This window comes from Phormidesmis sp. 146-12 (genome assembly GCF_052939495.1).
Window position 1 is genome coordinate 1 of record NZ_JBJPHS010000009.1, and the last position, 56724, is coordinate 56724.

Sequence of the window (56724 nt, forward strand, 5' to 3'; positions counted from 1 at the left end):
GGGGGGCAGAAGTGCTGAATAACGAAGCGAGAAAATTCCATCGAATTCACGTTAAAAAATGTTGGCAATGACAAGCACTTGGGGGATTTAGGGGGCTGGCCAGATTGGCAACCTTAGCGAGAGAACTAATCGAATTGACGCTAAATCAACTCGCGCACATCTGTCACCTGTCCCGTTACCGCCGCCGCCACCACCATCGCCGGACTCATCAACAACGTTCGCCCCGACGAAGACCCCTGACGACCTTTGAAATTTCGGTTAGATGACGATGCACTCAACTGACGACCCTCCAGCTTATCGGGATTCATCGCTAGACACATTGAGCAGCCTGCTTCTCGCCACTCAAACCCCGCTTCTAAAAAGATACTGTGCAGCCCTTCGGCTTCGGCTTGCTGTTTTACCCGCTCAGGGCGCCAGATTGGCAACCTTAGCGAGAGAACTAATCGAATTGACGCTAAATCAACTCGCGCACATCTGTCACCTGTCCCGTTACCGCCGCCGCCACCACCATCGCCGGACTCATCAACAACGTTCGCCCCGACGAAGACCCCTGACGACCTTTGAAATTTCGGTTAGATGACGATGCACTCAACTGACGACCCTCCAGCTTATCGGGATTCATCGCTAGACACATTGAGCAGCCTGCTTCTCGCCACTCAAACCCCGCTTCTAAAAAGATACTGTGCAGCCCCTCAGCTTCGGCTTGCTGTTTCACCCGCTCAGAACCAGGGACGATAAAGGCCTTCACACCGTTGGCGACGTGGCGACCTTTGGCAAATTTTGCCGCTTCTCGCAAATCAGTGATGCGACCATTGGTGCAGCTTCCAACAAAACAGACATCGACCTTGGTGCCCTGAAGCAGTTTGCCTGGTTGCAGATCCATATAGCGGTAGGCTTCTTCAGCGATCGCTCGCTCATCTTCCACAATGCTATCAGGCGCAGGAATCACTTCGTTAATCGCAATCCCTTGTCCCGGAGTAATACCCCAGGTCACAGTCGGAGCAATGTCAGCCGCATCGAAAACGATCACGTCATCGTAAACAGCATCGACATCACTGCGAATATTGTTCCACCACGCGATCGCTTTCTCCCAATCATCCCCTTGAGGCGCAAAATCACGACCCTGAAGATAATCGTAAGTCACCTGATCTGGATTCACATAGCCACATCGAGCGCCGCCTTCGATCGCCATGTTGCAAACGGTCATTCGCTCTTCCATGTTCATCTGCTCAAAGGTCGTGCCTGCAAATTCGTAAGCGTAGCCAACTCCACCCTTTACGCCCAACGTGCGAATCACATGCAGAATCACATCTTTGGCATAGACACCCGGTTTCAGCGCTCCATTCACCTCAATTTTGCGAACTTTGAGCTTTGCCAGCGCCAGCGTTTGAGACGCGAGAACATCCCTCACCTGACTGGTGCCAATCCCAAACGCGATCGCTCCAAAAGCCCCATGCGTTGAGGTGTGACTATCTCCACAGGCGATCGTCATTCCTGGTTGAGTCAGTCCTTGCTCTGGTGCGATTACATGCACAATTCCCTGACTGCCAGACCCCACGTTGTAGAAGCGAATTTTGTGTTCTTGACAGTTTTGTTCGAGCGCCTGAATCATCTCCTCAGCAAGAGAATCAGCAAACGGCCGCGCCTGATTTTCGGTCGGGACGATATGATCAACGGTCGCGATCGTCCGTTCTGGAAAAGCCACCCGCAAACCTCGTTCCCGCAGCATCGCAAACGCTTGGGGACTCGTGACTTCGTGAATTAGATGCAGCCCAATAAAAAGCTGAGTTTGTCCAGAAGGCAGAATCCCAACGGTGTGTGCATCCCAAACTTTGTCAAACAGCGTCCCTTTGCTCATGACGGTTTTGTAGTTCTGTATACGCTCGGTCTACAATTTTATCGCAAATACGCGAACCCATCCGCCAAGTCAAGCTTTCCTCACTCCTCCCTCTTCACTCCTTCCTCTTCACTCCTCCCTCCTCCCCTCTTTTTCTTCCCCCTTTTCGCAGTACACCTGTACAATGCGTGTGAGCAAAGGAGAAGGCACGATGCGATTAGGAAAAGTCGTTAAATCTAATTCACACTGCGATTATGTGGTGCAGGTGGATGACTCAATGGATTTTAGTGACGCGCCCAATGCAGACGATTATGGGTTTGGGACGTTTGTGAAATTGGAAACCGAAGATCGACACTGGGCGATCGGCATCGTCTACAACTCTCAATTGCTCAATCCGATGTTTATGAATACGGGCCCCAGACTTTCGAGTGAACCTGATCCGCTCTTCACGCCCGACTTGATCAATGAAACTCGCACATTGCTTTGGACGGTTTTAGTCGGCAGTTTGGAGCCTAACAATGGCAGTCCCTTTGGAATCCAGGGCATTCCTCGTGTCGTCGTCCCGGTCAATACGCCTGTTTCAACGATGACGCAAGAAGAGATTTATCACTTTCATCTCAATTTAGAGCGGCGATCGCAATTCTGCTATTACAGTCATTTGTTACGCTGTGGCGGTACGTTCTCAATGCAACTCACCTTTCAGGTTTTACAAGAACTCATTGACTTCAACCTCTTTAAAGGAGCCGAAGAGCGGGCGCTGATTGTTTTGTGTAAAGAATTGGCGTGGAAAAATACGATGGGAGCGATGAGGTAAACGTGAGGAGTGAGGAGGAATCAACCAATAAAAAACCCCGACCGAAGCCGAGGTGAATAATCAGGGTGCATCTACCATCCCTCTATTCCTAAAGAAGAGTCGCTATCCGGAGAGGTTGCTAACGCGATGTGCAACTTTCTGATCAACGTCTTTAAAGCTGCGGTGTACACACAAGTCATTAATTGTCTCCGTTTGAGCCGGCTTCTGCCCCCTAAATCCCCCACGAGTGAGGGACTTTGAAATCTTGAGAAGTCTCTCTGCCTTCTAGAAGCCTTTCTTTCTCAAAGTCCCCCAGAATGGGGGATTTAGGGGGCGAAGCCCCTCGCCAACCACAGATCGACCAACTTGTGTGTACACGGTAGCTTTTTAAAGGGGATTGAGAGGGGTCTCTGGGCTGTGCCTCCGACGGTGTGATCCCCCAAACCCCCTTGAAAAGGAGGCTAAGAAAAAGTTGCCCATCGCGTGTTGCTAAATAATCGATCGCGCTTCTCATCTCAAAAAATTCCAATAAAAAACCCCGACCGAAGCCGAGGTGAATAATCAGGGTGCATCTACCAACTCTCTATTCCCCAAAGCAGAGTCATCATCCGGAGAAACCTGAAAGAATTTCCTCACAGTCTGAGGTTAATGCAATGCAATATCCTGTCACACCCGATCGCCGCTATTTTGTGGTCAAAGGCAGACTGTGGCGCTGTTCTAATCCAGAGTTGGCGGAAGAGGAGCGATCGCGTCTAGTTCAAGAACTTATGAATGCACGTCGAGCCGTCAAACAGGCTTTACGTCAAGAAGATGAAGCTGCCCTCCAAACCGCAAGGCACGAAGTCAACACCGCCAAAATTGCTCTCGGTGAGCGAGGCGAGGTCTGGTGGACAGATGGCGCACCTGACTACAACCAAAAGCTGGTCAAAAACACCCCATATGCTGATTGGTATAGCCGCTTGTCATAGTCTATTCTCCTGTTTTAGATAGTCTCAATTGTCTATGCTGCTAAATTGAAGGACGGGCTGGTGATTGTTTGTCTGAATATCTGAGTGATCGTCTGTCTGAGGATGCGTTTCCAGATTATTGATTTGGATTTGCAAACTAGCGATCGCACGATGATGTTGTTCTACATATTTAGGAACTGCACTATATTTCGCCAATAACTTCTCTAAATGGCTAATGCGATCTTCTAAGGTGTTAACTTTCTGAGTCGCTTGTAGAAGCTGTTGGGTTAGAGAATCGATCTTTTGGGACATCTCTTGAGCACTAATAGAGCGATCGTCTGCCTCTACCTTTTGCCCTTCTTGAGACACCGATTCTACAGAGAAGGGTTGTGATTCCAGCGTTGATGAAGACCACTGATAAAGCTGCTCGATCAAGACAGTGACCTTTGATGTTAATTCCTCAACCGTCGTCAAGGAGTCATTGATAGGAGGGTCAACAACTTGCTCAGAAGTTTTTTGCTCAGAAGTTTTTTGCTCAGAAGTTTTTTGCTCAGACGCTCTGACTCGATCGTCCAGCATTCGCTTAATCAACCCAATCAACCCTTGTGCCCCCGCCATAATCGTTTCTTCAACAACGACGTGCAACACATTCATGAGATCTTGTTTTTTTTCGTCCGCGATCGGCTGAGAACTTTTCACTCTTCCTTGACCAAAAACTTTCAATAACCAGTTCATCACCTTTTCCTGGATAGTGTTTAATGCAGGTAGTGTTCAATTCGGGCAGAAGGCAGATATAACTGAAGACATAACTGAGACAGGGTTGAAATTCTCGACTCAGTTAAGGTGAGTTCGACGAAATTTTTCACTGCGGTTGTCCAGTTGAGAACGCCCCTAAATCTCCCATTAATGGTGGACTTTAAATCAGAACCATAGTCTGAAAGTCCCTCAGAATTGAGAGTTTAGGGGGGCAGAAGCTTGACAACGAAGCGAAGAAACTTCATCGAACTCACGATCAGTTACTGTGTTCTCTCTGGTTAATTTACTTTCGCAAATTACTTCGCTGTTGCAGTTTGATTGACCGGAATTAACTTGTAGAGAGTCTCACCATCAGAAACATTGCTAGTTGCACACTCGACACATCCACCGTTTGCTCTACAGCCTCTTGAACGCCGTTGGCACTTTCTTTAACTGTGTTAACTGCATTCACTGCCGTCTTCACAGTTTCGTTTACCCCCTCAGCCGTTCCTTTGACCGTACTAACCGTATTTTTCACAGTGCCGCTAACATTAGTTGCAACGCTGTTGACTGCATCATTGACATCTCTGGTCGTATCATTCAGGTTTTCGGCAACACTGTTAACCGCATTACCGACTCGTTGAACAGAATCACTCAAAGTTTCAGCCGTTGCTTTAGCTGTTCTTCCCAATCCTCGAATCGCTTGATTGATGCGCTCAGTCGTGTCCTGGTTGGTGAGTGCTGCTGCAAGACCCCCTAACGTTGCCCCGATCAATGCACCAAGCGCGATTTTAGTAAATCCATTTTGGTTAGATATCATCGGATTACTGCCTACCGAGGAGCGGCTAGAAGACTCGCCCTGATTGGCTTCTGTTGTTAAAAGCTGATTGCCATTGGTCACGATCGTTAACTCCTAAGTCATTATCTCTGTCCTCTGTATCCGTTATTCTTGACGGTCAATAGCTTCATAAAATTCCATCACTGGATCGCTGCTACCTTCATTCGTCGAGGTAGAAGATGTGTATGGCTGTGCTACAGGGTCATCTTGAAAGCTCAAGGGTTCGTCAGCATCCATTGCCATCGGTTTTGTATAGTCACCTCTCTCGATCACAGACTGTCCTGCGCTAGAAGATTGACTTGCGGCATGGTCGATCGTCTGACCGATGGTATCCCCTGTTTGCTGAATTGCATTGCTTGCCGTGGATGCCGTTTGTTGAATCCCTTGACTGACGGTTTCCCCGGTTTGTTTAATTGCTTTGCTAGTTCCAGATGCAACTTGTTGAACCCCACCCGCAAGGTTTTGAGCAGCTTCTGAGGTTCCTCCGACAACCGCATAGCCCACACCATCGCCAATACTCTTTGCGGCCTCGCCGACTCCTTTTGCAGTCATGCCCAACCCTTGTCCAATGGTTCCAAAAGCTCTGCCAACACCCTTAGATGCCCGATTAAAGCCTTCAGACACTTTCCGACCTGCCAAGAGTCCTACTGTCGCTCCAATCAATCCACCAACCAACGCTCTCGATAGTGCTGGATTAGAGCTAGATTTGTCTGATTTTACTTCTGGGCGATATTCACTAGAAGTCGGCATTTTCGCTTCTACACTGCCTGATGCAGGATATCTTTCTGTTTGGGTTGTAGACATGGAATGGGGTTGATTTTGAGCTTGATCTACACCCTGATTCACAAAAGATTGATTCTCGCTGTTCATGTTGGTTTTCCTGTAGTAAACGCTAGTGGATGACTGGCTCCAAAACCATCTATTGCAAAGGTAGCGAGTTTACTTTAGGACTTAACGCCTCTAAAGATAGACCTGATTAATTTCTTGTCTAATTAAATATTTAAGAGTGCAAACCCTCACTGGTAGAGTATTTTTACGTTCAGAGTTTAGTTGTCATTGACCAACTTTTATGTGTTGCTCCTATGTATTAATCTCTACATACTGTAGTTATGGATGTAGCTATGAATCTTGTCCCTTTGGGCTGGTAGATTTTGTCACGAAAACTCTTTGTTCTTTTCGCGATCGCAGAATCGATTTAGCTTTTGACAGGTTGCTCCACAGGCTGCAATTTCTGGGATTTAGGCACTTTTGCAGGTAGAAGTTATCATCAAAAACTGGTTAAGGTCACCCCGTATGTATCGTGAGAGGCTGCCCTGCTAAACGAGAAAAGGTAACCTCAAGCTTAATTTCACCCAGACTTGTATGCGCTTCACCAACAGTCCAGGCTGTAGAACTGTTGTAGTTAGGAGTTTGGGTATAGTCAGGGGATTGAGGAAGCTGCGATCGCCTCACCTCAAATTCTTGGCTCAGGGTTTGACGGCTGACTTCCAGAAGTGTCGCTTGATTGAGTAAGTTGGGTTGTAGAGAAAGCTTAATCGATCGGCTGTCTGGCTTAGATTCAGAAGCAGTTTTTTCCGTCGTTGCGTCGTCATAGCTTACTCCGCCAATCAAGCCAAATTTTTCACTCTTCTGAAAGACAACTGTGACGCTGGCCGAGTCATCTTTGCTGAGGTGAATCTCTATTTGTAAAGACACTTCCTGACCAGTTTCAGAATCTTTTAGCGCAAGCTGCACTGTCGATGCATCCAATTTTTCATCTCCCTGTGGGGCATTCTCTAGCGCAGGAGTCGGCACAGAAATTTCACCCTCTCTTTGCATCGGCGTACCAAACACAGTTGAAGGCGTGACAGAAACCTGACTTGGCGGAGGAGTCAGAAGCAAAGTGGAGGTCGGAGTCGAGGTCGGAATCGTCGGAGCGGAGGGAAGGGGAAGGTACTCGATCGAGAGTTCTAAATTTTGGGAGTGCGTCGGGTGAAGGGTTGGCTCCTCGACGGGGGCAATTTGCCATTCAGCGATCGGCTTTTTAGAATCAGGCAGCGGCTCAGATTGAGGGGCACGATTCGCCTGCACAACGGCTCTAACAGAATTGACCAACTCACTGCTAGGAACGAGAATCGGCTGAGGCTCAACAGAAGTCGGCTCAGGGCGAGGAGAGCGATCGACCAAAATCTGGCTGAACTCAAAGAAATTTTGTCTCGTAAACTCTTGAGCATTGGCGCTCAAAACAGTGACTATCATGCCTTGATCGAGTTGGTTGCGATCGAATCGAGCGTTTGCGGGCAAGGGCGGCTCAGTCAGGTCAAGCAAGTCTTGCTTAAAAGGAAGCAGCGAGGTAAGCCAGGAAGATTCAGAATTCTGTGCAGCGTGAATAGGCTTATCAGCCGCAGAGGTATAGCGAATCCAAACCAGGGCGGCGTTGGTTGAAAAGGCTTGCTCAAAGGTCAGCGATTGATTGGCCAAACCCACCTCAACCCGGACGGCAGCTTGATGACTGTTTGCAGAACGAAACGTTGTGTAGGCGGCAGCGCTTAAAACTTTTTCTTCTAGCGTGGTTTCTGTTTCGTCGCGGCTATAAACTGGCTGATAGGTTCCTTTTGTATAAGCCGTCTCTCCAGCGTTATCACTGCGATTTTGAGGAACCTCTTTTAACTTGTTTTGATCTGACTCTTCTGCATGATTGGCTGCATTCAAAAACTCTTCTCGGTAGCGATCGCTGATTTGTTTCCAAGCGGTCGGATTAAACGCATCAAATTGTTGAACTTCAAGAAGCAGCGCCCCTGGCAAGAAGACCATCAACTCATCAGACTCACAAAACCCCTGCCGACTGTCAGCAATAATTCCATCCAGCCCATACTCTCTCGCATAAGCAACTTCTACCGCATAATCATAGGGCGACTCAGAAGCGGCAGCAATCTCATCAATAATCGGGTCATGGGGCAGCACTTCTAAAACAGATCGAATCGAAGCAATCACCTCTTTGGCATTGGGGTGGCCCGACAGCGCACTGCACACTCGATCGAAGCAGCGAGGCGTAACAAAAGCTTGAATTCGCGCCGAACGAATTTGCTCCCATAAAGCGCTGGCAATTTTGATCTGATCTCGCGTGTGATTTTGCTCAGTCTTGAGAAACCCCAACAGCAAAAAATCAGCTTGAACAGAAACCTGAAGCATTGCTAGTAATTCTGTGGGTTGAACTCGATCGGGTCGTTGTTCTGCGTTTCGTTGGCGGCGGTCGATCGTGATTTGCCCGTTCCCAGCCGTTCTCGAATCTCGTCGAGCGACATGCCTTTGGGCTGCTGTACGTCTTGAAGCGAACTCCAATCAATCAGGTCTTTGAGATCACAATTGAGCGCTTGACACAGTTTAATCACCCTGACAATTTGTTCTGATCCAGCTTTGCCTTTTTCCCAATTTTGAATCGTGTTTTCGGTCACACCCAAATGCAGGGCCAGGGCACGCTGCGTCAGGTTGGCTCGATCGCGCAATCCGGCGATGTCGAGTGGAGCGTCTGACCAGTTTCGCCAGTCACAGTCAAGGGCGTGACACAGCTTGATCACTCTGACAATCTGCTCAAACCCGGCTTTGCCTTTTTCCCAGTTTTGAATGGTGTTTTCGGTTACGCCGAGATGAATGGCTAAGGCACGCTGCGTCAGGTTGGCCCGATCGCGCAACTCTGAGATTCTCGTTCGCTCCGTCTGTTTTGACATGAACATTTCCATCATGGACACTCACGATGACCCTACTATACTAAATATTTTTGGTAAAACTTCTTTGCTCAAACAGATTGACAACCAAATATATTTGGGGTTAAATAATTGGTCAAAGGGATTCTAACCTACCGTTGACAGTCTAGATAGAATGCAAATGTTTCCATTCTCCCCCTGCCCATCTTCAGACGTTTCTGATGACTTCTCTTTAGAGACGCTGCTGACGACCAATCGTTTCGTGTTTTCTGCTGAATTAATGCTGTTGCACCCCCATGCGGCCTCATTAATGAAAGCGGCAAATCGCGCTGCACAGCATGTCAACATTGTCCAAATGAGCGATCGCTTGCTTCCTCAACCCCGCCTATCTAGCTCGGTGGCGACTCAATATATTCAACAGTTGGGGCTAGACTCGATCGTCGAACTGAGCCTTCAGAAATCTGACTTATACGATCAGCTATTCTGGCTTGCCAACGCTCAGATTCGCAATGTTTTGGTGTCGGATGGGTTTCCTGATGATCACGGGAGCGATCGAGCCGTGAGGACGATTGCGGCGATCGCCCGATTTCGCTCAGAGGCAACCTTTTATGTTGGTGCGGTAGAAGTGCCTTGTCTGATGCCAGATATAGCCGAAAGCATGGCGCGATTGACGGCCAAAATTGACAGCGGAGCGCAGTTTATTCAGGTACGATCGCTGCTCAATCTAGAGGCAATGGAGCAATGGATGGCGGCAGTACGATCGCATCAACTGCACCAGCGCGCCCATTTCATCGTTTCAATTCTGCCATTTAACTCGCTAGAGCAACTTAGATTTCTACAATCTGGGCGAAATCATGCTTTCATCGGCATGGAATTTGGACAGCCCGAAAGTAACCTGCAACGTCTGCAAAACCTGATTGTCAACACTAGCGCGATCGAGGGTGTGCGCGGCATTCACCTGCGGCTAAACGATCTGGGCATGGGCTGGAATCGGCACAAATAAAGGTTACATAAATTGTTTGACAACGCTTCTCTAAGACTTACGGGCGTTTGTTAAGAATCTTGCTCTCTATGGTCTACAACGCTTTTAGAATTCCTGGGTTTATCTACGTCTTGATCAAAGGTTTGTTGGTAATGATTTCATTGAGGTGAATTTGACTTATGACACAGATACAGGTTTGTCTTAATCTAAAGGTTCGCATCTGCGTTGGAGCGATCGCAACGTTAGCATTCACAATGCTAGATTTTTCACCGCCTGGAATGACTTCTCAAGCAAGTTCGGTAGCGATGTCGCTTTCATCAATGTCTCATGTACTTCCACGTCAACAACGCCCTGTTTTGATGGCTCAATCACAATCGAGAAGCGTACCATCTGTGATTCGCGCTGCCATTCTCAAAGATGTTTCTCAACGGTTAGAAACGCCGATTCAACGTTTAGAAGTGGTGCAATCCACGCGATTCACTTTTGGCAATTGGTGTCAGTTTAATTTTAGTGAAATTTGCACCACAGAGTTTGACCCTGTTCCAGGATGGCAAGTGGTGGTGAAAGTGCGTGATCAAGACTGGACTTATCATGGGAGTCGATCGGGGTCTCTGCTCATTCTCGACCCCAAGATTGCAGTTAGGGCTGACCTGCCTGATACGATTCGCGATGCTGTTTTGAAGGATGCCGCCGCTTGGTCACAGACAAATCCTGCTAACCTCCAGGTAGTCGATACGCGCAAAACAACCTGGGGCAACGCTTGTGAATTTGGTTTTGGGCAAATCTGCCCAGCGATTTATCAGCCAGTGAGCGGCTGGGAAGTGACCCTACAAAACAGCCCGGCTCGTTGGACATATCGCGTTTCTGACGATGCAAAAACAGTAATCTTAGATCGTCGCGCCGCTTTACCGCCTGACGTGGTGCAAAGAATTATTCAAGATGTCGTGAGGCAAAATCCGGCGATCGCCCCAGAGTCACTGCGGTTTATTGTGGTGCGAAGGACTGCAACCCCGACTGCTCAAACAACCTGGCTCACCATAGTCTCTGATGGTCGGCGACAGTGGGGCTATCGGGCCACAGAGCAACAGGTTCGACCTGTCCCAGTTAAAACCGTGCTGCTGGCTGGCAAGTCCTAAAGATGCCCGGAATTTGATGAAGTTTTTTCGCTTCGATTGGGATCTAGAAACGCTCTCTAAATCCTTTGAGATTGGGGACTTTGAATCGATTTTGCTTCAAAGTCCCTCAGACTTGGGGAGGCAGAAGCACTTACCAACGACGCGAAAAAACTTCGTCGAACTGGCTATTGTTTCTAGACAACTGCCGCATTGTAAATCTTCTCATTAGCGGCGGCTGACTTAAACAGATCGACGATCGCATGAGGATAATCCACGCCCAACCTCATTCCAAATCGCTGCTGCTCTACAGGAAGTAGCTTCCAGGGTTCATGCACTTTTGCAGAGGGAACATTTGCTAACTCTGGCAGCCAATGTTTTACATAATCACCTTGCGGGTCATAGTCTTTTGCCTGCTTGGTGATGTTAAAAAAGCGAAATCCACGGGCATCATTTCCCACGCCTGCGGTGTAATTCCAATTGCCCCAATTGCTTGACACATCGTAATCAACCAGCAGCGACTCAAACCATTCGGCTCCCATTTGCCAGTTGATTCCCAAATTTTTGGTCAAGAAACTTGCCACATTTTGCCGTCCTCGATTAGACATAAAGCCCGTCGCCGCAATCTCTCGCATGTTGGCATCCACCAGCGGAAAGCCCGTTTTACCTGCGCGCCACAGATCAAATCGCGGCCAATCTTCCTTCCAGGGAATGGAAATGCCCCGCAGACCCGATCGCCGAAAAATCCGCGTCCCATGTTTGGCACAAATAAAGCGAAAGTAGTCTCTCCACAGCAATTCAAAGATCAGCCAGTAGGTTGAATCGTTCTTCACTCGCTGGCTTTCATACGCCTGCACCTGCCAATAGATTTCACGAGGCGACAAGCAGCCATGCGCCAACCACGCCGAAAACTTTGATGAATAGTCTCCGCCCAACATGCCGTTGCGAGTTTCTTTGTAAACCTTGAGGTGATCCTGCTGCCAAAAATAGTGATCTAATCGCGCCAGACCCGCCGTTTCGCCACCCCTAAAAGGAATCACGCCCCGCAGATCCGCAACCGGAGCCTCCAGGTCAAAATCAGCGATCGTCGGCACTTCTCCCACTGCGATCTCAGGCAGTGCTGGCAAACTCGTCGGCGACGGAAATGCTGAATAGATGGTGGAAGACTTCTCAACCTGTTTGCGAAAGCTAGTAAACAATTCCGGTAGGTTTGCCAGCTCAAAAGGTAAGTCATCTGGATGGTAAAGCGTATGTCCCCAAAAAGAAGTTGTGGAAATTTTATCTGCCTTGAGCGCTGTTTCCAACGCTTTTTCAACCGCCACCTCTTCTGAAGTCGTTTCGCGATAGAAATAAATCGCCGTCACGCCCAGTTCTCTAACTAAGTTAGGAATCACGACTTCGGGCAAGCCTTTTCTTAAAATCAAATCGCTGCCGATCGCCCTCAGTCCCCGTCGTAAATCAGCGACGCTTTCTAGCAAAAACTGCGTCCGAAATGCCCCCGTTTTAGGAAATCCATAGGACGTAGTGCCAAACTGTCGCTCATCAAAACAATAAAGCGGAATCACCTGCGCTCCGATTTGAAGTGCTTTATACAAAGGCTCGTGATCGTGCAGTCGCAGATCATTGCGATACCAAACTAAAATTTTCTCCACCGTAAAACCGACCCTATCGTTTGCTCGCTTCCTCCCGATCGTAACGTTTCTTCAAGAAGATGTTCCCAAAAAAATAGAGGACGATCACAACGATCGCCCTCCACTTCGATAAAAATTAACCCCCACCAACGTCTTACGCAGTTAGCCAATTAGCGAAGTTTGTAGGGCTGCAACCGATTGAGCAACTAGCGGCAACACCGTAGATTGAACGACCTGTAGCGCCAAGATCGCCAAAATTGCAGAAATATCTAGCCCACCCAGCGGGGGAATAATTCGACGAAAAATATTTAAATAAGGGTCAGTCAGTTGCGCCAAAATCGAGAACGGAGGATTGTAAAAGTCAACCTGGGGAAACCACGTCAACAAAATCCGAATGAACAACAGCACCAAATAGATGCTGACAAATCGGCTAATCGTAATGATCAGTAGCTCTAGAGGGTTCATAGACTGACAGTTTCCTTTTGAGGTCTAGGGGTTTTCAGATTTGCTGATAGTTTAAGCGATCGCAGGCAATTTGTGACTACTCTCACGTAGCATTCTAGCGCTATGGCTCATCAGTCAGCGACCCTTCGCGATTGACCTCGATCGCCTGCCCATTAACATTACTCAACTGCTGCCGCACATCGTCGATCGCGTCATTCAATTGAGCAATTTTATCTTCGAGACTGCGCCGTGCCAGCTCAATATTCTGCTCAGCCGAGCCGCGCAGAGGGCGTTTTTTCCCTTTAGCCTTTATCTCTGGAGCATCTGCCTTCTTCAAAAGAGTCTCTTCTAAGGTTTCTTCTAGCCGCCGAGAAGTTAGCAGTGCGCCCAAAACGCCACCGACAACGCCACCGACGATCGCGCCCAACAAAAACCCACCCGAAAAATTATCTTGTTGACTCATCACTCACCAGGATTGGTCTTTTTTTGAGATGTTCAAGTCCCTTAAGCTTAAAGGAAAAAGGAGCCAAGGAAAAAGGAATCGCAAAAAATCACCTTCGTACAAGTTCTGACTCTCTGCGATCAGGTGCCAAACGAGCGATCGCCCGCATCGCCCAACCCTGGAACGATAAAGCCGCGTTCATTCAGCCCTTCATCGATCGCGGCAGTGTAGATATTGAGACTGGGGTAAGCCACGCTGAGTTTTTGCAAAGCAGGAGGAGCGGCCACCACTGCGACAATGCGAACTAGGGCAGGATTTACGCCTCGACTTGTCAGTTCTTCCATTGCGGCGATCGTCGTGCCCCCGGTAGCCAACATGGGATCGGTAATCAAAACGTGAGTTTGGGGATCAAACTGGGCGGGGAGCTTGTTGAGATAGCAGCTTGCTTCTAGAGTCTCCTCATTTCGCACCAGTCCCAGATGATAGATCGATGCCAACGGCAGGAGCTTCTGTGCGCCTTCTAACAGAGCCAGACCTGCTCTGAGAATGGGCACCACGACGATCGGAACTTCGGGATTGATAAAAGTAGCGGGACAGGGAGAAAGCGGGGTGTCGATCGTCGTCTCGATCGTCGGCATCCATTCTCGAATTGCTTCGTAAGTCAGCCATCTGCCCAGCTCGGTCATGGCGCTGCGAAACAGGGCAGACGGCGTTCCAGAGTCGCGGGCTACGCCCAACCAGTGTTTGATGAGGGGATGGGGAGGAACGTAGACGCGCAGTTGAAGTGTCATAAGGGAACGGGGGGTACTTCACAAGTCTGAAACATCATACTCTCTTCGTGCCGTTGTTTCAGGCAATTCTCCTAATATTTATGTAGAAACCCCAGTCAGTATTGTCAAGTTTTGCGCTTTTTGAAAAGAAAAATCTGAGAAACTTGTTGCTAAAGGTTCTCATTAGTGTTGACAAGATTTCTCAACAAGCTTATAGTTCCTTTAGTGTTCTCCTCTCTAGAGGATCGGCAGAGGGCGTAGGAAGTGATAAATTTCTTGCGTCCTATTTTTTTGGCGCGATCGTATTCGGCAAATCAAGGGCTTATGTGAACATGGCGATCGCATATTTTTCTACCGTAGGTTCAGAGCTTGGAGGACATAAGAGCCATCAGGCAATGGCCACTTCTCGCAAAAAGGACAGCAGTTCTCGATTCACCGTTTCGGGCGCTTCTTGTTGAATCCAATGGCCACAGTGAGGCAGCAGTTTGATTTTGCAGGGAGCCGCCACAAAGCGATCGAGTCCTTCTGCTAACTTGTGGCTCAAAAGAGAATCTTCTTCACCCCACAACACGAGAGTCGGGGCAGAGATCGGAGTGGGCGATCGCCAAAAATCTTGCACCCAATGCAGCGAAGTAAACAAGTGACGGTAATAGTTGATCGCCGCAGAAAGGGCACCGGGCTTATTTAACGCCGCCTTGTACTTCTGAGCATTTTCCTCAGTGAAGGCTCCTTTACGGATCGCCTGCTCCTGAAACATATTTTTGACGAAATTGTTCAAGTTTTGTTGAATTAACCACTCTGGCAGCCCTGGCACTTGAAACGCCAGCAAATACCAACTGCGACGAAATTGATCCAAATTACTGAGCATCTCGCGCACAAACCTTTGAGGATGAGGCGCACTAAGCAAGGCTAGTCGATCGAGCGACTGAGGAAATTTTTGAGCCAGATTCCAGGCGATGACACCGCCGTAGTCATGACCCACAATGTGAGCGCGATCGTAGCCTAAGTTTTCAATCAGACTGCGAACGTCGGTGCTTAACGTATCGAGATCATAGCCGCCTGCGGGCTTTTCAGAATCGTTGTAGCCTCGCAAATCGGGCACGACAACCTTAAAGTGACGAGCCAACGCCGGGATCTGATAGCGCCAAGAATACCAAAACTCAGGAAACCCATGCAGCAACAGCACGAGATCGCCTTCTCCCTGAGTCACATAGTGTAGACGAATGCGATTGGCTTCAATGAAGTGATGTTGCCACTCAGAATCGGGAACGGTCATAAGTATTAAGAGAGCAGCCGTCAGTCGCGCCAGTTGCGCCTTGAGGGGTATGGGCTGCTTAAATCTGTAAACCCCGCTATCCAGATTATCACCAGAAGTTAGCATTCTGGACGAGGGGAAAACAGGGATGTGATAAATAGAGCACTCTAGCGAAAGCTTTGCTGACGCGATCGTCTAGTGGTAGCTTTCGGCAGGGAGCGTTGGACGATACTCAGAAGGCTTGACTTGGTATTTGACCAGGTTAGCGAGTTCTTGAAGTTGACTAATGGCTTCGGCCCCTTCGAGCTTCATGAGTTCTCGATCGTCGCGCATCTCAGTCCAGGTGATGCCATAATCAGACACCAAAAACCGAATCAGGTGATTGTTGCCCAGGCTGACCATAAAGGAAGCGCTATTCATCTGACCGCCACAGGTGTAGCACGAAGCCAGATACCCTCGGTTTTCCAGGACGGTGGCCAATGCCTGAAGATTCATCACGAGGTCTTGTACAAACTGTCTATGTTGCTCTGCAAGTCTTAGAAACACGATCGCCCTCCATTCACCACACCAATTCTAAACCTTTTCTTAAGATTTTAACGTTCCGTCCTCTGGTAACGTGGTGCCCTCTTTATAAATAAAATTCGAGGGATGTTAAAAAGGACACTGTAGTCCAGCTTGACTATCCTAGCCAAAGGATCACTGAAACAAAGTATCGACCACAACAAGTTTGGCAAATCTGAAGATTCTTCACTTTCTTATAAGAATTCTTTTAAGAAAGTCAATAAACTGATTGACGCAATCAAGGTTTCAAAGTTCCTCAAGCTGATAAAAGAAGTTAAAAAAGCCGTAGGGACACGACTTAAACCGCATCCCCACTCAAAGCTTCAATCGATTGACCGAGATTCCGGATAGGCGCTCTAATTGACCTGCCACCAGCCAAACAATGGCCCAACAAAGCGAATCGTAATCCACGCGACCACAAGCAACCCAATGCCAACCCATGCGCCCGTAGAACTCCAGTTTACAAACTGTTGAGCTTGCGTTTTGGTGAAAGGCACCCAGGGAGCAATTTTTGGCTCTTTGCCATAGTTTTCTCCCAACGTTTCTTTACGGCGTTTTGCGTCTCCCATTTTCTTAAATTAGATAGGGTTTGTACTGATAATAGCGCCCTGTTTGCGGAGTTTTGATGCTGGAATGTTGAGTTTTGCGTTGAGACGGGCTTGGGAAGTTGTTGGCAACCCGCTCCGATGCTGAAACCTTTTTGTAACTTCTCTTTAAAGAAATTCAAAGTTCTTAAGTTTTGTGGAAGGCACTGCCTAAAATTCTTCTTGCCAATCCTCTGGCGACTGGATAAACAAGCTGGGATCAAGATAGTTGATCCGGGCGAGGGGGCTGAGGGCAGATAGGACTTGACTGCCATAGCTGCGATGAATCACGCGACTATCTAATAGAGCGACAACGCCTTGACAATCTCGGACTGGAGCGATCGCTCGCTGCAATTCACTCAAGGCTTCGGGTAGCAAATAGAGGCGAAACCAATCTTGACGCAGTTGTTTGTAGTAGGCAACGCGCCCAGCTACCAGGGGATGTTCGAGAGAAGGGATGGGCAGCGTGGCGATCGCCAATAAGTAGGGAGCCGGAAACACGCTCTGATGCTGTCGCCAAAACTCCCAACCTGTGACCAAAATGCCGTTTTCATCTAGACAGGTGCGCTCAACCTGGACTCTAGACCCAAATTCTGAGGCCAAAATTGAGCCAACCTGTGCTTTGAGCGGCGTGTCTCCGACCAAAATAACCGTGAGTCCCTGAGCGGCGGTGCTGGCACTGAGGAGCGATCGCAACTCCCTCAACAAAGCACTCTGAAACTGAGGCGTGTTGGGCATAGGAATGCCTTCGGGCTGGTAAAGCTGAATCAGGTCGTCCTGGCGATCGAGGGCAAACTTCAGACAGGTGAGGTCGTCCTCTAAGCCCATTCGTTGACGATAGCTGGTCGCGTCTGCATCCAAATCCAATGCGCCTCCGATTAGTACGGTTGGCTGTTGTGACCAGACTCCTTTAAGCGCTGAAGCAATCTCCGTAGGCGTGCAGTGCAGAGAAAATTGTCCTAGAGACCGCACGATCGTTGCCCAGATTAGCTGATCGTCGGTTTGAGTTTGTTCAAAAAACCGATTCCAGGCGGGTGGGGCGCTGGCTGACTGATGCAGCGTTGTGTGCAGAACATCCAGAATTTCGCGATCGGGTTCCTCGATCAGATAGCATTCATAAGGATTAGCGGGGTGGTGAAAAATTGCTTTAGTCAACTGCACCCGTGCATCTCGGATGGCTTCGATCTGGTCAGGGCAGGCCAACATCAAAGCATCCCAATCAGCAGAATTGAGACAAGTCGTGAGCTGCTGGCGCGTCCACAGTTCTAAATCATCGACCCCATCCAAAATGGTCGGAATGCCAGGGGGAAATCTGCCCTCATGATTGAGGCGATCGCTAATCCAGGCTTCTGGAGTGGTCAAAAGAATGCCTGCAAAGTCTGAAATCCAGCGATCGCCTGTTTGGATTGGTTTCGGCGTATCGATCCACTGTTTCAAACGCGGAATCTCGACCCTCAACAATCGCTGCTGTACCGCTTCGGGAGCAACAACCACAACTGACCCTGGCCACATCAAAATCGGCACCAGATAGCTCAAACGATAGCGCCCATGATACCCAGAAGGTGCCCCGGTTTGAATCAGCGCACTGCGATCGATCCGTAGGGCCCGCGCCACTAATCGAGCCATCGTCAAATGGTGCGACCAATAGGGTTCGCCTTGCTCTCGCAAAAAAGCGCGTAGTTGCTGATGGACTTCTACCTCAATCACAGGCTTGGACTCTCGGCGTACTAATTGACCATTCTGACACAGAGACAAAAAACCCTGCGGACTTTAATTTGACCATAGCAGCCAGGATAAAACGAGGGATTGAGAACAGCACGAGACTTGGAGGAATCGCACGTTTTGCCAACGAACCCACGATCGCCAAAATCCGTCATAGCCTTTCAGGTAAATTGATGAAGGTCACTGAGCGTCTTTCCCCATGCAGATTCAACAAGTCTGGCAAAAATATCTAAATCGGCTGGATCTGGACGCGATCGCCCCCCGCCCGATCGTCGCCATCATTGTGCTCAATAGCCTGATTTTCTTTGGATGCAGTAGTGTGCGTCATCTGCTGTTTCAATCGACTGCGCTGGATTTAGGCTATTTTGATCAAGCTGTTTATCTGATCAGCCAGGGGATCACGCCGATCGTCTCCTTTTGGGGCTATCACTTTATGGGCGGTCATGCCGATTGGATTCTCTATCTAGTCGCAGGATTCTACAAAATTTACCCCAGTGTGTACTGGCTGTTTGCGATTCAGGCGATTTCTCTGAGCATGGGGGCGCTACCCGTGTGGCATCTGGCGCGACAAGCGAGGCTAACTCGCTCTCAAGCACAGACGATCGCGCTGACTTATCTGCTCTATCCCTTGCTGTTTAACCTTAACCTGTTTGACTTTCACCCCGAAGTGATAGCGCTGCCGTTGATATTAACCTCCGTTTGGGCAGCCAGGAGCGATCGAGTGGGCTGGTTTACGGTCTGCATCATTTTAAGTCTCGGCTGTCGAGATGCCTTGTCACTAACCGTTGCAGCGATGGGCTTTTGGCTACTTGTCTTTGAGAAGAAACGCAAATGTGGCGCGATCGCCCTGCTGCTAGGCTCCGTTTGGTTCGTTTTGGTGACTCAGGTGGTGATTCCTTCCTTTCGTCCAGGGGGCGTTGAATCTGTAGCGCGATATGGCTACCTGGGAGCGTCTCTACCAGAAGTGATCCAGAATTTGTTTCTCAAGCCCTGGTTGATTTTGGGCAAGATTTTCTCGATCGACACGCTGTTCTATTTATTTTTGCTACTGATCCCGATCGCTTGGGGGCTGTCACTTCGCCATCTTGCGCCTCTGGTTGCAGCTTTGCCTACCTTAATTATCAACATTTTGTCAGAGTTAGAACTTCAGCGCGATTTACTGCATCAATACTCACTGCCAGTGCTGCCGTTTTTGATGCTGGCTGTGATCTCGGCAATCGCCGCCAACAAGTCCTGGATCAAACCTCTACGGGCGATCGTTCTCTGGTCACTGGTCGCTTTTTTGGCCTTGGCGAAGTACGGGTTTTTTGCCGGAAAGTACCTCGATCGGCTCGATACCTGGCAGGCTACTAGAGCCGCGATCGCACAAGTCACGACCAAAGGGGCTGTTTTGACCACAAGCTACATCGCTCCTCACCTGACCCATCGCCCTTTGTTGGAGTACACCAAACTGATTGCTCCGCCTGCTCAGGTAGATTCCTTTGACTATGTGTTGCTCAACTTGCAGCATCCCGGATGGGCGAGCAGTTTAGAACTGGCAAATCAAGTCTTACAGTTGACTCAAAGTAATTCACAATTTCGGCTGAAATACCAGCGCGATCGCGTCTACTTATTTGAGAGAAAGCGCTGACGATTCGTAGATCAACCCGCCTCAAAGCTGCGAAGTTCTGTTCAAATCGACGGTTCCCCACCACCCTGAAAATTTCTCAAGAATTTAAGAAACTTTGCCCTTCTTGAGTCCCGTGTGAAGCTTTCGCGAAGAAACATTCTGTTACGGTTGTCAAGCCTCCTGCGTCTAGTGTTTTATGCAACAGTAGTGAAGCGAAATCACCCACATGGGTGAATTGACAATCCCCTCCTTAGTCAGCCAACATTTGAGATTCCAGCCCATTTGCATGTGCCGTTTGTCAGGTTTTGTCAGGGTTTGAGGGTCTGGCGACTCTAATTTGATTTGTTGTCGCATCGCAGTTACTTCTTAAGCGCATACTATGGTAAACCTGCAACAGTCCGGTAATGTAGATCACTACGCTCTGGACTTTCTCAAAGAAAACCCGGACATCTCTCGATCGCTCCTTGCAGATTGCGACCACGATTTTGATCAAGTTTCGACCTTTGTGGGGCCGATCGTTCAAGCTTCCAAACGCTGTCCTGCGTCTTACTACATTCAAGCAGCGACCACTGGGAGAACGGCCTTTTTAACCACCAATCTGTTTGACCTCGAAGAAGCACGGGTGACAGAAATTGCTTCAACCTGGCTGATTGGTCGCAGTCGAAACTGTGCGATCGCTGTTCCCAATCCCTCTATTTCTCGGTGTCACGCCGTCATTGGTCACAGTCCTCTAGAAGGGTTTTATGTGATGGATGTAGGTAGCAGCAATGGCACGTTTATTAACCGTCATCGCCTCCCTACATTAGAGCGGCGCACGCTTCAAGATGGCGATCTGGTGTCTCTGAGCCACATCCACGTCGAGTTTTTTGTCGTCAGCAACAAGAAAACCCTATCGGGTCTGGTTGGAGGGACGCGATCGTAGTTTTTTCAAGCGCTACCAAATGTGCAACATGCGATAGAACAATTCCCTCGTGGTCGCCTCTAAACTTTAACTTTAGGGTGAAACGGGGGAGTTTCCTTTGCAGGGATGTTTAACGCTTAAGAGCTTTTGAAAGCTACCCGATTTGGCAGGTCGTTTTTTGAACCCCGATCTCTTCGAGTTACCCGCAAGGGGTCGCTTCGAGTTACCTGCAAGGGGTTGCGCCTCAACCCACTGCTTGCTGAACGGCTTGCTGCGTCACTTCTTGAAACTGGATGATGTCTTGTCTGGGGTCAACGTGACTGACTCTGAGATCGAGGCGATCACCTGGCTCTATCGATCGACTAAATCGGATCGGTAACTCTAGACCCAAATCTTCTAGTAAGACAAGCCCCAAATTTTCGTGCTCTCTCAGCCATCTCAGCATCAAGGCTTGCCAGACTTCATCAGAGTGACGACGCAGAAACTCTAGTCCCCAGTAGCGATTAGTTTGTCGCTCTACTAGTGAAGCTTCCTGGACGGTGCTGCTGATGGTGAGCATCAAGGCCTTTACCTCGTCGGGCGAAAATGGCAGGTCGGCCCCTCTTAAATGCGCCTTGATCTGAAAATGCGTCAGCAAATCGCTGTAGCGACGAATTGGAGACGTGACTTGAGTGTAGTTGTCTAACCCCAAGCTGGCATGACGCGCAGGCGTGATCGACAGTTCGCTACGAGGCATACAGCGGCGAATTGCACAAGAGCGAACCGGGCCCGCAGGTAGCTGCAAAAGCTCACTTTCGGACGGCAACTCCGGTTGGGGCTGGGCGCGAAAAGGCATCGGCAGGCTGTGGTCTCGACCATAACGAGCGGCCACCTCTCCCGCTAAAATCATCATTTCTGCAACCAACTGACGCGCCCTCGAATCTTCGAGCAGTTGAATCGTGATCTCGTCACTTTCGCTGCTCACCTTGATCGAAGACTCTGGCATGTGGATGCTGATCGCCCCTTGAGACTGTCTCCAGGCTTCTCGACGTTTGGCCCACTTGGCGATCGCTTCCAATTCAGACTCGGCCTGTACGCCCCACTGCAACATCTCATCGACATCATCGTAGGTCAGGCGATAGGTGGCTTTGATCAGACTGGTGTGAATGCTGTAGTCTTGTACGCCTCCAGACTCATCTAAAATGACGCTGAAGCTTAACGCGCAAGACACTCTCCCTTGATTGAGGCTCATCGGGCCGGTTGCCAACTCTGACGGAAACATGGGGATCATTCCCGTTGGCAGATAGATCGTGGTAATTCGACGACGCGCTTCTAGATCTAAATCGTCTCCAGGCATCAACCAGCGAGTCGGGTCGGCAATGTGAATCCACAGGCGATGCTGACCGTCAGGCAAAACTTCGAGACTTAAGCCGTCGTCAATCTCACGGGTGCTTTCGTCGTCGATCGTATATACCTTCAAGTAAGTCAGGTCTAAGCGATCGGCGTTGAGATCAGCAGGTGGAAACTCCAAACGATTATGCGACACTTCCAGAACCTTTGTAGAAAAATGAGTTGGGATCTGGCTACGCCGCAGAAATAGATTCTCGTGGGGACTCCACAAACCCAAATCGACGAGAAGTTGCCATGCAGCCTGGGGGGTTTCCGGCCGTTTCAGTGCTGCCAGTGTTTCGAGGGCAGGAGTCCGATGGGAGGCCTCTTCTCCCAGGGTAGCAAATCGCTCTAGGGCATCAAGTCGGGATCGATCGCTCACTTGCCATTCAGCCGTATTGCCCTGAAGAACGGTTTGGACGCGATCGAGAAAACTTTGCCACTCGCGCTGGCGTTGGGCTTCCATCTCGATCTGGTGCTTCAGTTCGGCAACCTGGCTGGCGGGACGAGGTTCGTAGCGATCGCCCTTCTGCTTAAAGTAAAGCTTATCTTCGGAGAGCAAGCAGTAAGCTGCGTAGCACAGTGGTGCGGTTTGGTCAGAAAATAGCAGCGTGGCCATTTCTGATGGCTCTGTCGTGTCGCCCGTTTCGCTGAGGATCTCCCAGGCAACCTCTAGACTGGAGGGGTCGAGATAGGGCTGAATCTCCCGCAAAAACTTGGGAATGTCGGAAAACTTGTAGGTTTCTTCAGCGACTTCGCAGGTGATCTGGCGAGGGTGGAGGGTGTGGGGTTGGCCCCGATCGTCGATCACAATCCAGTGTTTTTTACCTTCTGGACGATCGGCAACGGCGAGGCGGCGCTCTCCATTTAAACGAAATTCGACTAGGGTGCCCTTCTCCATCGAAGTCTATTCACTATGGGGGTTAAAGTGTCAACTGCAATCTGGGTGCCTGATATCGGCGAAAGCGTTTCACACCCTACACCTTAACACCCCACGAATTACCCTTCTTGATTGATGAAGGGAAGTAACGCAACAATTCTGGCTCTCTTGATCGCGGTGGTCAGATTGCGCTGCTGCTTGGCGGTCAGGCCAGTGATCCGACGGGGAAGGATCTTGCCTCGTTCGGTGATGAATTTACGCAATAAATCGACATCTTTGTAGTCGATCGGTTCTTCGGGCTTGAGGGGTGAAACGCGGCGACGGTAATAGCTCATAGGAATCCTAAAGGTAAGGGTGGTCAGTGGTCAGTAGCCAAACGTGACTACGGGCAAAAAGTTACCAGCTTGTTGCTAACGGCAGTCTATTTGATTTCTTTGTGGTCGGTGTGCTTGTTGCAGTGGGGGCAAAACTTTTTGAGTTCTAGGCGGGCGGTGGTGTTGCGACGGTTCTTCATGGTGGTGTAACGGGAGACACCGGGAGAACGTTTGTCAGAATTGGTGCGACATTCGGTACATTCCAGCGTAATGATGATTCTTACGCCCTTATTCTTAGCCATAGTGGACAGCCCAGATGGAGAAATTTGATTTAGACACGAAGGTCTATTATCACATACGGTGACGGACTTGGACAATCAGACGTTTAAGGGGATTTCTAGCTAAGAAGTTACTAATCTCGAAAAGCCCCCTAAATCTCGCAATTCTGGGGGACTTTGAGTTTCAAAAGCCCTCTGGCTTTGTTCAAGATTCCTTGAGTTAGGAGAGGGTTTTGCGGCGATCGGGTTCCCTGGGGTGCGATCGGTCTTCTTGGATGGGGTCGAAGACGACGCAGAATTCTGATTGGGGTTCGAGTCGTTGGAGGGCGCGGCAATAATGGTCGGCATTGGAGGGGGATCGGTGACGGGCAAGGGTAATGCGTTGCATGTTTGGCAGCAGGCGCATCACGGCCCAAGGCTCTAGGCGTTGTTTGTAGTGCATAATAATGACGTTCCATGACAAGTGGATCTGTGAGCCAGTCCGAAGGCTTTTCCAGGGCGCGGACTGGTTCTTAACAGGGGGTGAACTCGATGAATCTTTTCGCTTCGGTTACAGATCTTGGAAGCCCCCTAAATCCCCCACAAGTGAGGGACTTTGAGCCGGAAATCTTAGATTGAAGTCCCCCAGAATTGGGGGGTTGGGGGGCTGAAGGGCTGAACAACGAAGCGAAAAAACTGTCGAATTCACGTTAACAAAGGGTGGATAACAGTAGCGTCAACTGACAACAGTCTATCTTTGATGAAGTCATTTGACAACATTATTTAGTCAAAAGGCTCTGTCACAGTTCAGCGAATGGGAAAAGCAGGGAATGCCCTCAGACAAGTGCTAACGACCTATGGGATTAGCCAGAATCAACTTGCAATCACGATGGGAATTCATCGCGGTGTGATGAGTCGTTGGGTCAGTGAAGACAGAGATCCGTTGGCAGAAGCTTTGTTTGAGATCTATCGGGCGTTGCGAAGGCTAAATCCGGCGGCTGCTGAGGAATTTATTCGCCTGTTTCTTGAAGATGCACGGAATGATGAGAGTTAACCAGGGAACGAACTCTACGGAAATCGAAGCTACTGCCTTCTGAATTCAGCCGATCGCACTTCAAACAGGAACAATTGCACCTCAAACAGGAACGATCGCACTTTTAATAGGAACGATCGCACTCAGAACTCAAATAATCGTGTTCGGAACTCAAATAATCGTGTTCGGAACTCAAATACTCGCGTTCGGAACTCAAACGATCGCACTCAGAACTCAAGCGATCGCACTCAGAACTCAAATAATCGTGTTCGGAACTCAAATAATCGTCTTTAGAACTCAAACGATCGCACTCAGAACTCAAATACTCGTGTTCGGAACTCAAACGATCGCGTTTTACGCTCAAAGCAAGCGGAAATCTAGCCGATCGCTCATTCCGTAAATTACGCTGGTGGTGTCGCGATCGTCACCCAACACTTTTATGACAGGATTAGAACCCCTCTGGATCGAAGCTGCAAAAGGTCTATCAGGTTTAGCCATCAAAACGTTGGGAGAAATGGCGAATAAGCGGTTAGACGAGCCGTTTCAGCAAGCGGTTTACAACTTTTTTGGCAAATACATTCAGAACTATCTCGATCGCCACGGCATTTTGAGAGTGTTGGGGATGCCGGAACCTGTGCGATTGCAGGATATTTATACTGAAGTGCAGTTTTTGGGAGAGGATGGGCGGCGGTGGTATCTGTCGATCGGCAATTTGGAGGAAGCGTATCGATCAGACGATCGACGGTTTCAAGCAAAAACACCGCAGAAGCAGGACGGAATGCAAGCCGCAAACGATCAGCAATATCTGATGGTGTTGGGACAACCGGGAGCGGGAAAATCGACCTTTCTGCGGCGAGTTGGCTTAGAAGCGCTGATGGGTCACGAAGGAAACTATCGGCATGACTGTATTCCGGTGTTTGTGGAACTGAAACGATTTAACACTGGGGAGATTAACGTCGAGAAAGCGATCGCTCAGGAATTAGAAAATTGTAGATTTCCCGATGCAGAAGGCTCTACCAAAAAGCTTTTAGCTCAAGGTAAGCTCTTGATTTTGCTGGATGGCTTAGATGAAGTACCAACTGCACACTTAGATCACGCAATTACGCAGATTCAAGATTTTGTCGATCGACACAAACAAAATCGCTTCATTGCCTCTTGCCGAACGGCCGCCTATCACAGTCGATTTCGCCAGTTCAAAGATGTGGAGATGGCGGATTTTGACGATGTTCAGATTCAGCAGTTCATTACCAACTGGTTTCAGAGCGAACAGGACAAGCAATTTGGCATAGCCGAGAAGTGTTGGGAGCGATTGCAGGAGCCTGAATACTCAGCCACCAAGGAACTTGCTCAAACGCCGCTGTTGTTGACCCTGTTGTGTCTCGTTTTCGACGACTCGCAAGCCTTTCCCAAGAATAGGGCTGTTCTCTATGGCGATGCGCTAGATGTTTTGCTAAAGAAGTGGGCAGCCGAAAAGCGCATTCAACGCGATCCGATCTACAAAGATTTGAGCGTGGCACTCGAAGAAATGATGTTGGGAGAGATTGCTTATGCGGGGTTTGTGAACGATCGCCTTTTCTTCTCCAGACGTGAAGTCGTTCAGCAAATTTGTACATTTCTAGAGAGCAATCTCAACGCGCCAAAACACTTAGATGGCAAAGAAGTCTTAAAAGCAATCCAAATTCAGCAGGGAATCTTAGTCGAACGCGCCGCAGATGTCCTATCGTTTTCCCACCTCACCATTCAGGAGTATCTCGTCGCTCAACACATTGCAGACCATAACTTGATTGAGGAATTGGTTGTAGGAAATATTGCAGAAAGACGCTGGCGAGAAGTCTTTCAACTGGTAGCAGGGCTGATGCGAGGCGGAGCAGATGACCTGTTGCTGCGAATGGAAGTAGAAACTCAGAAATACCTCAACACTGACAAACTAAAAAGCATTGTGAATTGGGCAGAACAAATAACGGCTGGCTCTGAAGGTGACTTTAAACCTGCTGCTAAGAGAGCGATCACTATTTTTCTCAACCGCGCCCTCGACCGCGCCCTCGACTTCGACCTCGACCCCACCCTTCTTTTTGCCCTTGACCTCGCCCACTTCCTTGACCTCACCTTCAGTAACAACGACCGCATCATCCTCATCCCTGATTGTGCCTTCGCTCACAAATTTGAAAGACTAAAAAGTTTTAGATCCGTAGATTTTGCAGCCTTGATTTCGCAATTGGAAGCTTTAGAAACTCAGGCTCCTGATGATAGCGAACCCGATGAAATCCGCCGAGCATTTACAGACCGGATTCTGCAAACCTGGTACACCAATCTCAACCTTAATCCTGAATGGATTAATTTATCTGGTGAGGAAGTCGAATCTCTCAATAATTACCTCTACGCCAACAAACTTCTCATCCGCTGTAAAGAGACCGCTGCGCGAGTGTCACCCAAAACCTGGGAAGGCATCGAATCCCGAATGCTCACCATGAGAGCGTGATCGCCGTTCAGCAGCAGTATCCTAAAGAAAACCCTGATCATTGCAAAGCTTATGACTGTACACGAGCAAGCGATCGACAAACTTCGTCAACTGCCAGATGCGCTGGCGATCGAAGTCAGCGACTTCATTGACTTTCTACTCACAAAACACCCTCAAAACGAGACAGCCCTCCCGTCTCCAGAATCATTAGAAACCGTTGAATCAGACTTCTCTGACTATCTAAAAAACCTGGAAGACTATGAAGACCGTCTAGCGTGTGGAGAAATCCAGTGGTAACGGTGACACGAGGCGACGTGGTTTTATGTGACCTCAACCCTGTAATCGGGACAGAACAAGCCGGAATTCGGCCTGCTGTCATTGTGCAAATCGATCGAGCCAATGCCGTCAGTCCCCACACAATTATTGCGCCCTTCACCTCTAAAATTCGTCGCTCTTTATTGCCCTCTCATGTCTTCGTTCCCGCAGGCATTGGCGGACTCAGCCAGAATTCCGTGATTTTATGCGAACAGATTCGAGCGATCGACAAATCTAGAATCATTCGAGTGCTTGGTCATCTCGATGCTTCTCATCTTGAGCAATTAGGAGTCGCCTTATCAACAATTTTGGGTCTAACGGCAGAAGATGAATAACTCTCTTGCACTGGAAAAGAAGACGGGTGAAGATAAGCCATGAAAGACTATCACATCAACATCTTCTACCGTGAAGAAGACGAAGGGTATATTGCCGACATTCCCGACCTGAAATACTGTTCCGCCTTTGGTGAAACCGTTGAAGAAGCCGTTCACGAAGTCTTGATAGCAAAAGCAGCTTGGCTAGAAACAGCGAAAGCAGAAGGCAAACCCATTCCCACCCCAAAATATCGCCCTGCCATCTATCAAATTGCATCCTGACTCATGTCAAGCCACTGATTGATAAGCTAGCGACTTCACTAATCTACTCAAGCTGAGACGTAATTTATGGCAATGAAGTTAGAGAGCGTGGTTCCGTTTGGGCGACCCCTTGCGGGTAACTCGAAGAGATCGCTCGATGAGTACATTCAAATGTTTGATCTGACAGAAGCTGACCTCCAGAAATCAATTTTAGGGGTGGGAGATGGGCCAGCCAGTTTCAATGCAGAAGGGACGCGGCGAGGCTATCAAATTCAGTCGATCGATCCGCTTTACGCATTTACAGCAACCGAAATTAAAAGCCGATTTGATGCGGTTGTAGACAACATTATTCAACAGGTCAAGAACACGCCTGATGATTGGGTCTGGAGTTATCACAGTTCGGTCGAGCAGCTTAAAAGCAGCCGTGAACGATCGATTGAACTTTTTTGCGCCGATTATGATCAAGGCAAAGCAGAAGGACGATATACGATCGCAGCGTTACCCACTCTGAAATACCGGGACGACGACTATGATCTGGGGCTTTGTTCTCACTTCCTGTTTTTGTACTCTGACCAATTGGACGAGCGATTTCATCTAGAAGGCATCTGCGAAATGCTGAGAGTTTGCAAAGAAGTGAGAATTTTCCCGCTATTGACGCTAGGGCTGAAACCGTCTCAACATCTAGCGGCGATCGTTCAAATGCTAGAAGCCAAAGGGCACACCTGCGAAATTCAAACTGTGCCTTATGAGTTGCAGCGAGGCGGCAATAAAATGCTAAAGGTGATGAGATAGCCTGTATCTTCACAATAGGTTGATCAGTAGGTTGATCAGTAGGTTGATCAGCGAATTCGCCGTTCTAAAAATTCCTTGTGCCTTAACTTATGTTGCCCGCCAAACAAGCTGAAGAATTGATTTTGGGTTTAGTTCAGCCTTTTGAGCGCGATCGCCACTCTGAAACTGTCCCTTTAGAAGCCTCTTTACAGCGTATTCTGGCAGCGGATGTGACGAGTCATCTCGATTTTCCCCACTGGGACAACTCTGCAATGGATGGCTATGCAGTGCGCTTTGAGGATGTGAAAGCTAGTAGTACCGAGAAGCCAGCTAGTCTGAAAATCATTGAAGAAATTCCAGCAGGACATCAGCCCCAGAAAACCGTTCAGTCAGGACAAGCCGCACGAATTCTGACGGGATCAGTGATGCCTCAAGGGGCAGATACGATCGTCATCCAGGAAGAAACGAGACGAGAAGGAGAACAAATCCTAATCCTCAAACCGCCCTCCGAACCACAGGCCTTTGTCAGGCATCGGGGGGCATTTTATCGATCGCAGACTCCCCTCTTACCCGCAGGTTTGCGCTTGCACGCCCCCGAAATTGCCGTTTTAGCTGCCGCTCAATGTACTCAGGTGTCGGTGTTTCGTCGTCCGCGAGTGGCTATCTTATCGACGGGCAGCGAATTGGTTATACCGAGTCAGCCTTTGCAGCCGGGGCAGATCGTAGACTCCAATCAGTATGCACTCGCCGCCTTGATCACTCAGATGGGCGCAGAAGCGCTGCCGTTGGGAATTGTGCCCGATCGTCCCGATGATCTCAAAGACGCGATCGCTCATGCCCTTTCGACTGCGGATGTCGTTCTCTCGTCGGGAGGCGTTTCGGTGGGGGATTATGATTACGTCGATCGCATCCTGGCAGAATTGGGCGCAGAAATTCATATTCGATCCGTCGCCGTCAAACCGGGTAAACCGTTGACTTTCGCCACTCTTGAGAATTCAGAATCTCAACTCAAAACGTTCTATTTCGGACTTCCTGGCAATCCCGTTTCCGCGCTGGTGACTTTTTGGCGATTTGTGCAGCCTGCGATTCGCAAACTGTCAGGAGTCACTCAGGGATGGGAGCCAATCTTTGTCAAGGCAAAAACAAGCCAGGAGCTACGATCGGACGGCAAGCGAGAGTCTTATTTGTGGGGGCAGTTGCAGTTGAGGGATGGGGAGTATGAATTTGCGATCGCGCCTGGTAGCCACAGTTCGGGTAACCTGATCAACCTGGCTGGAACCAACTGTCTTGGCATGATTCCAATCGGACAAACCCACGTCTCACCCGGAGAAACGATCCAGGTTCTGCAAATCAGCGCCCTTTAACAGGGATCACTTAGGAGGTCTCCGGCGTTGCAGAAACTCAGGAATATCTAAACCCGGCGGCTTACCTTTCGGTTCTGAAGGAGCCGTAGAAGGTGTGGGATTGATGGGCGCAGGGCGCTTGGGTAAGACAGAGGGTTTTGCCTGCGCTTGTTGCTGTTGAGTTTCGGGCGAAAATCCAGTTGCAATCACGGTAATCCGCACTTCACCCTGAAGCCGTTCGTCAATTACCGCACCAAAAATAATGTTGGCATTGGGATCGACAACTTCGTAGATGATTTCTGCGGCAGCATTCACCTCGTGCAGCGTCAGATCAGACCCGCCCGTAATGTTAAAGACGACTCCTCTCGCGCCATCGATCGACGCTTCTAGCAAAGGAGAAGAAATGGCGGCGATCGCTGCTTCTCTGGCCCGCGATTTGCCCGACCCAATGCCAATCCCCATCAGGGCTGACCCCGCATCCGCCATCACCGCTCGCACATCGGCAAAATCGACGTTGACCAAACCGGGAATCGTAATAATGTCAGAAATGCCCTGCACGCCCTGACGCAAAATGTCATCCGCCGTTCTAAATGCTTCCTGGACGGGGGTTTGCTCAGAGATTACCGTCAGCAGTTTGTCATTAGGAATGATAATCAGCGTATCGACTCGACTTTGCAGCGCAGCGATGCCTTCTTCGGCCTGACCTGTGCGCCGCCGACCCTCAAAGGTGAAAGGACGAGTCACCACTCCGACCGTCAGGGCCCCTAATTCTTTGGCGACTTCGGCAACGATCGGGGCGGCTCCCGTCCCAGTTCCCCCACCCATGCCAGCGGTGATAAAGACCAAATCGGCATGTTCGAGCGCCGTGGCAATTTCATCGCGAGATTCTTCGGCGGCTTTTTGCCCGATCGCCGGATTTCCGCCTGCGCCCAATCCTCTTGTCAGCTTTTGACCCACCTGTAATCGCTTAGGGGCTGCTGCCTGAGCCAGCGCTTGAGCATCGGTATTGACCGTCCAAAACTCGACCCCTGAGACATCGCTGGCGATCATTCGGTTGACCGCATTGCCCCCGCCCCCGCCAACGCCAATCACCTTGATCTTCGCAATACTTCCTGGCACGATATCACCACTCCTTAAATCTTCTCCAGGCATTCCTTTGAGACTGGAATTCTGGCTTAGATAGAGACTGGAGTTCCCAAACGAGTTTGAGTTGTCTGCGATCGACGAAAAGCCAGATTGTCCTTCGGCATGGGAATTTTCGTAGCCCTGCTCCAGGCTGCTATCGAGCGTCATTGGAACGGTATTTGACTCATTGTTAAGCGTCATTGGAATGTACGGGCGATGATTTATGAACAAAAAACCAGTCCTAGAAAAACTCTAGATCGCTGGGATAATCTAACTTGAGAAACCAACGATATTGCCATAGTTATAAAAGCAAAAGCGTATTGGTGGTGACAGGCTCAAGTTACGTTTTGTAGTGATAGATTTGCAAATTTTCGCACAGTTTTTCGCATAGTATTCGCGTGATGAGTATTCGCATGGTGAATGCCCTAGGGGGTACTTAATTTTACAGGACTTTTTGGCGTAATCATTTGAACAGAGGGGGATTCTGGATTTCTCAAATCAATGTAAGCAATCTGGTTGAGGTTGACGCGGCTGGATAATCGTCGCAGGCGATCGAGCGCTTTAAGCTGACTTGTAAAGTTTGCACCATAGAGTCCACAGTGGACGGTTCCTAATTCTGTCTTAAGAATCAAATTGTTGGGGTCGTCCAGATTGACTTCAAGAACTTTGACAGAACTGCGACGAATCGCCTGATAAAGCTGTGACCAACTGGCACGATATTGACTGAGCTTTCCCGTCACTTTTAGCGTGGGGAGTTTTAGGCTTTGATTGAGAGAAGTATAGCTTTCTAAGGGAATCCAGATGCCGTTTTCATCTAATAATCCAGGCTGATCCGGGTCGGTAGTTTTGGTGGCCCCGGCTTGAGGAAGGGCAACCGCAACCGGAGTCCGCTCCTGAATTCTCACAGTGAGACTGGGTGGAAACAGTTGGCGATCGACGGTCGCTTCGGCAATGGGAGCTTTGGCTTTGAGCGCATTCGAGACGGCCTGAGGCTGAATTTTTAGAAGAGATTGAGGATAGGCGATCGGCAGCAGAGTGCGAATAGTTTGTGCAGAAATAAATTGATTGCCCTTGATTGTAACCTGTTCAGGTTTGCGAATGACCCAGGCAGGCAAAGTCGCCGCCCAAACCGTCCCGGTAGCCAGCCCAAAAACAGCAAGACTGCGCCAACTGGCCTGAAAAAATCTCACACGTCTCTGGCGGCGTAGTTTTTGCCGTCGTTGGCTCAACTCAGTCTGGGAAACGGGGGCAATGCTGGTCATCCTGGCTCACTCACAAACTGGGTTCGGCAGACGGAATTACTTTGAAAAGATTATTTTTGAAGGAATATTTATGCAGAAATGCTTTTGCAGAAGTCCTCAACAGGGGTTGAAATGGCAAACTGCTAGGACTCGCGACTTCTCTCGGCTCCATCAATCCTTGAGAAAAAGCCTTGAGAAAAGGGAGGTTGAAAGCTTTGAATCGCGCCGATCAAGATAGACGACGATTACCGAAATTGAGCGGAAAGCCCCTCGCCTTTGGGCATGGGGATGGATAGCGACGGCGCGGTAGCGCCAATCTCTCACGACAAGGAGCGCAGAAATTCACGTACAACGTCTGTCTTGGTTCGCTTTGACTTTTTAGCATAGCGCTCAAGCTTTTTCATTTCCTCCTCGGAGACTCTAACGTGAAGTTGTTTTTCAGTCATGCTGTGTACTCAGGTGGTACACTCATTCTAGTGGCAAGGTAATCAACCACTTAAAAAACCTGGTTGTCGAAAGACACGCTGCACCTTGACAATTAAATCTATGCGGTTCTACTGCATTGTTCTAGTTCCCTCCTCGCAGTCGGTAAAAGATTTAGAGGAGCTAGACGACCAGCCTTTTGAAGCGAATTTGCTTCAGAATTAAACAGGACTCGCACTCCTGCGAATAGGGTAGGGCATACCCGAATTAACGCTTGGGGAGAATCCCACCTCTGGGCTAGAGACTGCAAGGAATCTAGGTTAAGTGGTTTCGTTGAGCCAAGAATTCCCTCGCCTTTAGGCATGGGGAGTGTCAATCTAGGCGACTTTTGTCCAGGCAGAAAGGCAACTTTGAACCGATCGTTGATTTCTGGGTGCCATCTCAAAAGCCCGAATCCGTCTTTTCATTTAATCACTCATTGCTGATTCTGGACTTGCCTCTTTGAGAAAGTTTGTCCGAGTCTACGTCGTCGATTCTTGCAATAGGGTAACGACTCGTTCGCCAAATTCAGGATCAACATTCGCTAAACCCAGCAATTGCAGATACTCCTGGCGAGACAGACCCGCCTTTTCGATGTCGGCGATCGCTTCCGCTTCGATATCTCGTTGAATTCGCAAAGATTCTGACTCGGTTTCTGCACCCTGTAGCTCTCCTTCGCGGCGATCGATGAGAGAAACGACCTGCAAATAGGCGCTGATGAACTGGTTGACCTTCTCAGAAGGAATGCTGGTTGCGTCCAGTCCGGCAGGCTTGGGGGGCGAAGAGTTGGGAGCCAAAACTTCGGGTGTGACAGGCATAGAACCGTCAGCAAGAGCGGGAAAATCCAACAGGAAGCAGGCAAAGAGCAAGAGAAGGAAATGAATCAGCGATCGCATCCCAATTTTTCCAGGTGAAGCGCCTCGATTTTAACGTGAATTCGATTTCTTCGAGTTACCCAAAAGGGGTCGAGTTCTCTGGAACTTTAACCGCAGATTTTCGGCTTCAAGTCCTCCACTAATGAGGATTTATTGGAGTTTCCAGATCTGAGGCTGTGGCGAAAAATTCTGGAGAGTTTAGGCGATTTTAGGACGCTTCTCCGGCAAATCGGAGCCGATCGGTCATCTTTAAAGTGCCAGGGGTAAAGTAGTCAGTTGTCCAGCGATCGTCTGGGGTCAGCATCGGAGGCTTGATTGTTTTGCCCTCGGACTCTAGACCGCGCAGCCGAAAACGAAATCGATAGTGGTCATAGAGCCGCATCAGTTCGCAGCCATAGCAGTCGGCGACATCAACATTGCCCTGCACAATTAAGAAATTTTCGTCATTGCCCTGAGAAGCGTTGGAAGAAAAATTGTGAGAGCCGCTAACGATCGTCGGCTGGTCTGAGGTGAAATCGACAATAATCAGCTTGGTGTGAATCAAAATATTGCCTTTTTGCCCTTGAGTAGACTCTTTGAGAAACCCTTCTAATCCCTCATTGAGCATGGCGGTGGCAGTGAATTCGGCAGTGCGATCGGCGTGAAATCCTGAAATTTTTGAGCGACTATTCTGCAAGCCGTAGCGCAAGATTGGATCGTTGGGTTCGCCTAAGAAGGACTGCTCTAACGGGTCAAATAAATCGAATGCCGTACAGAATAAAACGTCGCGATCGGCGGCTTTAACCAGATCGACAAAGGCTTGCAAATCTTTTTTACCTGTCCGAGGAGAAAAGCCAGCAAAGAGCGAATGGTTTGTCTCGATCGAATTACTTTGATTGATGTATCGGCGCGTTGCCGTAGGCTTGTCTCCGCGAAATAGCCCTTCAAATAAGTCGAGATAGGATTGGGCAGTGTCCGATCGATTGACGATATGAACGACGTTTGCCTGACGATAAATGCCATTTTCGGTGAAGTTGGTTGACCCACACAAGACGGCTTGACCCCTGCGGTTTTCTGACTCAATGCGACTGAGAACGATGAACTTGTGGTGACAAATGTTGTGAGTGACTCTAGCCCGTTTTGCTGCGTCGGGTAAAGTTTCCAAGTTTTTGGCGTTGAGTTCGGTTTGCTCGTCGTCAGGCTTTGCGTGGTAGACAACTCGCACCTTTACGCCTCTTTTGTGGGCCGCCGCGATCGCTTGCACAATTTCAGAAAGCTCGTATTCGTAGATAGCAACGTCGATCGCCCAGGTTTCATCGATCGCTCGATTAATAAACCCAATAATTTGCTCCAACACGCCTCGACTCAACCAATCTAGCGCTTCGGGAGGCAGGGGCGGACGAGGTTTTTTGGCTTTGCGGGCGGCTTCTAAATCCGCTTCAACTTGAGGAAATTTGCGACAAAAGGCTTGACTAGCGGCGGCGGCTCGATTGAATAAAATACAGTGATCCCCGTTTAGAGAACTGGCCGTCTTGACGCGCACTGACAGCCCTGCTTCGACTTTGAGCTTTTCGGGGTCGCCGTAAACAGGATGCACAATATACTCGTAAGTCGTGTCTGCATACACTCGATAGTCTGACCAGCGAAACTTTTGAATCGGAGCACGATTGCTGGGGAGCAGTTGCCCAGGACGAATCTGCATGTGGGGAAAGGGCAGCATTCCCGTTAGCCATTCTTTCTTGCCCGATCGCCCATCGACCCGCTCGATCGCAAACCCCAACAGACCTTTTCGCTGCTCAGGGGTGACACTCATTGCCAAAATGACTCCTGTCGTCCCGGCGTAGGCTTTGACTGAAATTCCATCTTTGCGGGTAGTTTGACGCATGGGGCACCGTGGGGATTATTTTCTCTAACCCACAAATACACCGTCTGCCTGAAACATTACCTGAATTGCTTAAAGGAACTTTACCCAACCAAACCCGATCGCAGGGCCCGCACTGCCGCCTGAGTTCGATCATCCGCGCAAAGCTTATTCAAAATGTTGCGAACGTGGGTTTTGACCGTCCCAACTGTGATGTAAAGTTTCTCAGCGATCGTCGCGTTGCTGCATCCATCCACAATTAGCTGCAAGACTTCTAACTCTCGCTCAGTCAGCGGATAAGCTTCGATAATCTGGTTGTATTCAGGCTCCGCAGCGCTGATCATCACCGTGTTTTCCACCGTTGCGCCGTTGCCGTCCTGGGTATCGCGAGTTTGCCGCAAAACAACACGGGCGATCGCCGGATCGATCCAGGAGTTGCCTTCTTGGGTGACGCGCAGCGCTTCGACGAGTTGATCGAGGCTGACATCTTTCATACAGTAAGAGTCTGCCCCCGCCGCAAACGCCGCCAAAACCACATCTTCGTTGTCTTGCAGCGTCAGAATCAGCACCTTGGTGTAGGGTTCATCTTCCAGCGTTTGTGACTGACGAAATCGCCGCGTTAGCTCAATGCCATCAATGTCAGGTAAGCCAATATCGACGATCGCCACATCGGGTTTGGCGTTGGTTAATAACTTGAGACCTTCTGTGCCGTTTGCGGCTTCGCCCACCACCTTAAAGCCAGGACGCTGTTGTAAAGCAGTTCTCATGCCAACCCGTGTCAGGTCGTGATCTTCAATAAGAGTAATGCGAATGTCATGATCCATTGGAAATCAGCTCCCACAGTTTTTAGAAAATAGCAAAACATGAAAAATAAAAGAGTTGCAATTGTGCAATCTATTGAGGTGGCTATCCTACCTTTTTTAGGATGGCACCCGGTGAGATGACACTTCTTGATGAATCACACGAGTCGAGATTAGAAATTCAGAAGCGAAATACCTGAGACTTTGACAATCGCAATCATCCGGATCTATTTAATAGCATAGGCACAACTAATAGATACGTACGTATGACCTCTGAGATATTCCTTTAGGCAGAAATTTATCAAACTTGTGTCCTCTTGGCGATCTGATTAAGACTCGGTGGTGCTAGACACAAATCAATGTAATTATTTCTCAGCCCTACGTGAGAAGCCAACAGTAACATCTATCTCAGGAGAGGACGAAACCAGCAAGCGGCAGAGGATTATTGACTCAATCACTGGCGTTCTCCCTTCAGTAACTAAATTACTCCCTGAGATTAATAGACACCCTTTGCCCAATCCTGCTTAATAGAAACGACCTGTCCAGAAGCTTGATTTAGAGTGATGTCTCAAGCAGAGTTTCAAGCAGAAAATAGATCTTCTCATTCCGTAATCGGAGACCCCAAAGAACGGTTTCGATCGCCCGTGTTAGCGACTCCTCTCATCGTCTGGAATACCGATCCCGAAGGACGGGTGGTTACGCCGATGCCTGCCTGGAGCGCCTACACCGGACAAACTGAAGCAGAAATTCTTGGCTGGGGTTGGATTCAAGCAGTGCATCCTGACGATCGTGAACTCGTGGCCCAAGTTTGGACTCAGGCTCTCAAAGATCGCATTCTCTATGAGGTGGAATATCGACTACGAGGCGCAGACGGCATTTATCGGGACTTTGCGGTGCGCGGAATTCCAGCGATCAACGAAGATGGCAGCCTGCGGGAATGGGTAGGAGCCTGTCTCGATATCAGCGATCGCAAGCGCATGGAGGCAGAACAAGCCAAAACTCATGCAGCCCTTCAAGAAAGTGAAGATCGGTTTCGCAAGATGGCTGACACTGCGCCCGTTTTGCTTTGGGTTGCGGGAACTGATGCGCTGTGCAATTTCTTTAATCAAAGCTGGCTGGACTTTACCGGACGATCGCTCGATCAAGAAATCGGCAACGGTTGGCTAGAAGGCGTGCATCCTGACGATCGCTCTGACGTTGAGCAAACCTATCAGGCAGCATTTGAGGCGAGACAGTCATTTGAAATGGAGTATCGGCTGCGGCGATCGGATGGAGAGTATCGGGATCTGCTCGATCGGGGCGTTCCTCGATTTTTGGGCGATGGTGAATTTGCGGGCTACATCGGGTCTTGTATCGACATCACAGCCCGCAAGCAGGCAGAAATCAGCCTTGCGACACGGGCCGAAGAATTGGCGCAAACGACCACAATTTTGGCCCACACGGCTGCCATTCTAGAAAAGCGCAATCAAGAATTAGATCAGTTTGCCTACGTCGTTTCCCACGATCTCAAAGCGCCCCTGAGAGCCATTTCTAGCCTTTCGCAGTGGATCGAGGAAGACTTAGAAGCGGTGCTAACGGATGAAACGCGCCATCAAATGGGCTTGTTGCGAGGGCGAGTACACCGGATGGAAGGTCTGATTGATGGCTTACTACAATACTCACGAGTCGGACGCGCCCCCCTCAACCCGGAAGTGGTTTCTGTCAAAGACTTACTCAATGGCATTCTCGATCTGATTGCCCCGCCGCCCAACTTCAATCTTCAGATCGGGCCCATGCCTACTTTGAGAACCGATCGCCTCGGACTTGAGCAAGTGTTTGCCAACCTGATCAGCAATGCGATCAAACATCACGGTAAACCGATCGGACAGGTGAAAATCGAGGCGATCGACCAGGGCAAGTTTTACGAATTCACGGTGCAGGATGATGGTGTGGGCATCGCGCCTCAGTTCCACGAGAAGATATTTGTAATCTTTCAAACATTGCAGGCTCGCGACAAAGCGGAAAACACGGGGATCGGTCTCTCTTTAGTTAAAAAGATTGTGGAGAGTCAAGGAGGGCACATCTCGCTGGAGTCAGAAGTCGGCAAGGGGGCAACGTTTCGCTTTACTTGGCTCAAGACTTTACCAAGCTAACTCCTTGTTAAGTTGTGTAATCTTCTTGACAACCTGGTTTAACAGTTACCGCTAAACCTCTACCCTCTAATCTTTCTAACGCCTTTCTAACGAGTGATCCCAAATTCTATACAAATTGTGAAGATAGAGATCGAAGGCTCAATATGTTAGAAGAAAAAATGTTAAACATCCTGCTGGTCGATGATGACGAGGTGGATGTCATGAACGTTCAACGAGCGTTTAAGAAACATAACATCACCAATCCTCTGTTTGTTGCCAATAATGGGTTTGAAGCCTTGGACATGCTGCGAGGAGATCCGCCCACCGTTCCTCCTCATCGCCGACTCATTTTGCTTGATTTGAACATGCCAAAGATGGGCGGCATTGAATTTTTGCGCGAACTGAGAGCCGACGATCGCCTCAAAAGTACCCCCGTCATCGTCCTGACGACATCCAACGAAGATAACGATAAAGTAGAGGCGTATAACCTCAATGTGGCGGGTTACATTCTCAAACCTGTGACGTTTTCTCGATTTTTGGAGTCGATGGCCGCGCTTAACAAGTATTGGATGCTCTGTGAAATGCCTTAGAAGAAATGCCTTGAAAGCAGTTAGCTGTTAGCGACGATCGCTCAACTTCAAAAGCCTGAAAAGTCGATCGTGCTGAACTCAGTTAATCGCTAATTGCCCCTTGTTACCTGTTGCCTGCTATGAATGAGACGCTCAAAATCCTGATTGTTGATGACGACAGCATTGATCGTCTGTCAGTTCAGAGATCGCTGCGGGCGGCGGACATTCCCCAAGCGATCGAGGTCGATAGTTATGAGGCAGCAATTGCACAATTACAACAAGAAGACTTTGACTGTGTACTGCTAGATTATCAGTTGCCCGATGGCGATGGATTGAGTCTGGTACAGCAGATTCGACAACAAAAGATTGCGATCGCGCTGATTGTACTCACAGGTCAAGGAGACGAACAGCTTGCTGTGGAATTGATGAAGGCAGGCGCAAATGATTATCTGTCTAAAAATGCACTTTCATCCGATACTTTGGCGCGAAGTTTGCGAAGTGCTGTTCGGGTCAATCGGGCCGAACTTCAAGCAGCCCAAGCCACCCAAAAACTTAGAGAAAGTGAAGAACGCTATCGACTAGTTTTAGAAGGGTCAAACGATGGAATTTGGGATTGGTACATTTACCAAAACGAGGTTTTTTGTAACGATCGTCTTTTTGAAATTGTCGGAATATCACGAGAAGAATTAGGAGCCGCTCAAAGCGCTTTTTTTCGGCTAATTCATCCTGAAGATCAAGATCAAGTGCTGCGAGCGATCGTGGCTCATTTAGAACAGGGTACTCCCTTTGATGTTGAGTTTCGCTTACAGCATTCTTCGGGCAGCTATCTTTATTGCACCTCGCGCGGCAAGGCCCAAAAGGATGGATCAAGCAGAATTTTTCGCATGTCGGGGATCATCAGCGACATTACTCAACGCAAGCAAGCCGAAGAAAAGATTATTCAACTCAATCGAGATTTACAACATCGCGTTACCGAACTGCAAACGCTGCTGGATGTCATTCCGATCGGCATTGGAATTGCAGACGATCCCACTTGTCAAAAGATTAAAGTTAATGCAAATTTGAGCCAACAATTAGGAATTTCGCCTCAACAAAACGCTTCAAAAAGTCAGCCAGATGGCGATCAATTGCCCTATAAAATTTTGCAAAATGGTCGAGAATTGTTGCCACTTGAATTGCCAATGCAGCGGGCGGCGATGACTGGAATTCCACTCTCTGGCTTAGAACTTGATCTCGTTCAATCAAACGGCAAGATAACCAAAATCCTTTCAGAAGTCGCTCCTTTATTTGACGAGTATGGCAATTCAAGAGGCTGTGTGGGGGCCTTTGTGGATATTACCGATCGCAAACGTGTTGAGGAATCCCAGCGTTTTTTGGCCGATGCCAGCATTTTGCTTGCCAGTTCGCTGGATGCCGCCACAATTCTCAAAAATCTGGCCCAGCTTGCGGTTCCTTATCTGGCTGACTGGTGCATAATTCACACCATTCAAAACGAACAGCCTCACCTGGCTGCGCTCTATCACACTGATCCTGAGAAGATTGTTGCGTTTCGGGAGTTTAGGCAGCGCTACCCGATCGACTTTAACTCTACTGACAGCATTCCTGAAGTGTTGAGAACGGGGCGATCCAGCTTTCATCCCGAAATTTCTGACACTTATCTCAAAAGCCTGGCCCAAGACACCGAGCATTATGATCTGCTGCGAACCTTTGGGTTTGAGTCGGTGATGGTGGTGCCGCTGTTAATGAGACAGCAAATTTTGGGAGCGATTACCTTTTCTGCGGCTGAGTCCCGCCGTTATACCGAGTCTGATCTAGCGCTTGCCGAAGATTTAGCCCGCCGGGCCGCGCTCGCCATCGAAAATGCCCGTCTCTATCAAGCGACCCAAAGTGCCGAACAAAGTCTCAGACAAGCGATCGTCGTCCTCAACGAGCAACAACAACAACTGCGAACGCTCCAGCAGCTTACCGATTTGCTCAATCAGCGTCTGACCAATCTGCCTGGACTCCTGCAAGTCATGATCGATGCGGTCTGTGAAGCGATCCCCGGTGCCAAATTTGGCTTAATTGTCCTGCAAAATGCTCAAACTCAACAGCTAGAGTTGACCGCCACCACAGGACTCGATCGCAACGAGTTTCCGATCAACGAAGCCTTCCAACCCGGCGAGGGACTCTTAGGACACGTCTTCCTCACCGGAGAAACCCACGTCATTCACCCAACCCTTGACTCCGCCCACTCCTCCCTCCTCCCTCCTCCCTCCTCCTTCCTCCCCGCTTCTCTCTGCGCCGTCACGATCGAATCTGCTCAAGCCGGAAGATTGGGGGTGATTGCGGTGGGCAACTGGGACGAAACCTCCGCCTTTGATGAAGAAGATACTCGCTTGCTGGTAGCGTTTGGAGAGCAGGCGGCGATCGCCCTTAATAATGCCCAATTAATTAATGCCTTAGAAGAACGAGAAGAACAGTTAGCGATTCAAAATGCAATTCTGGCGCAGCAAAATCAGGCGTTAGAAAATCAGCGTCAACAGATTCAATTACAAAATCTTAAATTAGTCGAAGCGGCTCAACTTAAGTCACAGTTCATCGCCACCATGTCCCACGAATTGCGAACACCAATGAATGCAATTATGGGCTTTTCTCAACTGTTGTTACGTCAGCGTCAGCTATCTCCGCCTCAAGTCGAAATGGTCGATCGCATCCTCAATAATGGCAAAAACTTATTAGCGTTGATTAACGACATTCTAGACTTATCAAAAATTGAAGCCGGCCGACTAGAGCTTAAACTTGAACGGCTCAGTTTACCCGAGTTAATAATTGCGACGACTTCAGAACTACGATCGCTTGCTCAACAAAAAAATCTCGCTTTAGAAACAGAACTTCATCTGACCAATTCTTGGATTATTAATGATAGTTCTCGACTGAGGCAAATCTTAGTTAACTTGATTTCTAATGCCATCAAATTTACCGACGTGGGTACTGTTCGAGTTGAAGTTTTGGAGGTTGAAAATCAGCAGGTTGCGATCGTCGTTCAAGATACTGGAATTGGCATCGCTCCAGAAAACATTGCAAAAATTTTTGAAGAATTTAAGCAGCTAGACCAAACCATCACGCGCAGACATCCCGGCACTGGATTAGGTTTAGCAATTACAAAATGGCTCGTTCAAATGATGAAAGGTTCGATCTTTGTTGAGAGCAAATTAGGAGAAGGAACCACCTTTAAAGTTGAGCTACCCAGATTTCTTGAAGGGTGGGAGCGATGATCGTGATGCTTCTTCGTCCAAAACTCTTCGCTCAGAATGAACGACAGTATGCAAAAATATCTGTGCCAGAATTGAGGAACGACCCACTTTTCCAACTCACGCTCAAGCGATCACTTGCTTAATCACCTGCCAATGGCTGTCCAACTGCTATCGAGATATTGAGATATTTCGTTTTAATGATCAAAAAAGTTACGTCTTCATCATGGCGGGTGAAGAACTACAAATTCTCGTATTTCCCAATGGATTCTGGAGGTTCATTAATGAAGCCGAACTTTGAAGCGATGTCCAAAGCTGAACTAAGGGCTTATGTTTTATCTCACCGGGACGACTTGGAAGCGCTAGACGCTTTGGTGAGTCGGCGCACTCCTGATTCTGAGGCAGTTTGGTTTGAGCCACCTAAAACAATGGAAGAGGCAGAACAACAGTTTGAAGTGTTCAAAAAGCTGGTTGACTGACAAAACTCCTGAAACCCTCGATTCTTCGTAGGTTGGTGTTGAGCAACGCGGAACCCAACAGCAGCCTTTCTACCGTTGCTAACGTTGGGTTGAACCTGGTGAAACCCAACCTACCTGAAAAGATTTGTCAGTCAATCAGGTTCAAAAAGATGGTCGAAGAACGGGAAGGTCGTCAGGATCATTCCGCTTAAAGCTCATTCAACCAATCGTTCTGCAATTCTGAGTTTGGCCGATCGCGCCCTTGGGTTTTGCTTGACTTCTGAATCTTGAGCAATGATTGGTTTCTTAGTTAAAACTTTGAGCAATGGTGATTCTTTAAAGCGATGTTTAACAATTCGATCTTCTAAACTATGAAAGCTAATAATGGCAATTCTACCTTCTGGTTTTAACCAACTTTGAGCTTTGTCGATGAAGGTTTCTAAGACTAAAAGTTCTTGATTAACGGCAATTCGTAGCGCTTGAAACACGCGAGTTGCAGGATGAATTCGACCATAACGGTATTTGGGCGGTACTGAATAAGCGATCGCTTCCGCTAGTTCCGTCGTTGTCTGAAACGGACGTTTCTCAACAATTCTTCGGGCAATTTTCCGAGACAGTCTTTCTTCGCCAAAGGTGTAAAAAATCTCTGCCAGTTTTGCTTCTTCCCAATGATTGATCGCGTCGGCAGCCGTGAGATCTTGACGGCGATCCATTCTCATATCCAACGGGGCCGTGTGCCGAAAACTAAAGCCGCGATCGCCAATATCAAATTGAGCCGAACTTACGCCCAAGTCTGCCAAAATTCCATCGAACTTCAGGTCACCAGGATCAAACTTGGCAAAGTTACTCTGCTGAAACTGAACACGATCGCCAAACTCAGCTAACTTTTCTTGGGCAGCCGTCAGAGCCTGATCATCCTGGTCGATCGCCGTCACCCTGACCTCCGCTGTCGCTAAAATTAAGGCACTGTGCCCGCCGCCGCCCACCGTCGCATCCAGGTAGTGACCCTGCGATCGAATCGCCAAGCCTTCGACCACTTCCTGACTCAAAACGGGAATATGGGCAAAGGCAGTTTCTACAACGTCATCCTTCATTTTGAATAAATTAAGGCTTTGTCAACCTGTCGGAACCGCTTTTCTAGCTTACCGTTCCCGCTCTGATTCAGAATGACAATCCAGGCTTGAACCGGAAACTGTAGTGCATTGACCAACTGATCAAACTGCTCGGCGGTGAGTTTTCCTGATCCCATAAAATTTTTCTCTTGCACAATTCCCAACACGCAGAACGTCCGCTCAGGAAAGTAAGTCACCTCTTTTTGCACCAGATAAGCCTCTTTGACGTGAGGATGAGCCGCCAACGTTTCGCACAACGCCTCCACCTCCGACGGCGAGAGAGACTGGGACACCAAACGATCGCTTTCCGAAACCCCCGATCGTTCCCGTTGTGCTTTGGTCATCAGTTCATAATGCTGCTCAAGTCGAGTCTGATAAGCCTTTGCTCGCTCTGTGTCGCCCCGTCTCCAAAAGAATGTGTAGAGAGACTGATAAGCGTCGATCGCCACATTAAAATTTTGAGCGATCGCCGTTTCCAGATGCGCTACGCCCGATTCATTCTGTTCCTCTAAGAGCAACTGCCCCAACGTGTAGTGAGCCGCCCAGTAAGTGTCATCCTGCTGCAAAATCTTTTGTAACATTGGCAGAGCAATCTCTTGGCCCTTGATTTCGAGCGTCAAGACGGTCTGAGTCCAAAACTCTTCAAAAGGAAGCGTCTCAATTCTGGCTCTCTGCTCCAAATCTTCTAGCTGCTGACGAGACTCTTGTAGAGACGCATAGCGCTGTCGCCAGGGAGTTGAAACTTCGATCGACCAATCTTTGTCAAACTGAGCAGCATACTGTTGAGCCATTTCACCCAGCAATTGATCCGCCGCACTGACCTGAACCGGATTGGGCAGCGTTTCTTCAGAAGCCAGATAGCCCACTGCTTTGAGTCGATCGCCCAAACAGGGATGAGTATCGGCATTGCTGGTTTTCTCAATTAGAGCCTGCTGGAGCCATTGAGAACTCCTTTCGGTAGGGATTGGATCTCGCAGCGCCGTTCTCAGATTGCTGTAAACGATCGCCGGGGGATCAGCCTGATGCTCTGCCTGCTTGTAGACCTCTGCCCAAAAAGACGTTTCTAGAAATTTGGACTTCACTTCTACCGCAATCAAGGCTTCCGCAATATGCTGGTTTCCAGCTACCTCAACGGCACAGCGATCGGCTTCATATTCGTTCATTCTTGCCAACACAAAAGAATAAGCCCCAAAGAACGGCGCATACCAATTAAAGAAGCGATCAAACAGCACCGAGCTTCCATGCTGACTGTCTTGAAACCGCTCAAAAATCTGCATCCAGGTCTTTCTGACTCGATAGATCCACCCCGCAAAGCGCGAATGATTGCCCGAAAGATGCCCCAATTCGTGAGCCACAACCGCTCGAAACTGCTCGACAGAAAGCGCCTGCATTAGAGGCAATCCAACTAGCAGATAGTTTTGATGCCAGCCAAAAACCCCCAACTTCGGCACCTGGACAACGGCCGCGTTAAAGTTGCGATCGAGCAAAATGTGGTGAAATTGAGGCGCTTGCAGCTTGGTGGTCAACTCATCCACCAGCGCAAACAACTGAGGCACCTGCTGACGAGACAAACTGATGCCTTGAGGCGGCGGAAAAGACACCCAGAGCGATCGCACAATTACCCACACCGGAATCAACAGCAACGCCCCCAACTTGATCATTAAGGCATTGACTCGATGGCTAAACAACACGATCGACACGAGCAATGCAACCAGCCCCAACAGCCCCACCAAAATCAAAATCAGATAAGCATAGCCCAGGGCGGCCAACAGCCCTACTCGAAATCGATAGCTGGCAGGCTCCTGGTGGGCAAATCGTTCTAGCTTTTCTACCAGCGCATCAAACTGTTCGTGCGTCATCCGTTTTTGCTCCCAACGGTATAGAAATGAACCTATCGTTCCCCTGGGTAAGGGTGATAATGACTTCAGTCAACCGTAGACAACTCTCCGGACGATTCATCTCTATAATTAAGAAAGCGAAACAAATAGCAGCACAAGGCTTTGGGTGTTTGGGATCGATTGCGTCTCGCTCCATCTGCACCGATCGCTAAAACTGAACCAACTCGATCGCAAGGGGAGACTGTTCAACGATGGCAATGCTTGAAACCAAGACCGAACCGATGGTTCTCAATATGGGGCCGCACCACCCGTCTATGCATGGAGTGATGCGCCTGATTGTGACCCTGGACGGCGAAAATGTGATTGACTGCGAACCCGTGATCGGCTATCTGCACCGAGGCATGGAGAAGATCGCCGAAAATCGCACCAACATCATGTACGTGCCCTACGTCAGCCGATGGGACTACGCAGCAGGCATGTTTAACGAAGCCATCACCGTCAACGCTCCCGAAAAGCTTGCGGGGATCGCCGTTCCCAAGCGTGCCAGCTACATCCGCGTGATCATGCTGGAACTCAACCGCATCGCCAATCACCTGCTCTGGCTTGGCCCCTTTATGGCAGACGTGGGCGCACAAACACCGTTCTTCTACATCTTCCGCGAACGCGAACTCATTTACGATCTGTGGGAAGCCGCTACAGGCTATCGCATGGTCAACAACAATTACTTCCGCATCGGTGGCGTGGCTGTCGATTTACCCTATGGCTGGGTGGACAAATGTCTGGACTTCTGCGACTACTTTATGCCCAAGGTGGATGAGTATGAGCGCCTGATTACAGACAACCCGATTTTCCGCAAACGAGTGGAGGGGGTTGGCACGATTAACCGTGAAGAAGCCATTAACTGGGGACTGTCTGGCCCCATGCTGAGAGCTTCTGGAGTCAAGTGGGACTTGCGAAAAGTCGATCACTACGAATGCTACGACGATTTTGATTGGGATGTGCACTGGGAAACGGCAGGAGACTGCTATGCCCGATACATTGTGCGAATTCGTGAAATGCGGGAGTCGGTGAAGATTATTCGTCAGGCGATCGCAGGTCTACCCGGCGGCCCCTTTGAGAACCTGGAAGCCAAGAGAATGGCTGAAGGCCCCAAGTCAGAATGGAATGGGTTTGATTATCAGTACATTGGCAAGAAGATTGCCCCCACTTTCAAAATTCCCAAGGGCGAACACTACGTTCGAGTGGAGAGTGGCAAAGGTGAGCTAGGCATCTTCATCATGGGCGACGACAACGTATTCCCTTGGCGCTGGAAGATTCGGGCGGCTGACTTCAACAATGTGCAAATCTTGCCTCATTTGTTGAAAGGAATGAAGGTTGCGGACATTGTGACGATTTTGGGCAGCATCGACATCATCATGGGGTCGGTCGATCGCTGAGGATCGTGAATTAAACAACCTGTAATTCTCGCGGTTTCGCTTCGTTTGATTCGGCTTCTGCCCCCTAAATCCCCCAAATTTGGGGGACTTTGAACCGCGAAACTGCCTTAGATTCTAGAATTCCTTCTTTCTCAAAGTCCCCCAAATTTGGGGGATTTAGGGGGCGAAGCGACCAGGCAATCATCGATCTTATTCAATTCACGATCGCTAAGACTCCTTTGTTCGTTCTCTTAACTTTTTGCTTGCATGTAGAGATGCGATTTTGTTCCGTCTCTACATTTTTTTTGGGATCACGGTGTTAGAGTGTCAAAGTTAAGGTGCGTTGCAGGTTTGAGGGCTTTGTTGCGGTTTGCAACACAATCAATAAAGAAAAACAAATTTCACACGAACTGAGCCGTTTTACGATAGGATGAAATCCGGTCAAGCTTGCTGGAGCAACTTTATTACCGCCAGCAGTCAGCCGCTTTGACGTGCAGAGGTTTGACCTAATCTATTTTCCTTTTGTGACTTTGCAAAAGATTTGAATGAGGCGGTATAACGTGGCGTTGGCTCATGAAAATGGTGCTTGCAGTTGCGTCCCTTTTGGTTTGTGTTGGCGATATACAAAAACAGCCAGGAGGGTCGAGCAATCGACGGGCCCAATTTTCGATCGACGTTAGCGACGATAGGTTTTCTGATCGTACCTCTGACTGCACGATGGATTTTATTCGGAGTTCAACGATGCAGTTTCTGGTTTCCACAACTTTTTAAGCCTCTCCAAAATTACAGCGGGCTGCGTCGTGAATAGTTCTACGCTGCTTCGATCGTCTGAATCTCCGCCTCAAATCTTTGGCTCAGAAAGGAGTTGACATTTCCAGAATAAACCGCTATCTCTAGTAGTAGCACTAAAGCAAACCGCTACAGATAGTGCTCTACTCCTGAAAACTACTTCGATTGTCTCGGCTAAGGTTTGTCCTCATACACCCCATTTTCCCCTTCGTACTATGAACTACCAAGAGCAGTTAACTCCCTGGGTTGTCTATCAATTGCTGCCCGATTTGCAACGTCAGGCCGTAATTCGCTTTCGTCGTCGCAACGATGCAGATTGTTATGTGAAAGTTTTAAAGCAAACTCGTCCCAATGCAGAGTTTATGATTGCGTTTGAGACCTTGAATAAGGAAGCAGTTGCTTCAGCTTGAGTGAATTGTAGCAGCTAAAGAATTAGACGAGCAAAGCCTTGTTGTAGAGGTTCTAACTGCTGAAGTTGCCTGGTCTAAAGTGACAAGTTTTTAATGAGTTTGCAGGTTCAACCTGACGATCGTACTCTCGACACTCAGCAGGTGAGCAAGCGTCCAATCATTTTTTTCTCACAGAAAACTAGCTTTAGTACGAGTAGTCTAGTTCATTAGAACTAATTACGCAATAGGCAAAGTCAAAATTAGCTTAGAGCCTCTACCGTTTAACTTCTCCTAACTTTGAGTAATTTCATGAATGATCGGAGTGTTGTTCTCCGCGATCGAGTGATTCAGCAAATTCTAGAAAGCGCTCATCAGAGACTCTCATTTGCTGAGTACATGGAACTCGTTTTGTACCATCCGCAGTCTGGTTACTACGCTGCAAATAATGCCAACATTGGGGCGCAGGGTGATTTTTTTACCTCGCCCCATTTAGCTAAAGACTTTGGGGAACTGCTAGCAAAACAATTTGCCGAAATGTGGCAGATTCTCGGAAAGCCAAACCCTTTCACACTGGTTGAGATGGGCGCAGGGCAGGGCTTACTTACAGCCGATGTTCTAAATCATTTACAGCGTTGTCATTCCGATTGCTCTACATGTCTCAATTATGTAATCATCGAAAAATCACCTGCATTAATCGCCGAACAAAAACAGCGATTGCAATCCTGGCAGTCTTTGGGTTTACAAATTGATTGGCGATCGCTGACAGAAATTCCTGCCGCCTCGATCACAGGCTGTTTTTTTTCTAATGAGCTAGTGGATGCCTTTCCGGTTCATCAAGTCACGATCGCAGATCGAAAACTACAAGAAATTTACGTTGGCGTTCGCGATGGAGAACTTGTTGAGATTATTGATGAACCTTCAACTTCCGAACTGATTGACTACTTTGATTGCATTGACGTTGACATTCTCTCTTATGAAGATGGCTACCGCACTGAAGTCAATTTGGCAGCGTTGGATTGGTTACGCACCGTCAGCGATCGCCTGCTTCGAGGGTATGTATTAACGATCGACTATGGGCACACCGCAGCAAGATATTACAATCCCAGGCGATCGCAGGGCACTTTGCAGTGCTACTACCAACACAGTCACCACAACGACCCCTACATTCACCTCGGAGAGCAAGACATCACCACTCACGTTGACTTCACCGCATTAGAGCGTCAAGGCGAACGGTGTGGGTTAGAGAATTTGGGATTTACACAACAAGGATTATTTTTGATGGCACTGGGCTTAGGCGATCGACTAGCCGAACTCAGTCAAACCGAAGCCAACACCGCTCAAGATCTGCAAACCGTCCTTCTACGCCGTGACGCAATCCATCAGTTGATGAACATGAATCCGATGGGATTGGGCACTTTCGGCGTTTTGATCCAGGGTAAAGGGCTAGAGGCAAGTGAGCGATCGTTACAAGGCTTAAAACAGTTCTAATCCAACGTGAATTCGATGAAATCTTTCGCTGCGGTTGTGAATCCAGGCAGCCCCCCAAATCCCCCACGAGTGAGGGACTTTGAACCCAAGATCTTGTCTGAAAGTCCCCCAATTTTGGGGGGTTGGGGGGCAGAAGCGCTGAAGAACGAAGCAAAAAAACCTCATCGAATTCACGTTAATCCAGAACAGTTTTGATTCAACGTAAACTCGGCCCCTTGCAGTTAACTCGAAGAAGATCTAGTTCTTCGCTTCGATGTCAAGCTTTTGCCCCCCAAGCTGCCAATTCTAGGGAACTTTAAGATAAGAGAATTTTTGAGGTAATCCAGAAAATAAGCCTGGCGATTCAGATCGCGTCTATCAAAACAAAGTCCTCTTCGTGGGTTAGAAGGCTTCCCCAGTCTACGAAGGTAGGCTCTGCTTGTAGAGGCGCGATCGACCGTCAGGCTTTATTTCTAAGAGGTCTAATTTCCGGCTGCGATCGGTTTGCGTGGCTCCAACACTTCTAACCGAACGGGGGCAATCCCGGTGCTGATCAACCCTAAAATACGGGCCGCCCCCGCAGAAAGGTCAATGACTCGATCGCCAGCATAGGGGCCGCGATCGTTAATTCGCACAATCACCGATCGACCGTTGTCTAGATTGGTCACCTGGACTTGAGTGCCAAAGGGTAAAGAGCGGTGAGCCGCTGTCATCGCATTCTCGTTAAAGATTTCACCACTGGCGCTGGCATTTCCGTTAAAACCAGGGCCATACCACGAGGCCCAGCCGTTGACGCGAAACTTGACGGGCCCCAAAGAGATTTCTTGCACTCTGGGAGCGGGCTTATTTTGAACTTCTCTCAAGGGAGAGGCATTGCCAATAATGCGACGGAGACGGTTGGTGACCTGAAGGGCATCTTGCTCGGCATTGTGAGTCGTGTCAGGCAGGATGGTATTGGCGTTGACGGATACGATCGTCGTCTGGTTTGCTTTGATGACGTAACGATCGCCGTTCTTAGAGTCCTTCCAACTCACGGTGATTTGCTTTGCATCGACCCCATCTCGATAAAGCTGGTTGAGTTTGGCAGCGATCGCCGTAGCTCTCAAAACGGGATCGGGCTGCGTATCAGAATTCTGGCGCGGCTCTGAAGTCGATTCGCTACTGGAACCAGACTTGACTTTGGCGGCTAGATCTCTTTGTGAAGCTCCCATTTTTACGCCGTTAGCGGCAGTTTGAGACCCCACAAAGGTCAACACTGGAATATTGCGAACGTAGAGGGTTGCGGCTTTTTTGCCTTGAACCTCGTGAGAATGGATTTTGGCGATACTGTCCTCTCTGGCTTGAGTTTGCGAGGTTTGTTGCTCACCCACTTTTACAACATCGCCCGTAGGAGAGGCTGAGTCGGGTGGGTTAGAAGCGCCCTGATGGTTTGCTTCGGAGCCTTGGCTTACTGCTTGAGTGGACTCGGCATTACAGCCGTGGGTCGCACCAAAGGTTGTTGTCATCAACAGGGTCGCAGTAAGGCCGCTAATTAGTTTTTGATTCATATCTCCATGTGTGAGGGTCACTTGCTATCGAGTTGAGAGTTCGATAAGCGGTTTGCGGAAGCGCAAGATGGCTCGTGTAACTCGTACTCGTTCCGTGTTCACTCCTGGTTACAGAACTGCAACAGACTAGCATGAAGTTTTTACCCAGGGGATCAGGGTGCTATCGGTATGGAAAAAAACTTTACATTATCTTCAAATTCGTTAATTACCCTCAAGTGATTGCTGTCAGAACGTTGTAGCCATTATTTACCAAAACTACACAATGGGAACTTCATGAAAACTTTACATTAACTTCATAGTGGTTGTGGGTTATGCTGAGGGCTTATGCCTACTTAGAAGTCAGGCGTGAGGAGGCAGGTGTGAGGAGAGGCAGGTTGCTTTCTCTTTGATCGTTTCACCCTCAGTAGAAATTGCGATCGCAGAGTTAGAATTCATGGATTATTGGGAAGCTGGGGTTGATGTTGAGGCGGGACGGGCGTTTGTCGATCGCATTGGCAGTCTGGTCAAGCGCACCTATCGTTCTGAAGTGCTGGGCGGGATTGGTGGCTTTAGTGGATTGTTTCAACTCCCGACTGGCTATCGTGAACCCGTCCTCGTGTCGGGGACGGATGGGGTCGGCACCAAGCTCAAACTGGCTCATACGCTCGATCGTCATGACACGGTGGGCATTGATTTAGTGGCGATGTGCGTCAACGATGTGCTGACTTGTGGAGCCGAGCCGCTCTTTTTTCTCGATTACTTAGCGACGGGGCATCTGGAACCCGAACAACTGGCGCAAGTGGTTGAAGGTATTGCTCAGGGCTGTGAGCAGTCTGGCTGTGCGCTACTCGGAGGTGAAACGGCTGAGATGCCCGGTTTTTACCAGGCGAATGAGTATGATCTGGCTGGTTTTTGTGTGGGCATCGTGGAGAAAAGTCAGATTTTAGACGGTTCGCAGGTGCAGGTTGGTGACTTGGCGATCGCTCTTCCCAGTACCGGAGTTCACAGTAACGGGTTTTCGCTGGTGCGGAAGATTGTCGAGGATCGCGGGTTTAATTGGAGCGATCGACCTCACGATCTGAATGGCAGAACTTTGGGAGAAGCCTTACTGACTCCGACTCAGATTTATGTGAAGCCGATTTTGGCGGCCTTAAAAAGTGGCATTCCCATCCGCAGCATGGCGCATATCACGGGAGGCGGTCTGCCCGAAAATTTGCCGCGCTGTTTGGCAAGTGATCAGGCGGTTGAGATTGACTTATTTGGATGGGACGTTTTGCCGATCTTTCACTGGTTGGCAATGGCTGGAAAAGTCAAACCCAAAGAGATGTTTAATACCTTTAATATGGGAGTAGGATTTGTGGTGATCGTGCCGCCCGATCGCGAAGCTGAAACTATCGAATTCTTTGTCTCGCAAAACATCAAAGCTTCGACGATCGGCACCGTTATTCCCGGTACAAAAAACTTAGTCGGACTGCCTGAATAAATCTGTGACCAAAACTCGTAAACAATTTGGTCAGCATTGGCTGCGGAGCGAAAAAGCCCTGGCCAAAATCGTCAGTTCTGCGGAGTTGACTCAATCCGATCGCGTCTTAGAAATCGGCCCCGGTACAGGTGTTTTGACGCGGCAATTATTAACGCAAGCGCAAGCAGTTGTCGCAGTAGAAATCGATCGCGACTTATGTCAACTTCTGTCTAAGAAATTGGGACAAATCAATCACTTTCTACTGCTACAAGGGGACTTTTTGGCGTTAGATGTAGACAATCTGCTCGAACCTTTTCCGGAGTTTCAACGACCCAACAAAGTCGTCGCTAATATTCCTTACAACATTACTGGCCCGATTCTGGAAAAATTGCTGGGAACGATCGCTCATCCCAATCCAGAGCGCCTGGACGCGATCGTGCTGCTGGTACAAAAAGAAGTGGCGCTGCGGCTGTGTGCCAATCCTGACTCGACGCATTTTGGTGCGTTGTCGGTGCGAGTCCAATATTTGGCAGACTGCGAATTTATTTGTGATGTGCCTGCCAAAGCTTTTCAGCCGCCGCCCAAAGTGGATTCTGCGGTGATCCGGCTGCGTCCTCGTGCGATCGCTCATCCTGCCCAGAGTCCTCGACATTTAGAAAATCTGATCAGAGCCGGATTTTTGAGCAAGCGCAAGATGTTGAAGAATAATTTGAAGAGTACGATCGATCCTGATCAGCTAACCGAAATTCTCGAATCATTAGACGTAAATCCCCAAGCCAGAGCCGAAGATCTGAGTGTCGAAAAGTGGGTGAAGTTGAGCGATTGCATTCTCAATCACGTCCCTAAAACTACGACCCCGGTGGATTAAAAATCTGCTCGGCAGTGAGCGTTAATTCTGGAAAAACGGCTGAGAGAATGCGGTCTTGATTGCGAAACTGCTGCACTTCATACTCACCGTCAACCCACTGATAAACCGAAATCGTCGGCTGCTTGGGAGAGCCGATATAGCGACGACCGCCCAATCCCAAATAGTCAATGATCCAATATTCAGGGATGCCCATTGACTCATACGCCTGAACCTTCCTCAAATAATCATCCTTCCAGTTAGTGCTGACAACTTCCACGACTAGACGGGCAGATTCACCTCGCGTAATCGTAGATGACTTTTCCCAACGTGGATCAGATGCCAAGGCGCTACTGTCCAAAACAATCACATCCGGTTCATAGCCCGACTCTTCTTCGTCTGGTTTAACAATGCAATCTGTCGGCATAAAGTAAGGCAAGCTCAAGCGTTCTATTTCAACTCCTAGCTTCAAAGTTGTAAACCCTCCGATTTGTGAATGTTTGCCTCTTGGCTTTGGCATTTCGACCACTAATCCTTCGTGTAATTCGTAGCGATACTCTGAGTTTTCGGGATACCAGTTGATAAACTCATCAAAGGTCATGCGTTTAGGAGCGGCCTGTACCAGATTTTCTGCTTGAGCTTGAACCATCTCGTCCTCCTAACGTCTTTCAGCAATTTGTCTTCTAGAACTGATCGTAACCACTAAGAAACATCACACTTCAGCTTCCGTTGCCTGCTTAACTTATGATCAGGGTTGCGAAAGGCGTTACTCTAAAGTGGCTCTAAATAGTATATGCGTTCTTATTCCCTGATTGCTCCCGCCAAAATTAATCTTTACTTGCAGATTGTGGGCGATCTCTTCGACGGCTTTCACGAACTGGTGATGGTGCTGCAAAGTATTGAGCTGGCAGATTTGGTGACGGTGAGAGCGATCGGGACGGATCAAATCCAGCTTCACTGCGACAATCCAGAAGTGCCCCAAGATCAGACCAATCTGGCTTACAAAGCGGCCGCCCTGATGCAGCAAGAGTTTCCAGATTCCTTCTCAAAATATGGCGGCGTTGAGATCACCATTCAAAAGCGCATTCCGATCGGGGCAGGGTTAGCGGGCGGTTCGGCGAATGCGGCGGCGGTGATCGTCGGTCTCGATCTGATGTGGAGTTTGGGACTGACTCAATCAGAATTGCAAGACTTGGGCGCAACGTTGGGGTCTGATATTCCCTTCTGCATTACGGGAGGAACGGCGCTGGCAACCGGACGAGGCGAAAAAATTGACCCGCTCCCAGACCTCAACCATATATACGTCGTGTTAGCCAAGTATCGAAATCTGCCCGTCTCAACTCCGTGGGCTTATAAAACCTATCGTCAACGGTTTGGCGCAACTTATCCCAAAAGTTCGGGTGATCTCGAAGTGCGAAAACAAAACGCGGGAGGAATGCTGGCGGCGATCGCTCAGCAAGACCAAACCCAAATCGCCAAACTGCTGCACAATGATCTCGAAAAAGTTGTCTTACCCGAATATCCACAAGTCCAGGCATTGCGCGATCGCTTTCAAAGCTTGAATGTTCTCGGTACGATGATGTCTGGCTCTGGCTCTACTGTCTTTGCTTTAGTTGAGTCAGTTGAGCAGGCAGAACGAGTGAAAAATGAGATGCGATCTGCGATCGCAGATCCTGATTTAGACTTATGGGTGACAAAATTCTGTCCATCCGGTGTTCGCTTATCCAACCACTAGTTGTTCGAGAAACTCACAAGAAACCTAAATGTATGTCTGACCCAACTCCCTCACCCGAAGTCGTCGCGCCTCCCAGTCCTTTGCGCTGTATTGCAGGATCGATCGTTGCAGGCGGAATGGCTTTTGTGTTTTACAACATGACTAGCTCGATCGCCCTCTCCTTTGCCAGCAAGCCTATTCAATATCACACGGTGGCGACTGCGAATATTGCCGTTGCGGTGAGAACGCTGGTTGTAGGAATGAGCGCTCTGGGGACGGGAGTTTTTGGATTGGCGGCGCTGGGATTGTTTGGGTTAGGCATTCAAACTTGGCTGGGACGATCGAAAAATTCGGTGAACGGTTAAGCAGAGTTTTGGCGATCGTTCAAAAGTTTTCCACAGTTTTAGGCGAGTTTTCCACAGGTTAAATCTGAAGGTTGAGATTTCTTGAGAAACCAGAGCCATCATCTTAATTTTTCAAAGTAGAAAAGCTGAAACGTTGATTCTCTCGTTAAGTTAGGTTGGAGTAGAAGAAAGTTAGCGTGCTTTGTGGGATTGACAAGTTGAACGATCGATACGCCTTAATTTAACCTGTCAAAATCGGCTGAAAGTAGTACAACGCAGCCTTCTGGCGACCCTTTGCGGGTAACTTGAAGCGATCGCGGCCTAAAATTCTTTTAACCTGATTTGGGTGACCAATCTTGTTAAAGCATTAAAGTTTTCCACAGCCTTTCTCCAATTTGTGCTGCACATTTTTCTGCTATTAAATACCTTGAATTTTAGATTGTTAAGCACCTCGAACATCATGCCCCTGAATGATTGAAAATGGAGATTGGTAGACGGTTTAAATTCTTTCCAAATTGCAAAGGAATTAATTCATGGCTTATCTCTGGTTCAAGGCGTTTCATATTGTTGGGATTGTTTGCTGGTTTGCTGGTTTGTTTTATCTGCCTCGCTTGTTTGTCTATCATGCAGAAGCCAACGAGCAACCCGAACCCGCCCGTAGCATTCTCAAAAACCAGTACCAAATTATGGAGAAGCGCCTCTATCGGATCATCATGACTCCGGCGCTGATCTTGACGATCGTCATGGCGATCGGGCTGGTCTATACCGAACCTGACGTTCTCAAACAACCGTGGCTTCACATTAAACTTGCGCTCGTGGCAGCACTGCTGGTTTACGATCACCTTTGTCTGAGAATCATGAAAAAGCTGGCAGCAGACACCTGTAACATGACAGGTCAACAGTTTCGCTGGTTTAACGAATTTCCCACCGTGCTGTTTGTGATCATTGTG

56 protein-coding genes (1 of these 56 only partly in view) are annotated in these 56724 nt (G+C 48.9%); 26 read left to right on the forward strand and 30 right to left on the reverse strand.

Going from position 1 to position 56724, the window contains the following annotated elements; all coding sequences use genetic code 11:
* Positions 1–140 precede the first annotated feature (140 nt).
* Positions 141–425, reverse strand: coding sequence for an aconitase family protein (locus ACKFKF_RS05905; protein WP_446866825.1), 285 nt, complete (start codon positions 423–425; stop codon positions 141–143).
* Between the two features lie 29 nt (positions 426–454).
* Complete coding sequence (gene leuC, locus ACKFKF_RS05910; protein WP_446866826.1) at positions 455–1858, reverse strand: 3-isopropylmalate dehydratase large subunit; 1404 nt, start codon at positions 1856–1858, stop codon at positions 455–457.
* Between the two features lie 190 nt (positions 1859–2048).
* On the opposite strand from leuC, the gene ACKFKF_RS05915 reads away from it, so the two are divergent.
* Positions 2049–2651, forward strand: coding sequence for a hypothetical protein (locus ACKFKF_RS05915; RefSeq protein WP_446856336.1), 603 nt, complete (start codon positions 2049–2051; stop codon positions 2649–2651).
* A 632-nt stretch (positions 2652–3283) separates the two neighbouring features.
* A complete protein-coding gene (locus ACKFKF_RS05920; protein ID WP_446866827.1) occupies positions 3284–3598 on the forward strand; it encodes a hypothetical protein in 315 nt (104 codons plus the stop codon).
* 24 nt (positions 3599–3622) lie between these two features.
* On the opposite strand, the gene ACKFKF_RS05925 is transcribed toward ACKFKF_RS05920, so the two are convergent.
* The 5 genes from ACKFKF_RS05925 to ACKFKF_RS05945 all read right to left on the reverse strand — a co-directional run bounded on the left by ACKFKF_RS05925 (position 3623) and on the right by ACKFKF_RS05945 (position 8857).
* Complete coding sequence (locus tag ACKFKF_RS05925) at positions 3623–4312, reverse strand: hypothetical protein (protein WP_446866828.1); 690 nt, start codon at positions 4310–4312, stop codon at positions 3623–3625.
* A gap of 349 nt (positions 4313–4661) precedes the next feature.
* Positions 4662–5213, reverse strand: coding sequence for a hypothetical protein (locus ACKFKF_RS05930; protein ID WP_446866829.1), 552 nt, complete (start codon positions 5211–5213; stop codon positions 4662–4664).
* Positions 5214–5255: 42 nt separating this feature from the next.
* Positions 5256–6020 carry a hypothetical protein gene (locus tag ACKFKF_RS05935; RefSeq protein ID WP_446866830.1) on the reverse strand — a complete coding sequence of 255 codons (765 nt, stop codon included), beginning with the start codon at positions 6018–6020 and terminating at the stop codon, positions 5256–5258.
* Positions 6021–6434: 414 nt separating this feature from the next.
* Positions 6435–8321 carry a hypothetical protein gene (locus tag ACKFKF_RS05940; protein ID WP_446866832.1) on the reverse strand — a complete coding sequence of 629 codons (1887 nt, stop codon included), beginning with the start codon at positions 8319–8321 and terminating at the stop codon, positions 6435–6437.
* A 2-nt stretch (positions 8322–8323) separates the two neighbouring features.
* Complete coding sequence (locus tag ACKFKF_RS05945; protein ID WP_446866833.1) at positions 8324–8857, reverse strand: helix-turn-helix transcriptional regulator; 534 nt, start codon at positions 8855–8857, stop codon at positions 8324–8326.
* Positions 8858–9014: 157 nt separating this feature from the next.
* Between ACKFKF_RS05945 and ACKFKF_RS05950 the strand changes: the two genes are divergently transcribed.
* Together ACKFKF_RS05950 and ACKFKF_RS05955 are read left to right on the forward strand one after the other, a co-directional pair.
* A complete protein-coding gene (locus ACKFKF_RS05950; RefSeq protein ID WP_446866834.1) occupies positions 9015–9836 on the forward strand; it encodes a methylenetetrahydrofolate reductase in 822 nt (273 codons plus the stop codon).
* Between the two features lie 158 nt (positions 9837–9994).
* Complete coding sequence (locus ACKFKF_RS05955; RefSeq protein ID WP_446866835.1) at positions 9995–10951, forward strand: hypothetical protein; 957 nt, start codon at positions 9995–9997, stop codon at positions 10949–10951.
* Positions 10952–11124: 173 nt separating this feature from the next.
* Here the strand turns inward: ACKFKF_RS05955 and ACKFKF_RS05960 are convergent, their stop codons facing one another.
* The 8 genes from ACKFKF_RS05960 to ACKFKF_RS05995 form a co-directional block, all read right to left on the reverse strand.
* On the reverse strand, positions 11125–12579 hold the full coding sequence (locus tag ACKFKF_RS05960) for a DASH family cryptochrome (protein WP_446866836.1): 1455 nt from the start codon (positions 12577–12579) through the stop codon (positions 11125–11127).
* Positions 12580–12720: 141 nt separating this feature from the next.
* Positions 12721–13023, reverse strand: coding sequence for a YggT family protein (locus tag ACKFKF_RS05965; protein ID WP_446856326.1), 303 nt, complete (start codon positions 13021–13023; stop codon positions 12721–12723).
* 100 nt (positions 13024–13123) lie between these two features.
* On the reverse strand, positions 13124–13465 hold the full coding sequence (locus ACKFKF_RS05970) for a hypothetical protein (protein ID WP_446866837.1): 342 nt from the start codon (positions 13463–13465) through the stop codon (positions 13124–13126).
* A gap of 119 nt (positions 13466–13584) precedes the next feature.
* The gene (gene upp / locus ACKFKF_RS05975; RefSeq protein WP_446866838.1) at positions 13585–14235 is read right to left on the reverse strand and encodes a uracil phosphoribosyltransferase; all 651 of its coding nucleotides are present in this window, start codon (positions 14233–14235) and stop codon (positions 13585–13587) included.
* Positions 14236–14602: 367 nt separating this feature from the next.
* Entirely contained in the window at positions 14603–15595 is a 993-nt protein-coding gene (locus ACKFKF_RS05980; protein ID WP_446866839.1) for an alpha/beta fold hydrolase, read from the reverse strand.
* A 69-nt stretch (positions 15596–15664) separates the two neighbouring features.
* Positions 15665–16015, reverse strand: a complete 351-nt coding sequence (locus ACKFKF_RS05985) for a DUF1815 family protein (protein WP_446856322.1) — start codon at positions 16013–16015, stop codon at positions 15665–15667.
* A gap of 371 nt (positions 16016–16386) precedes the next feature.
* Positions 16387–16599 carry a DUF2839 domain-containing protein gene (locus tag ACKFKF_RS05990; RefSeq protein ID WP_446856321.1) on the reverse strand — a complete coding sequence of 71 codons (213 nt, stop codon included), beginning with the start codon at positions 16597–16599 and terminating at the stop codon, positions 16387–16389.
* A 186-nt stretch (positions 16600–16785) separates the two neighbouring features.
* Positions 16786–18369 carry an ATP-dependent DNA helicase gene (locus tag ACKFKF_RS05995; RefSeq protein WP_446866840.1) on the reverse strand — a complete coding sequence of 528 codons (1584 nt, stop codon included), beginning with the start codon at positions 18367–18369 and terminating at the stop codon, positions 16786–16788.
* Positions 18370–18535: 166 nt separating this feature from the next.
* On the opposite strand from ACKFKF_RS05995, the gene ACKFKF_RS06000 reads away from it, so the two are divergent.
* Both ACKFKF_RS06000 and ACKFKF_RS06005 read left to right on the forward strand, forming a co-directional pair.
* Entirely contained in the window at positions 18536–19966 is a 1431-nt protein-coding gene (locus tag ACKFKF_RS06000; RefSeq protein ID WP_446866842.1) for a DUF2079 domain-containing protein, read from the forward strand.
* 358 nt (positions 19967–20324) lie between these two features.
* Entirely contained in the window at positions 20325–20867 is a 543-nt protein-coding gene (locus tag ACKFKF_RS06005; RefSeq protein WP_446866843.1) for an FHA domain-containing protein, read from the forward strand.
* A gap of 223 nt (positions 20868–21090) precedes the next feature.
* Here the strand turns inward: ACKFKF_RS06005 and ACKFKF_RS06010 are convergent, their stop codons facing one another.
* The 4 genes from ACKFKF_RS06010 to ACKFKF_RS06025 form a co-directional block, all read right to left on the reverse strand.
* On the reverse strand, positions 21091–23115 hold the full coding sequence (locus ACKFKF_RS06010) for a ribonuclease catalytic domain-containing protein (protein WP_446866845.1): 2025 nt from the start codon (positions 23113–23115) through the stop codon (positions 21091–21093).
* 98 nt (positions 23116–23213) lie between these two features.
* The gene (gene rpsR / locus ACKFKF_RS06015; protein WP_446856316.1) at positions 23214–23429 is read right to left on the reverse strand and encodes a 30S ribosomal protein S18; all 216 of its coding nucleotides are present in this window, start codon (positions 23427–23429) and stop codon (positions 23214–23216) included.
* A gap of 86 nt (positions 23430–23515) precedes the next feature.
* Positions 23516–23710 carry a 50S ribosomal protein L33 gene (gene rpmG, locus ACKFKF_RS06020; RefSeq protein WP_446866846.1) on the reverse strand — a complete coding sequence of 65 codons (195 nt, stop codon included), beginning with the start codon at positions 23708–23710 and terminating at the stop codon, positions 23516–23518.
* A 196-nt stretch (positions 23711–23906) separates the two neighbouring features.
* Positions 23907–24128, reverse strand: a complete 222-nt coding sequence (locus ACKFKF_RS06025) for a hypothetical protein (protein ID WP_446866848.1) — start codon at positions 24126–24128, stop codon at positions 23907–23909.
* Between the two features lie 351 nt (positions 24129–24479).
* Between ACKFKF_RS06025 and ACKFKF_RS06030 the strand changes: the two genes are divergently transcribed.
* On the forward strand, positions 24480–24719 hold the full coding sequence (locus ACKFKF_RS06030) for a helix-turn-helix domain-containing protein (protein WP_446856313.1): 240 nt from the start codon (positions 24480–24482) through the stop codon (positions 24717–24719).
* Between the two features lie 103 nt (positions 24720–24822).
* Here the strand turns inward: ACKFKF_RS06030 and ACKFKF_RS06035 are convergent, their stop codons facing one another.
* The gene (locus tag ACKFKF_RS06035; protein ID WP_446866850.1) at positions 24823–25041 is read right to left on the reverse strand and encodes a hypothetical protein; all 219 of its coding nucleotides are present in this window, start codon (positions 25039–25041) and stop codon (positions 24823–24825) included.
* 96 nt (positions 25042–25137) lie between these two features.
* Between ACKFKF_RS06035 and ACKFKF_RS06040 the strand changes: the two genes are divergently transcribed.
* The 6 genes from ACKFKF_RS06040 to ACKFKF_RS06065 all read left to right on the forward strand — a co-directional run bounded on the left by ACKFKF_RS06040 (position 25138) and on the right by ACKFKF_RS06065 (position 30181).
* Complete coding sequence (locus tag ACKFKF_RS06040) at positions 25138–27177, forward strand: NACHT domain-containing protein (RefSeq protein ID WP_446866851.1); 2040 nt, start codon at positions 25138–25140, stop codon at positions 27175–27177.
* A gap of 51 nt (positions 27178–27228) precedes the next feature.
* A complete protein-coding gene (locus ACKFKF_RS06045) occupies positions 27229–27453 on the forward strand; it encodes a DUF2281 domain-containing protein (RefSeq protein WP_446866852.1) in 225 nt (74 codons plus the stop codon).
* Positions 27447–27806 (forward strand): type II toxin-antitoxin system PemK/MazF family toxin, encoded by a 360-nt coding sequence (locus ACKFKF_RS06050; RefSeq protein WP_446866853.1) that lies wholly within the window; start codon positions 27447–27449, stop codon positions 27804–27806. Before ACKFKF_RS06045 ends, ACKFKF_RS06050 begins: the two co-directional genes overlap by 7 nt.
* 39 nt (positions 27807–27845) lie before the next feature.
* Positions 27846–28067, forward strand: a complete 222-nt coding sequence (locus tag ACKFKF_RS06055) for a type II toxin-antitoxin system HicB family antitoxin (RefSeq protein WP_446866854.1) — start codon at positions 27846–27848, stop codon at positions 28065–28067.
* A gap of 66 nt (positions 28068–28133) precedes the next feature.
* Complete coding sequence (locus ACKFKF_RS06060) at positions 28134–28838, forward strand: SAM-dependent methyltransferase (protein WP_446866855.1); 705 nt, start codon at positions 28134–28136, stop codon at positions 28836–28838.
* 89 nt (positions 28839–28927) lie between these two features.
* Positions 28928–30181 (forward strand): molybdopterin molybdotransferase MoeA, encoded by a 1254-nt coding sequence (locus ACKFKF_RS06065; protein ID WP_446866856.1) that lies wholly within the window; start codon positions 28928–28930, stop codon positions 30179–30181.
* A gap of 6 nt (positions 30182–30187) precedes the next feature.
* Here ACKFKF_RS06065 and ftsZ read toward each other — a convergent pair whose 3' ends face one another.
* The 6 genes from ftsZ to ACKFKF_RS06095 form a co-directional block, all read right to left on the reverse strand.
* Positions 30188–31486: a cell division protein FtsZ gene (gene ftsZ / locus ACKFKF_RS06070; protein ID WP_446856308.1), complete on the reverse strand. Its 1299-nt coding sequence runs from the start codon at positions 31484–31486 to the stop codon at positions 30188–30190.
* A gap of 224 nt (positions 31487–31710) precedes the next feature.
* The gene (locus ACKFKF_RS06075) at positions 31711–32547 is read right to left on the reverse strand and encodes a cell division protein FtsQ/DivIB (protein WP_446866857.1); all 837 of its coding nucleotides are present in this window, start codon (positions 32545–32547) and stop codon (positions 31711–31713) included.
* A 299-nt stretch (positions 32548–32846) separates the two neighbouring features.
* Entirely contained in the window at positions 32847–32972 is a 126-nt protein-coding gene (locus ACKFKF_RS06080; protein ID WP_446866859.1) for a ribbon-helix-helix protein, CopG family, read from the reverse strand.
* 498 nt (positions 32973–33470) lie between these two features.
* On the reverse strand, positions 33471–33806 hold the full coding sequence (locus ACKFKF_RS06085) for a DUF4168 domain-containing protein (protein ID WP_446856306.1): 336 nt from the start codon (positions 33804–33806) through the stop codon (positions 33471–33473).
* Between the two features lie 265 nt (positions 33807–34071).
* Positions 34072–35727, reverse strand: a complete 1656-nt coding sequence (locus ACKFKF_RS06090) for a phospholipase D-like domain-containing protein (RefSeq protein WP_446866860.1) — start codon at positions 35725–35727, stop codon at positions 34072–34074.
* A gap of 80 nt (positions 35728–35807) precedes the next feature.
* Entirely contained in the window at positions 35808–36527 is a 720-nt protein-coding gene (locus ACKFKF_RS06095; protein WP_446866861.1) for a response regulator, read from the reverse strand.
* A gap of 539 nt (positions 36528–37066) precedes the next feature.
* Between ACKFKF_RS06095 and ACKFKF_RS06100 the strand changes: the two genes are divergently transcribed.
* The 5 genes from ACKFKF_RS06100 (at position 37067) to ACKFKF_RS06120 (ending at position 42895) form a co-directional block, all read left to right on the forward strand.
* Positions 37067–38635 carry a sensor histidine kinase gene (locus tag ACKFKF_RS06100; RefSeq protein ID WP_446866862.1) on the forward strand — a complete coding sequence of 523 codons (1569 nt, stop codon included), beginning with the start codon at positions 37067–37069 and terminating at the stop codon, positions 38633–38635.
* A gap of 143 nt (positions 38636–38778) precedes the next feature.
* Positions 38779–39204 carry a response regulator gene (locus tag ACKFKF_RS06105; RefSeq protein ID WP_446866863.1) on the forward strand — a complete coding sequence of 142 codons (426 nt, stop codon included), beginning with the start codon at positions 38779–38781 and terminating at the stop codon, positions 39202–39204.
* A 119-nt stretch (positions 39205–39323) separates the two neighbouring features.
* Complete coding sequence (locus ACKFKF_RS06110) at positions 39324–42440, forward strand: ATP-binding protein (RefSeq protein WP_446866864.1); 3117 nt, start codon at positions 39324–39326, stop codon at positions 42438–42440.
* A 70-nt stretch (positions 42441–42510) separates the two neighbouring features.
* Entirely contained in the window at positions 42511–42717 is a 207-nt protein-coding gene (locus tag ACKFKF_RS06115; RefSeq protein WP_446866936.1) for a DUF6888 family protein, read from the forward strand.
* A complete protein-coding gene (locus ACKFKF_RS06120; RefSeq protein ID WP_446866865.1) occupies positions 42701–42895 on the forward strand; it encodes a DUF6887 family protein in 195 nt (64 codons plus the stop codon). Before ACKFKF_RS06115 ends, ACKFKF_RS06120 begins: the two co-directional genes overlap by 17 nt.
* A 194-nt stretch (positions 42896–43089) precedes the next feature.
* Here the strand turns inward: ACKFKF_RS06120 and rsmH are convergent, their stop codons facing one another.
* Both rsmH and ACKFKF_RS06130 read right to left on the reverse strand, forming a co-directional pair.
* Entirely contained in the window at positions 43090–43968 is an 879-nt protein-coding gene (gene rsmH / locus ACKFKF_RS06125; protein WP_446866866.1) for a 16S rRNA (cytosine(1402)-N(4))-methyltransferase RsmH, read from the reverse strand.
* Positions 43965–45845, reverse strand: coding sequence for a M48 family metalloprotease (locus tag ACKFKF_RS06130; RefSeq protein WP_446866867.1), 1881 nt, complete (start codon positions 45843–45845; stop codon positions 43965–43967). The genes rsmH and ACKFKF_RS06130 overlap by 4 nt, the downstream gene beginning before the upstream one ends.
* A 230-nt stretch (positions 45846–46075) precedes the next feature.
* Here ACKFKF_RS06130 and ACKFKF_RS06135 point away from each other — a divergent pair, with 230 nt between their 5' ends.
* The 3 genes from ACKFKF_RS06135 (at position 46076) to ACKFKF_RS06145 (ending at position 49905) form a co-directional block, all read left to right on the forward strand.
* Positions 46076–47260: an NAD(P)H-quinone oxidoreductase subunit H gene (locus ACKFKF_RS06135; RefSeq protein ID WP_446856297.1), complete on the forward strand. Its 1185-nt coding sequence runs from the start codon at positions 46076–46078 to the stop codon at positions 47258–47260.
* Positions 47261–48243: 983 nt separating this feature from the next.
* Positions 48244–48438 carry a hypothetical protein gene (locus ACKFKF_RS06140; RefSeq protein ID WP_446856296.1) on the forward strand — a complete coding sequence of 65 codons (195 nt, stop codon included), beginning with the start codon at positions 48244–48246 and terminating at the stop codon, positions 48436–48438.
* 288 nt (positions 48439–48726) lie between these two features.
* The gene (locus ACKFKF_RS06145) at positions 48727–49905 is read left to right on the forward strand and encodes a class I SAM-dependent methyltransferase (protein ID WP_446866868.1); all 1179 of its coding nucleotides are present in this window, start codon (positions 48727–48729) and stop codon (positions 49903–49905) included.
* A gap of 461 nt (positions 49906–50366) precedes the next feature.
* On the opposite strand, the gene ACKFKF_RS06150 is transcribed toward ACKFKF_RS06145, so the two are convergent.
* Complete coding sequence (locus ACKFKF_RS06150) at positions 50367–51431, reverse strand: septal ring lytic transglycosylase RlpA family protein (RefSeq protein WP_446866869.1); 1065 nt, start codon at positions 51429–51431, stop codon at positions 50367–50369.
* 385 nt (positions 51432–51816) lie between these two features.
* On the opposite strand from ACKFKF_RS06150, the gene purM reads away from it, so the two are divergent.
* Positions 51817–52893 (forward strand): phosphoribosylformylglycinamidine cyclo-ligase, encoded by a 1077-nt coding sequence (purM, locus tag ACKFKF_RS06155; RefSeq protein WP_446866870.1) that lies wholly within the window; start codon positions 51817–51819, stop codon positions 52891–52893.
* 4 nt (positions 52894–52897) lie between these two features.
* Complete coding sequence (gene rsmA / locus ACKFKF_RS06160; RefSeq protein ID WP_446866871.1) at positions 52898–53740, forward strand: 16S rRNA (adenine(1518)-N(6)/adenine(1519)-N(6))-dimethyltransferase RsmA; 843 nt, start codon at positions 52898–52900, stop codon at positions 53738–53740.
* Here rsmA and ACKFKF_RS06165 read toward each other — a convergent pair.
* Complete coding sequence (locus ACKFKF_RS06165; protein ID WP_446866873.1) at positions 53721–54365, reverse strand: Uma2 family endonuclease; 645 nt, start codon at positions 54363–54365, stop codon at positions 53721–53723. The two genes, rsmA and ACKFKF_RS06165, sit on opposite strands and share 20 nt — an antisense overlap.
* A gap of 144 nt (positions 54366–54509) precedes the next feature.
* On the opposite strand from ACKFKF_RS06165, the gene ispE reads away from it, so the two are divergent.
* The 3 genes from ispE to hemJ form a co-directional block, all read left to right on the forward strand.
* Positions 54510–55451, forward strand: a complete 942-nt coding sequence (ispE, locus tag ACKFKF_RS06170) for a 4-(cytidine 5'-diphospho)-2-C-methyl-D-erythritol kinase (protein ID WP_446866874.1) — start codon at positions 54510–54512, stop codon at positions 55449–55451.
* 32 nt (positions 55452–55483) lie between these two features.
* Complete coding sequence (locus ACKFKF_RS06175) at positions 55484–55795, forward strand: DUF3082 domain-containing protein (protein WP_446866875.1); 312 nt, start codon at positions 55484–55486, stop codon at positions 55793–55795.
* Positions 55796–56307: 512 nt separating this feature from the next.
* On the forward strand, positions 56308–56724 hold the 5' portion of the coding sequence (gene hemJ, locus ACKFKF_RS06180; RefSeq protein WP_446866876.1) for a protoporphyrinogen oxidase HemJ. 177 nt of this gene lie beyond the right edge of the window; the window shows 417 of its 594 coding nt (coding positions 1–417); the start codon lies at positions 56308–56310; its stop codon lies off the right edge, out of view.

What these genes read in the sequence shown, in the direction of transcription:
- leuC (WP_446866826.1), bottom strand. Translation starts at nt 1,858, where the DNA reads ATGAGCAAAGGGACGCTGTTTGACAAAGTTTGGGATGCACACACCGTT.
- ACKFKF_RS05915 (WP_446856336.1), top strand. Translation starts at nt 2,049, where the DNA reads ATGCGATTAGGAAAAGTCGTTAAATCTAATTCACACTGCGATTATGTG.
- ACKFKF_RS05920 (WP_446866827.1), top strand. Translation starts at nt 3,284, where the DNA reads ATGCAATATCCTGTCACACCCGATCGCCGCTATTTTGTGGTCAAAGGC.
- ACKFKF_RS05925 (WP_446866828.1), bottom strand. Translation starts at nt 4,312, where the DNA reads ATGAACTGGTTATTGAAAGTTTTTGGTCAAGGAAGAGTGAAAAGTTCT.
- ACKFKF_RS05935 (WP_446866830.1), bottom strand. Translation starts at nt 6,020, where the DNA reads ATGAACAGCGAGAATCAATCTTTTGTGAATCAGGGTGTAGATCAAGCT.
- ACKFKF_RS05940 (WP_446866832.1), bottom strand. Translation starts at nt 8,321, where the DNA reads ATGCTTCAGGTTTCTGTTCAAGCTGATTTTTTGCTGTTGGGGTTTCTC.
- ACKFKF_RS05945 (WP_446866833.1), bottom strand. Translation starts at nt 8,857, where the DNA reads ATGTCAAAACAGACGGAGCGAACGAGAATCTCAGAGTTGCGCGATCGG.
- ACKFKF_RS05950 (WP_446866834.1), top strand. Translation starts at nt 9,015, where the DNA reads ATGTTTCCATTCTCCCCCTGCCCATCTTCAGACGTTTCTGATGACTTC.
- ACKFKF_RS05955 (WP_446866835.1), top strand. Translation starts at nt 9,995, where the DNA reads ATGACACAGATACAGGTTTGTCTTAATCTAAAGGTTCGCATCTGCGTT.
- ACKFKF_RS05965 (WP_446856326.1), bottom strand. Translation starts at nt 13,023, where the DNA reads ATGAACCCTCTAGAGCTACTGATCATTACGATTAGCCGATTTGTCAGC.
- ACKFKF_RS05970 (WP_446866837.1), bottom strand. Translation starts at nt 13,465, where the DNA reads ATGAGTCAACAAGATAATTTTTCGGGTGGGTTTTTGTTGGGCGCGATC.
- upp (WP_446866838.1), bottom strand. Translation starts at nt 14,235, where the DNA reads ATGACACTTCAACTGCGCGTCTACGTTCCTCCCCATCCCCTCATCAAA.
- ACKFKF_RS05980 (WP_446866839.1), bottom strand. Translation starts at nt 15,595, where the DNA reads ATGCTAACTTCTGGTGATAATCTGGATAGCGGGGTTTACAGATTTAAG.
- ACKFKF_RS05990 (WP_446856321.1), bottom strand. Translation starts at nt 16,599, where the DNA reads ATGGGAGACGCAAAACGCCGTAAAGAAACGTTGGGAGAAAACTATGGC.
- ACKFKF_RS06000 (WP_446866842.1), top strand. Translation starts at nt 18,536, where the DNA reads ATGCAGATTCAACAAGTCTGGCAAAAATATCTAAATCGGCTGGATCTG.
- ACKFKF_RS06005 (WP_446866843.1), top strand. Translation starts at nt 20,325, where the DNA reads ATGGTAAACCTGCAACAGTCCGGTAATGTAGATCACTACGCTCTGGAC.
- ACKFKF_RS06010 (WP_446866845.1), bottom strand. Translation starts at nt 23,115, where the DNA reads ATGGAGAAGGGCACCCTAGTCGAATTTCGTTTAAATGGAGAGCGCCGC.
- rpsR (WP_446856316.1), bottom strand. Translation starts at nt 23,429, where the DNA reads ATGAGCTATTACCGTCGCCGCGTTTCACCCCTCAAGCCCGAAGAACCG.
- rpmG (WP_446866846.1), bottom strand. Translation starts at nt 23,710, where the DNA reads ATGGCTAAGAATAAGGGCGTAAGAATCATCATTACGCTGGAATGTACC.
- ACKFKF_RS06025 (WP_446866848.1), bottom strand. Translation starts at nt 24,128, where the DNA reads ATGCACTACAAACAACGCCTAGAGCCTTGGGCCGTGATGCGCCTGCTG.
- ACKFKF_RS06030 (WP_446856313.1), top strand. Translation starts at nt 24,480, where the DNA reads ATGGGAAAAGCAGGGAATGCCCTCAGACAAGTGCTAACGACCTATGGG.
- ACKFKF_RS06040 (WP_446866851.1), top strand. Translation starts at nt 25,138, where the DNA reads ATGACAGGATTAGAACCCCTCTGGATCGAAGCTGCAAAAGGTCTATCA.
- ACKFKF_RS06045 (WP_446866852.1), top strand. Translation starts at nt 27,229, where the DNA reads ATGACTGTACACGAGCAAGCGATCGACAAACTTCGTCAACTGCCAGAT.
- ACKFKF_RS06055 (WP_446866854.1), top strand. Translation starts at nt 27,846, where the DNA reads ATGAAAGACTATCACATCAACATCTTCTACCGTGAAGAAGACGAAGGG.
- ACKFKF_RS06060 (WP_446866855.1), top strand. Translation starts at nt 28,134, where the DNA reads ATGGCAATGAAGTTAGAGAGCGTGGTTCCGTTTGGGCGACCCCTTGCG.
- ACKFKF_RS06065 (WP_446866856.1), top strand. Translation starts at nt 28,928, where the DNA reads ATGTTGCCCGCCAAACAAGCTGAAGAATTGATTTTGGGTTTAGTTCAG.
- ftsZ (WP_446856308.1), bottom strand. Translation starts at nt 31,486, where the DNA reads ATGACGCTTAACAATGAGTCAAATACCGTTCCAATGACGCTCGATAGC.
- ACKFKF_RS06075 (WP_446866857.1), bottom strand. Translation starts at nt 32,547, where the DNA reads ATGACCAGCATTGCCCCCGTTTCCCAGACTGAGTTGAGCCAACGACGG.
- ACKFKF_RS06080 (WP_446866859.1), bottom strand. Translation starts at nt 32,972, where the DNA reads ATGACTGAAAAACAACTTCACGTTAGAGTCTCCGAGGAGGAAATGAAA.
- ACKFKF_RS06085 (WP_446856306.1), bottom strand. Translation starts at nt 33,806, where the DNA reads ATGCCTGTCACACCCGAAGTTTTGGCTCCCAACTCTTCGCCCCCCAAG.
- ACKFKF_RS06090 (WP_446866860.1), bottom strand. Translation starts at nt 35,727, where the DNA reads ATGCGTCAAACTACCCGCAAAGATGGAATTTCAGTCAAAGCCTACGCC.
- ACKFKF_RS06095 (WP_446866861.1), bottom strand. Translation starts at nt 36,527, where the DNA reads ATGGATCATGACATTCGCATTACTCTTATTGAAGATCACGACCTGACA.
- ACKFKF_RS06100 (WP_446866862.1), top strand. Translation starts at nt 37,067, where the DNA reads ATGTCTCAAGCAGAGTTTCAAGCAGAAAATAGATCTTCTCATTCCGTA.
- ACKFKF_RS06105 (WP_446866863.1), top strand. Translation starts at nt 38,779, where the DNA reads ATGTTAGAAGAAAAAATGTTAAACATCCTGCTGGTCGATGATGACGAG.
- ACKFKF_RS06110 (WP_446866864.1), top strand. Translation starts at nt 39,324, where the DNA reads ATGAATGAGACGCTCAAAATCCTGATTGTTGATGACGACAGCATTGAT.
- ACKFKF_RS06120 (WP_446866865.1), top strand. Translation starts at nt 42,701, where the DNA reads ATGAAGCCGAACTTTGAAGCGATGTCCAAAGCTGAACTAAGGGCTTAT.
- rsmH (WP_446866866.1), bottom strand. Translation starts at nt 43,968, where the DNA reads ATGAAGGATGACGTTGTAGAAACTGCCTTTGCCCATATTCCCGTTTTG.
- ACKFKF_RS06130 (WP_446866867.1), bottom strand. Translation starts at nt 45,845, where the DNA reads ATGACGCACGAACAGTTTGATGCGCTGGTAGAAAAGCTAGAACGATTT.
- ACKFKF_RS06135 (WP_446856297.1), top strand. Translation starts at nt 46,076, where the DNA reads ATGGCAATGCTTGAAACCAAGACCGAACCGATGGTTCTCAATATGGGG.
- ACKFKF_RS06140 (WP_446856296.1), top strand. Translation starts at nt 48,244, where the DNA reads ATGAACTACCAAGAGCAGTTAACTCCCTGGGTTGTCTATCAATTGCTG.
- ACKFKF_RS06145 (WP_446866868.1), top strand. Translation starts at nt 48,727, where the DNA reads ATGAATGATCGGAGTGTTGTTCTCCGCGATCGAGTGATTCAGCAAATT.
- ACKFKF_RS06150 (WP_446866869.1), bottom strand. Translation starts at nt 51,431, where the DNA reads ATGAATCAAAAACTAATTAGCGGCCTTACTGCGACCCTGTTGATGACA.
- ACKFKF_RS06165 (WP_446866873.1), bottom strand. Translation starts at nt 54,365, where the DNA reads ATGGTTCAAGCTCAAGCAGAAAATCTGGTACAGGCCGCTCCTAAACGC.
- ispE (WP_446866874.1), top strand. Translation starts at nt 54,510, where the DNA reads ATGCGTTCTTATTCCCTGATTGCTCCCGCCAAAATTAATCTTTACTTG.
- ACKFKF_RS06175 (WP_446866875.1), top strand. Translation starts at nt 55,484, where the DNA reads ATGTCTGACCCAACTCCCTCACCCGAAGTCGTCGCGCCTCCCAGTCCT.